This window comes from Streptomyces sp. NPDC000594, assembly GCF_040299965.1.
In the GTDB taxonomy this organism is placed as follows: domain Bacteria; phylum Actinomycetota; class Actinomycetes; order Streptomycetales; family Streptomycetaceae; genus Streptomyces.
In genome coordinates this window covers 1-57,671 of record NZ_JBEPCY010000004.1, presented here as the reverse complement: position 1 = coordinate 57,671, position 57,671 = coordinate 1, and the positions used below count along the sequence as shown (strand labels likewise).

Genomic DNA, 57,671 nt, shown 5'->3' with positions numbered 1-57,671 from the left:
GTCGTAGACCTCGACCAGCTTCCCGTCCACGGCCTTCATGGAGAGGATCTTCGGCAGCGAGATGGGGCCGAGCGGGATCTCCCGGCCACCCGCCCGCACGGTGATGGTGCCGGACATCGCGGGCTCCGCGAACTCCTTCATCGCCCGGTCCAGCTCGGCCTGTCCGACGGTCGGCTCCCGCTTCACCACGGGCAGCGTGACCACCTTGGGCCTGCCGGTCTCCACCTGGGCGCGATAGGCGTCCTTCACCGACAGCATCGAGCGGTCGACGTCCAGCGCCTGCCCCGCCTTGCCGGGCACGGCGGTGGCCTTGCCGGATGCGAAGGTGATCGTTCCCTCGACCGCCGAGCCCGACTCGCCCGCGAGATCGCCGAGGGCGACACGGAGCTTCTCCTCGTCCACCGGGATCACGGGCTCCACGACCCGCTGACCGCCGAAGAGGGAGCCGATCACCGAGACCGGGTTGTAGTCGCTGCCGGCCGCCTTGCGTACGGTGGCCTGACCGTCGAGGAGCAGCCCCGCCTTGTCCGGCGCCAGCGTCTCCTTCTTGCCGCCCACCGAGAGCTGGAGCGGGGTGGCCGCGCGCTTGCCCAGCTCCTTCTCCAGCTTGACGACGGCCTGTTCCTTGGTGCCGCCGCCGATGTCCACCCCGAGGACGGTGGTCCGCTTGGGCACCTCGGAGTGGTTCAGCAGCAGACCGGCGCCATAGGCGACACCGGCGAGACCGATCCCGGCGACCGCCAGGAGGACCAGCTTGGAGCGGCCCTTCTTCTTGGCCGGCTGCGGGGGGCGGGGCGCGGCGGGCAGCGCGTCCAGCGCACCGGGCTGCGGCTTGGGGGCGGCGGGGGTGCCGCCCGAGGCCATGCCGGGACCCGAGGGCGCGCCGGGACCACCGGGGCCGCCGGGGCCGCCGGGGCCGCCCGGGAATCCTGCGGGACGGTCGCCCGCGGCACGGGGGCCGTGCGGGCCCGCCGGGCCGCCGTCGGCGGGCACCGGGGGGATACCGCTGGTGAGCGTGTCACCGGAGACCTGGCCGTCGGCACCGGGGGCGCCCGGGGCCGGGATCGGCTTCTGCGGGGTCAGCACGGCGGTGTCGTCGGAGAGCCGGGGCGCGGCGGCCCGGGGCCGCTCGCCCTGGGGGGCACCGGGGCCACCAGGGCCGCCGGGGCGACCGGAGCCGCCGGGACCACCCGTACCGCCGGGCGCACCGGCGGGGCCACGCTTGCCACCGGGAGCACCGGCGGGGCCGCCGCCGAACGCGTCCGCGCCGGAGGAGATGCCCGCGCCGCCGAGACCGCCGGAGGGGCCCGGGGCCCCGCCCGGGAGACCCGTACCCGCCGGGGCGGACGGTGCCGCGGTGGCCGGGGAGGCGAGGGACGCGCCCGCCGCCGCACCGGTCGCGGAGGCGCCCGCGCCCATCCGCTGACGGATCGGCATGCTGCCCTTCACCGGTCCGGAGGTGGCCCCGGACGGCTCGGCGGCACCGGCGCCCGGCCCGCCGTGGACGCCGGGACCACCGGCGGGCTGCCCCGGCCGGGTGGCGCCGAAGCCCGTGGTGTCCGGGCCGGAGCCCAGGGCGGGCCCGCCCGTCAGATCGCTGAGCGCGCTGTGCGGGGCCCCCGGGTCACCGAGCCGGTCGGCCGGGGACGGCTGCGGCGCGTCGGAGAAGTACGGCATCCCCGGCACCTCGGACCCGCCCTGGCCGTTCCCGGGGACACCCGGTCCGGTCAGGGGGTCGCCCAGAGGGTCAGCAAGGGGGTTCGGTCCGGCCAGGGGGTCGCTCAGGGGATCGCCCAGGGGGCCCGGCGCACCGGGAGCGGGCGCGGCGAAACCCGCCCCGTTCGTCCCCGAATGCCCCGGCGGGACCGACGGCCCCTGCTGCTGGCCCGGCGGGTCGGCGAGCGGAATACCGGCACCCTGGGACGCCCCCTTGCGGGGAGCGAACCAGTCGTTGGCCGGGGACCGCTCCTGCGCGGCGTGCGGACCGTCCGCCGGAGCGGGGGCCGGAGCCTCTCCGATCACCGGCATCGCGGCCGTACGCTCCACATCGGCCTCGACCCGCGCGGCGGGCCCCGACGCCTTCTCCTCGCCCACGGGCTTCCGCATCACCAGGGGCGGAATCGGCCGCGACCCGGGGATGTTGATCCGCACACGGGTGGTCAGCGTCGTCTCGGTCCTGGGCTCGGATGCGGACCGGGCACCGCCCGGTCCGTCGGCGGCACCGGCCGCCGTCCCCTCGGAAGCGTCCTGCGCCGGGTGGGGGGACGGATACTGGCGTGACCCGTACGGCTGTGTCCCCGAGGGATACGCGGCTCCACGCCCCTGGGGGCCGGAGGACGAACTGTCAGTTTCACGACTCAAGGCAGGTTCTCCCGGTTGGCTCCGCCACCCGTCTCTTACTGGATAGCTACTACTGGGGGCGGCTCGGCGGCGCGCACCACCATACTGGCCGCCAGGGACAGGTACTCCGCGACGGGCGGAGCGTCACCGTGTCGACGGTACGGGCACGCCGGTACGGGGCGTGGCCCCGTCCATGCCGACCCACCCTAGGGGGCCTCGGGGCCCGGTGCCCGCCGGGGTCCCCGCGTGTCCCCTATCTGTCAAGTCGGGCGGGAGTGTCGCCCGGTTGCGCGGGCCGCGCCATCGTGGCACACATCACAGCGAGAACCATCCCGCCGATCAGATAGAGGATCGACCCGATCCCGGCGGCGAGAACACCGTCGCCCTCCGGCCGTCCCATGCTCAGCAGCACCACGGTGATCAGCCAGCCCACGGCGGCGGCCACCACCGGGAGCTGGCCGCCCAGGGCCCGCCCGGCGCCGAGGAAGAGTCCGGTGGTGCCGAGCAGCGCGAGAAGCAACCCCCCGGGGAACCAGGCGCCTTGGACCAGGGACCCGGCGACACCGACGGCCGCGCCCAGGACGGCGAGGAGCAGCCAGGCGGCGACGGTGGCGGGGCGTACGGCGCGCGCGGGGCGCACGGCCCCGGCGCCGGGGGTGGTGGTCCCGCTCATCGGGCGGCCCCCGCCCCATCCGTCACACCGGCGGCCGGTCCACCCGTATCGCCCCCGGATTCATCCATTTCATCTGTTTCATCCGTACTGGCGACCGGTCCGTCCGGGAGCGGCGGCACCCCGGGGATCCCGGCGAACAGATCGCGCTCGCGCTCCCCCTCGGGTGCGCCCGGCGCACCCTGGACCAACTCGTAGTACTCGGTGGTGAAGAGCGGCTGGACCAGATGGTTGGAGAGGAGGAAGGCGCTCCCGTCCACGGTGATCTGGGTGGCGTGCGCGCGCATGGCCGCCGCCTTGCGCCCGGCGACCGCCGAACCGTCGATCTCCGTGGTGATACGGGCGTCCGCCACGACCCCCGGCACATCCTCGATCACCCCGACCGCCGGACCGCCGGGCAGCGCCTCGGCGCGCAGCCGGGCGAAGCCCTCCTCCGCCACCGACCGGGGCACCCGGTTCCAGTAGATCTTGGCGATGGTGTGCGGTTCGCCCAGATCGCGGCGGTAGGCCCGCTCGGCGGCCAGTTCGGCGGCGCGCATGGCGACCCGGTGGGTCTGGATGTGGTCGGGGTGGCCGTATCCCCCGTCGGGGTCATAGGTCACCAGGACCTGGGGACGCACCGAACGGATGATCTCCACAAGGTGGCCGGCCGCCTCGTCCACCGGGGTGCGCCAGAACGCCGACGGCCGGTGGTTCTGCTCCACCCCCATCATCCCGGAGTCCCGGAACCGGCCGGGGCCCCCGAGGAAGCGGTGGTCGCCGACGCCCAGTTCCTTCATCGCCGAGGCCAGCTCCCCCACCCGGTGGGGGCCGAGCCGGTCCTCGCGGTCCGGGGCGAGATGGGCGAGTCCCGGCGGGATGACCTCGCCCTCTTCGCCCAGGGTGCAGGTCACCAGGGTCACCTGGGCGCCGACGCCGGCGTACAGGGCCATCGTCGCGCCGTTGTTGATCGATTCGTCGTCCGGGTGCGCGTGCACCAGGAGCAGACGACGGACGGAGAGATCCTTCATGCGGACAGCCTACGAGGCAAGGGGGTGCCATGGAGGCGGTTCGGCGGGCCCGCGATCACACGGGCCCGGGGGCGCCCTCCCCGGGCGGGGCCCCGGCGGCCCGGTGAGCGGCCGGCCGCCCCGGGCCCTCACCCCGGCGATACGGCCGCACCCGCGCACGGGCCCGGCGGTGGCCTTCCGCGCCCCGGGTCAGCACGTCAGCGCGTCAGAACGTCAGCGCGTCAGAACTTGAAGTCGCCGATCATCCCCGCCACGTTGTTGGTCAGGTCGTTGATGGTCGGTGAGAGCGAGGAGCTGGCGAGATAGAAACCGAGCAGCATGCAGACAACGGCATGCCCTCCCTTGAGCCCGGACTTCCGGATCAGCAGGAAGACGATGATTGCCAACAGCAGCACCACCGAAATGGAGAGTGCCACGGCGGTTCACCTCCACAGAAATTCGGTCGGGACGGGCAGCTTGCCTGGGCCAGATGGTTCCTACCCACCTCGCGCTAGGGATCATAACTATCCGTACGAACGCATTGATCGGTGCACAGCAGCACACGGGGGCGCACGACCGCTAGGTTCGGTCGCATGGCCACCACGACACAGCTCTCCTTCCCCCGTCAATACGCCCGGACCCAGCGCTACACCCTCGGCGCCCCACGGTTGTTCACGGTCGCGCCGGACGGCTCGCGAGTGATTTTCCTCAGAACGGCGTCCGGTGTCGACCGGAATGGACGCCTCTGGGTACTGGATCTGGACAACGGGCCGAACGGCCCCGGGGAGCGGCTGGTGGCCGACCCCGAAACGCTGTTGAACGGGGCCGACGAGGACCTGGCGCCCGAGGAGCACGCCCGGCGGGAGCGGGCCAGGGAGGGCGGTTCCGGCATCGTCGGCTACGCGGTGGACGCCGCCGCCGAGTTGGCCGCCTTCACCCTCTCCGGCCGTCTGTTCACGGCGGATCTGCGGAGCGGGACGGTACGGGAACGGGCGGCGCGGGGGCCGGTCGTCGATCCGCGCCCCTCCCCCGACGGCCGGTATGTCGCCTTCGCCGCCGAGGGGGCGCTGCGGGTCACCACCACGGCGGGGGACGGCGACGACCGGGCGCTCGCCGAGCCGGAGGGCGACCGGATCACCTATGGCCTGGCCGAGTTCGTCGCCGCCGAGGAGATGGGCCGCAACCGGGGCTTCTGGTGGTCCCCCGAATCCGACCGGCTGCTGGTGGCCCGGGTGGACGAGAGCGAGGTGCGGCGGTGGTGGATCTCGGACCCGGCCCACCCGGAGCGGGAGCCCCGGCAGGTGGCGTACCCGGCGGCGGGCACCGCCAACGCCGAGGTGCGGCTCTTCCTGATCACCCTGGAGGGCGAGCGCACCGAGGTGGTCTGGGACCGTGCGGCCCATCCCTATCTGAGCCGGGTCCACTGGTCGTCGGCGGGGGCTCCGCTGCTGCTGGTCCAGAGCCGTGACCAGCGGACCCAGCGGTATCTGACGGTCGACCCGGAGACCGGCGCCACCCGCACCCTGCGGATCGAGGAAGATCAGGATTGGCTGGAACTTTTCGCCGGGGTGCCCGTCCGGACACCCGGCGGTGAGCTGGTGCGGATCACCGACGAGAGCGGCGCCCGGGTGCTCGCCGTCGGGGACCGCGCCCTGACGGACGACACCCTCCAGGTGCACGCGGTGCTCGATGTGGGCGCCGACGATGTGCTGATCACCGCGGCGGCGGGGGCCGGGGCGGCCGATCCGGAGATCGGCGAGATCCATGTCCTCCGGGTGGGCGAACACGGGGTGGAGCGGGTCTCCCGGGGCGCCGGGGTGCACAGCGCGGTGCGCGGCGGCGGGGTGACGGTCCTCTCCTCCGCCCGGCTCGACATCAGCGGTACGACGGTGGAGGTGCTGCGCGCGGGGGAGGTGGTCGCCCGGATCCCCTCGTACGCGGAGCACCCGGTCCTGCACGCCACCCCGCACATCCGGACGGCGGGGGTACGGAACATCCCCTGCGCGGTGCTGCTGCCGAGGGATTACCAGGAGTCGGACGGGCCGCTTCCGGTGCTGATGGACCCCTACGGGGGGCCGCACGCACGCCGGGTGCTCGCCGCGCAGAACATCTATCTCACCCCGCAGTTCCTCGCGGACCAGGGGTTCGCCGTGGTCATCGCCGACGGCCGGGGCACTCCCGGGCCCTCTCCCGCCTGGGAGAAGTCAATCCGCGATGATCTCACCCGCACCCTGGACGACCAGATCGAGGCCCTGCACGCATTGGCCGGATCCTTTCCCCTGGATCTGGACCGGGTCGGGATCCGGGGCTGGTCCTACGGTGGCTATCTGGCGGGGCTGGCCGTACTGCGGCGGCCGGATGTCTTCCATACGGCGATCGTCGGCGCACCCGTCACGGATCAGCGGATGTACGACACCCACTATGCCGAGCGCTATCTGGGGGATCCCGCCGAGCAGCCGGCGGTGTACGAGCACAACTCCCTGGTCACCGAGGACGGGCTGGTGGGGGTGGAGAATCCGGCGCGCCCGATGATGCTGATCCACGGTATGGCGGACGACAATGTGGTGGTGGCCCACACCCTGCGGCTGTCGTCGGCGCTGCTGGCGGCGGGGCGGGAGCACGAGGTGCTGCCGCTGAGCGGGGTGACCCATATGACCCCGCAGGAGCAGGTCGCCGAGAATCTGCTGCTGTTGCAGGTGGATTTCCTCCAGCGGACGCTGACCGCCCGGACGCCCGACCCGGCGCCGGAGGCCGGCACCACCGCCTGACCGAAGGCCGGTACCACCGCCTGGGACCCCGGGTGCGCGGGTGACCGGACGGCGGCCCCGTTGGGCCCCGTCCGGTCTACGGCACCCGCACGGCCGTACGTTCGTCACCCTCTCCCGTCCGTATATCGGAATCGCGACGGTCACGTTGCCCCCGCGTTAACGCCTTCCGCTCATCCGTCCCCGGACGCGGACCCGGACCCGGGCCCGGGCCCCGGCTCGGCCGGCGGCACCACCTGGCGTTCCTCGGCGAAGTGACAGGCCGACGGATGACGGGCCGGCCCCGTCCAGATCCGGTACTCGGCGGGCACCTCCAGCAGCGGCACCTCCAGCGCGCACCGCTCCCGCGCCTTCCAGCAGCGGGTACGGAAGCGGCACCCCGAGGGGACATGGGTGGGTGAGGGGACATCCCCGCCCAGCAGGATGCGCTCCCGGTGCTCCCGCGCCTCCGGGTCGGGCACCGGCACCGCCGAGAGCAGCGCCTGGGTGTACGGGTGGGTGGGATGGTCGTAGATCTCCGCATCGCTCCCCAGCTCCACCACCCGCCCCAGATACATCACCCCGACCCGGTCGGAGATATGGCGGACGATCGACAGATCGTGGGAGATGAAGACCAGGGTGAGGGAGAACTCCCGCTGGAGCCGGGCGAGCAGATTGATGACCTGGGCCTGGACGGAGACATCGAGCGCGGAGACGGGTTCGTCGGCGACGACGATCTCGGGGTTGAGCGCCAGCCCCCGGGCGATCCCGATGCGCTGCCGCTGACCGCCGCTGAACTGGTGCGGATAGCGGTTGATGTACTCCGGGTTGAGCCCGACCACATCGAGCAGCTCCCGCACCCTGCGGCGCCGGTCGCCCCGGGGGGCCGCGTCCGGGTGGATCTCGTACGGCTCGCCGATGATGTCGCCGACGGTCATCCGGGGGTTGAGTGAGGTGTACGGGTCCTGGAACACCATCTGGATATTGCGGCGGACGCGTTTGAGGGCGCGCCCGGAGAGCCGGGTGATGTCCTCGCCCTGGTAGCGGATGGTCCCGGCGGTGGGGTGTTCCAGCTGGACCAGCATCCGGGCGAGGGTGGACTTGCCGCAGCCCGACTCCCCCACGATGCCGAGGGTCCGTCCGGCGGTGAGGTCGAGATCGACGCCGTCGACCGCCTTGACCTCGCCGATCTGCTTCTTGACGAGGATGCCCCGGGTGAGCGGGTAGTGCTTGACCAGGTCGCGGACCTCCAGGATCGCCTCAGCCATCGGACCGCTCCCCACCCTCACCGTCGCCGGAGCCGCCCGCGTCGGAGCCCCCCGTACCGGAGCCATCGGCGGCGGAGCCCCCCGTACCGGAACTCCCCGTACCGGAAGCACCGTCGCCGGGGCCCCCCGTACCGGAACTCCCCGTACCGGAAGCACCGTCGCCGGGGCCGCCCGCGCCCTGGAGGGTCTCCCGCCAGAAGTGGCAGGCGCTGGCCCGGCCCGGCTCCACCTCGTACAGCGGTGGTTCGTCCGTACGGCACACCGCCCGCGCGAGCGGACAGCGCGGATGGAAGGCGCAGCCGGCGGGGATGTCCATCAGATTGGGGGGCAGCCCCTTGATCGCGAACAGCTCCCGTCCCTTCTGGTCCAGCCGTGGGATGGACTCCAGCAGCCCTCGGGTGTACGGGTGCGCGGGAGACCGGTAGATGGCGTGGACGGGGGCGGTCTCCACGATCCTGCCCGCGTACATCACCGCGATCCGGTCGGCGACATCGGCGACCACACCCAGATCGTGGGTGATGAGGATCAGCCCCATGCCCAGTTCCCGCTGGAGCTCCGCGAGCAACTCCATGACCTGGGCCTGGACGGTGACATCGAGGGCGGTGGTCGGCTCGTCGGCGATGATCAGGGCGGGTTCCAGGGCGAGCGCCATCGCGATCATGATCCGCTGGCGCATCCCGCCGGAGAACTGGTGGGGGTACTGCCGCACCCGTTCCGCGGGGCCCGGGATGCCCACCCGTTCCATCAGCTCGACCGCGCGGGCGCGGGCCGCCTTCCGGGAGAGCCCCCGGTGCACGATGAACATCTCGCCGAGCTGGTCCCCCACGCTGAGCACCGGGTTGAGGGCGGAGAGGGCGTCCTGGAAGATCATCGCCATCCCGGGGCCCCGGACCCTGCGGCGCTCCTCCTCGCTGAGGGTCAGCAGATCCCGGCCCTGGAAGCGGATCTCGCCCCGGGTGATCCGGCCGGGGGGCGCGTCCAGGATGCCCATGATCGCCTGGGCGGTGACGGACTTGCCGGAGCCGGACTCCCCGAGCACGGCGAGGGTGCGGCCCTCGTCCACGGAGTAGTCGACACCGTTGACGGCCTTGGCCACACCGTCCCGGGTGCGGAACTCGATATGGAGGTCTCTGACATCCAGCAGCATCGCGGGCTCCACGGCGGTGACTCAGCGCAGTTTGGGGTCGAGGGCGTCGCGGATCGCGTCGCCGAGCATGATGAACGCGAGCACGGTGATCGCCAGCGCTCCGGCGGGCCAGAGCAGCATGTGCGGCGCGTTGCGGATGTAGGGGGAGGCGGCCGAGATGTCGATGCCCCAGGAGACGGTGGGCGGCTTCAGCCCCACCCCGAGGTAGGAGAGGGTCGCCTCCAGCGAGATATAGGTACCGAGGGCGATGGTCGCGACCACGATGACCGGGGCGATGGCGTTGGGCGCGATATGGCGGAGCAGGATCCGGCTGTTCGAGGCGCCGAGGGCGCGGGCCGCCTGGACATAGTCGTTCTGTTTGACGGTGATGACCGAGCCGCGGGCGATCCGGGAGATCTGCGGCCAGCCGAGCAGCACCATGAAGCCGATGACCGGCCAGACCGTGGTGCTGGTGACGACGGAGAGCAGGACCAGTCCGCCGAGGACGACGGGGATGCCGAAGAACATGTCGGTGACCCGGGAGAGGACGCTGTCCCCGACGCCGCCGAAGAATCCGGCGAGCCCGCCGAGGAAGGAGCCGAGCAGGGCGACCCCGAGGGTGGCGCAGACCCCGACGGTGACGGAGGCGCGGGCGCCGTAGACCGTACGGGTGTAGACATCGCAGCCCTGTCCGTTGAAGCCGAAGGGATGGCCGGGCTGGGAGCCCTCCTGGGCCTTGGCCAGATCGCACTGGAGCGGGTTCCCGGAGGCGATCAGCGACGGCCAGGCGGCGATGACCAGCAGAAAGAGAATGATCAGCCCGGAGATGAGGAAGACCGGGTTCCGTCTCAGGTCGCGCCAGGCGTCGGACCAGAGGCTGCGGGCCCGACCGCCGGGCCCCGTGCCCAGCGGTCCGCCGGGGGTCTTCGCCGCGCCCTCAAGGGTCTCGGCCTCGCTCATGGCGAGGTCGGTTCCCCCGCCCGCGCCGGTGGCGGCGATGACCTCCCCCGCCTCGAAGTCGGGGGACGGCTCAGGCATAGCGGATCCTCGGGTCGAGCACGGCGTACAACAGGTCCACCAGCAGATTCGCCACCAGGAAGATCAGCACGAGGACGGTGACAAAGCCGACCACGGTCTGGGTGTTCTGCCGGACGATGCCCTGGTAGAGCTGGTAGCCGACGCCATGGATATTGAAGATGCGCTCGGTGACGATCGCCCCGCCCATCAGTGCGCCGATGTCGGCGCCGATGAAGGTGACCACCGGGATGAGTGAGTTGCGCAGCAGATGACGGGTGACGACCCGGCGGCGGGGCAGGCCCTTGGCCCGGGCGGTACGGACATAGTCGGCGCGGACGTTCTCGGCGATGGAGGTCCGGGTGAGCCGGGTGACATACGCCAGCGAGACCGAGGCGAGCACCAGGCCGGGGACGATCAGCTCGTCGAGGGTGGCGGCCGGGGAGACGGCGGGCTTGATGATCCCCCACTCCACGCCGAGGAGGAACTGGAGCAGCAGCCCGGTGACAAAGGTCGGTACGGAGATCACGACCAGGGTCAGCAGCAGCACGGAGGTGTCGACGGGGCGGCCCCGGCGCAGTCCGGTGACGACCCCGAGGGTGATGCCGATGACGATCTCGAAGAAGATCGCGACCAGGGTGAGCCGGAGGGTGACCGGGAAGGCGTCGGCCATCAGCTCGACGACCGGCTGCCCGTTGAAGGCGGTGCCGAAGTCGCCGGTGAACACATGGCCCATATAGGTGAGGTACTGCTGCCATACGGGCTTGTCGAGGCCGAACTCCTGGCGCAGCCGGGCGGCGGTGGCCGGGTCGCACTGGCGCTGTCCGCAGAGTCCCTGGATGGGGTCGCCCATCACATTGACCATGAGGAAGATCAGCAGGGTGGCGCCGAAGAAGACCGGGATCATCTGGAGCAGACGCCGGATCACATAACGTCCCATGGGGCCTCCCGGTCCGGATCGACGGCTCAGCCGACGGTGATCTCGTCGTAGACGGGCACGCTGAACGGGTTGAGCGACACATCGGCGATCCGCGGGGAGTAGCCCGCGCTGCCGTTCTGGTACCAGAGCGGGATGGCGGCCATCTCGTCCCGGACGACCTCTTCGGCCTGCTGGAAGGTGCGGACGGCGGTCGCCGGGTCGGATTCGGCGTTGGCCCGGTCGATCAGACGGTCGAAGTCCTGGTTGGTCCACTTGCCGTCGTTGGAGGAGGCGTTGGTGTAGTAGAGCGGCTGGAGGAAGTTCTGGATGAGTGGGTAGTCCATCTGCCAGCCGGCCCGGAAGGGGCCGTTCATCCGGCGCTGGGTGATCTGGTTGCGGAAGTCGGCGAAGGTGCCGATGGGGTTGCCGACACAGGCGCTGTCCTTGCCGAGGGCGTTGTTGATGCTGTTGCAGACGGCGTCGACCCACTCCTTGTGGGAGCCGGTGTCGGCGTTGTACGTGATCGTCATCCGGCCGCCGGGGATGCCGCCGCCCTCGGTGACCAGCCGGCGGGCGGCGGCGGGGTCGTAGACACAGGAGTCGCCGCAGAGGGTGTCGCTGAAGCCGCCCTCCGGGCCGAGGACGGGTGAGGTCCAGTCCTTCGCCGGGGTACGGGTGGAGCGGAAGATGGTCCGGGTGATCTGTTCCCGGTCGATCGCCCGGGAGAGCCCGGTGCGCAGCTTGGCGCCGTCGGGGGTGTTCCACGCCGGGTCGTAGTAGGGGAAGGCGAGGGTCTGGATGATCCCGGCGGGGGTGTTGATGTACCGGTCGCCGAGGTCCTTGTGGACATTTCTGAGCTGGGCGGCGGGGACGTCGTCCACCAGGTCGAGATTGCCGGAGAGCAGGGCGGTGTAGGCGGTGTTGTTGTCGGTGTAGACGATCAGGTCGACACCGCTGTTGCGCGCCTTGTCGGGGCCGGGGTAGTCGTCCCGGGTGCGCAGCGACATCGCGGAGCCCCGGGCGTAGGCGTGGACGGTGTACGGGCCGTTGCCGACGGGCTTGGCGAGCCAGGCGTCGTGGTCGTCGAAGAAGGCCCGGGGCAGCGGGGCGAAGGCGGCGTAGCCGAGGGTGTCGGGCCAGGTGGAGAACTTCTGGGAGAGGGTGACGGTGAAGGTCCGCTCCCCGGTGACCTTCAGGCCGGAGAGGGTGGTGGCGGTGGGGTCGCCGGTCTCGGGGTGGAGCTGTTCGTACCCCTGGATGTAGCCGAAGAAGTAGGCGTTGCGCTGGTTGTTCCTGAGGTCGGCGCCGTAGTTCCAGGCGTCCGTGAAGGAGCGGGCGGTGACCTTCTCGCCGTTGCTGAAGGTCCAGCCGTCCTTGACGGTGATGTGGAAGGTGATCGAGTCGGTGGTCTCGATCTTCTCGGCGAGCATGTCCTGGGCGGCGCCGGTCCGCGGGTCGTAGCGCTTGAGGCCGCGGAAGATCATGTCCAGGACCTTGCCGCCCTGGACCTCATTGGTGTTGGCGGGCTCCAGCGGGTTGGCCGGGTCGCCCCAGGAGGCGCTGACCACGCCCTGGGTGGTGGTGGCGCCCCCGCCGCAGGCCGTCGCCGCCAGTGCCAGGGCCATCAGGGGGGCGGCCCAGCGGACGCGCGGCGTTCGGCGCATGCGGTGCCTCCCGTGTGTCCCGTGGTTCCCGCGGGCCGTGGCTCGGCCCTGGCGTCCGGCGGTCGCTCAGGACCGACTGTCGTCCGGGGTACGGGGGTACGCACGCGGAGCGCGGCCGTACGGCTGACGGCGGGCGCGCTCCGGGGACGGGCGGCACCGGGGCCCGGGGGCCACGGGAAGCGGGGTCAGGAGACGGGCGGCACCGGCAGGGTCACCTCCCAGGTGTCCACCGCGCTGTGCGTCCCCATGCCGTGTGCCTCGTACAGCCGCAGCGCGCCCGACTCATTGGCGGTGTCGACGCCGAGGCCGATGGAGTCCCGGCCCAGCTCCGCGTAGACCCCGAAGGCGTGCCGCAGCAGATGCCCGGCGATGCCCTGGCCCCGGAACTCCTTGCGGACGCCCAGGGTGTTGATCCACGCGTATGCCTCCCGGTGGTTGGTGGTGACCAGGACGGCGGCGTCGCCCCGGCCGCCGTCGAGGGAGGCGATCCACACCCGCTCCCAGTCGGCCAGCCCGCCCAGGTTGTTCAGCCACTGCTCATAGGTCAGGGGCTGGTTGTCGAAGTGGTCGAGGAAGGTCTCCTCCACCAGGGCGTGGGCGGTCCGCCGGTCGTCCTCGGTGCGGGCGGGGCGCAGCGTCAGCCCGGCGGGGGCGGTGGGCAGCGGGTCGGCGGCCGGGGCCAGCGGCCGGGTGAGCACGTGGTAGCGGCGGACGGTGGTCCAGCCGCGCCGGGTGAGCAGCTCGGTGTCCAGGGTGGGGCGCACATTGAGGTGCATATGGACGACGGCGCGCTCGGCGCCGTTGGTCCGGGCCCGGTGGACGGCCTGGGCCTGCATCAGCTCCAGCATCCGTTCGGCGGTGTCCTGGTGGTCGGGGAGGACGTACTGGTCCATGTCGATGCGCTCGGCACCGGAGTCGTCCCACATCAGTCCATAGGCGACCGCCTCGCCGTCCGCCCGGACGGCGAGCCAGGAATTCTCCGGGAGGGCGGCCTCGGGGTGGTTCAGATCGGCCTCCACGGAGACCAGGTCGGTCTCCGCGCGGCCGACCTCGATGAGATCGACGGCATTGAGCAGCCGGGTGACGGCCGGGGCGTCAGCGGGTACGACGGGTCGCAACGTGAGGTCCATCACCGCACTGTCCGCTGCCGCCGCACCCGGCCGCAACGCATTTTCCGCGCGGTGGCGGGGGTGCGGGCGCTCCGGAGGTCCGGACGCCGGCCCCGGAACGCGAACGTCCCCGGCCGCCGGGAGGGGCGGGCCGGGGACGTCCGGGAAGGGCGGGGTCAGGCCTTGGCGCCGCCGTCCTTGCCGTGGTCACCGTCCTCCAGCGCGGCGAGCGCCGGGTCCAGGACGATGTCCTCCTTGCGGGCCTCGATGGAGGGGGCCTCCGGGAAGTGGCAGGCGGTGAGGTGCCCCTCGTCGCTGCCGGAGAGCCGCACCAGCGGCGGCTCCTCCGTCGCGCACTTCTCCTGCGCCTTCCAGCAGCGGGTGCGGAAGCGGCAGCCGGACGGCGGCATGATCGGCGAGGGGACGTCGCCGGAGAGCCGGATCCGCTCCTTCTTCGCCGCGTCCACATCGGCCTCGGGCACGGCGGAGAGCAGGGCGTGGGTGTACGGGTGGCGGGGGCGGGTGTAGAGGGAGTTGCGGTCCGCCACCTCCACCACCTTGCCGAGGTACATCACGGCCACGCGCTGCGAGAAGTGCCGCACCACGGCGAGGTCGTGGGCGATGAAGAGGAAGGCGATCCCCAGCTCGTCCTGGACCTTCTGGAGGAGGTTGACGACCTGGGCCTGGATCGACACATCGAGCGCGGAGACCGGCTCGTCGGCGACGATCAGCTTGGGCTCCAGGGCCAGGGCACGGGCGACGCCGATGCGCTGGCGCTGACCGCCGGAGAACTCGTGCGGGAAGCGGTTGTAGTGCTCCGGGTTGAGACCCACGGTCTCCAGCAGCTCCCGGACCCGCTTCTCCCGGCCGCCGGCCGGGTTGATCCCGTTGACCTCCATCGGGCTCTTGATGATGGTGCCGACGGTCTGCCGGGGGTTCAGCGACGAGAAGGGGTCCTGGAAGATCATCTGGATCTCGGACCGGATCGGCGCGAGCTGCTTGCGGCCGGCGTGGCTGATGTCCTGACCGGCGTAGGTGATCTTGCCACCGGTCGGTTCGAGCAGCCGGGTCACCAGTCGTCCGGTGGTGGACTTGCCACAGCCGGACTCGCCGACGAGGCCGAGGGCCTCACCCGGGTACACCGTCAGATCGACCCCGTCGACCGCCTTCACGGCGCCGACCTGGCGCCGGAAGGGGAAACCTCCGTAGATGGGGAAGTGCTTCTCCAGGCCCTCGACGGTGAGCAGCGGCTCACGCTTCTCGGGCCCCTTGGATTCCTGCTGCTTAGGCAGAGTGACGTTCTCGCTCATGTCTCTGCGTCTCCCTAGCCCAGCCGGGGCTTGATCTGATCGATGAAGATGGACTGCTTCTGATCCGGCGTCAGGTGGCAGGCCGCCGCGCGCCCGGTGGCGAGCAGCGGTCGGTCCTGGGTGCACAGTCCGCTGTCGACCTGGTCCTTGAAGCCGCAGCGCGGGTTGAAGGCACAGCCGGAGGGCGGGTTGAGCAGGCTCGGCGGGGAACCCGGGATGGGCACCAGCGGCTCGTCGAGGTCGCCCGTGAGGCGCGGCATCGAGCTGAGCAGACCCCAGGTGTACGGGTGCTTGGGGGTCTGGAGCACCTCGCGGACGGAACCGCGCTCCACCGCCCGGCCCGCGTACATCACCAGCAGGTCGTCGGCCATATTGGCGATGACGCCCAGGTCGTGGGTGATGAAGATGATCGCGGAGCCGAACTCCTGCTGGAGGTCCTTGAGCAGGTCGAGGATCTGGGCCTGGACCGTCACATCGAGTGCGGTGGTCGGCTCGTCGGCGATCAGCAGATCGGGGTCGCAGATCAGCGCCATGGCGATCATCGCGCGCTGGCGCATACCGCCGGAGAACTGGTGCGGGTAGTCGTTGAAGCGGGTGGCGGGCTGCGGGATGCCGACCTTGGCCAGCATCTCGATGGCCCGCGCCTTCGCCTCCTTCTTGGAGGCGCCGGTGTGCTTCATGTACGGCTCGGCGATCTGCCGGCCCACGGTGTAGTACGGGGAGAGCGCCGTCAGCGGGTCCTGGAAGATCATCGCGGCCTTGTTGCCGCGAATCTTCTCCAGCTCCTTCTCCGAGGCGTCGACCAGCTCCTGGCCGTCGAGGTGGATCTCACCCTCGACGGAGGTGCTCTTGCGGTTGTGCAGCCCGAGGATGGTCAGGTTGGTGACGGACTTGCCGGAGCCCGACTCGCCCACGATGCCCAGCGTCTTGCCGCGCTCGACATCGAAGGAGAGTCCGTCGACCGCGCTGACGACGCCGTCCTCGGTGGAGAACCGCACCCGCAGGTCGCGAACCGAGAGGAAGGCCCCCGGCCCGGTCGGGGCCGGTGCGCCCTCGGTCTTGGTCTTGGTGGTCACGGTCGGTCTCCTAGCTGAGGCGCACGCGCGGGTCGATGTAGGCGTAGGCGAGGTCCACGAGGATGTTCAGCAGCAGGATGAACAGCGCGCCGAACAGCATCACGCCCATGGTCAGGGGCAGGTCCTTGCCGAGCGACGAGTTCACCGCGAGGCGGCCGATGCCCGCCAGGTCGAAGGTGAACTCGGTGACGACCGCACCCGCGAGCAGACCGCTGAGGTCCATACCGAGGATGGTGACGATCGGGGTGAGCGAGCCGCGCCAGGCATATCGGAAGAATACGTAGCTCTGCTTCATGCCCTTGGCGCGGGCGGTACGGACGTGCTCCTCCTGGAGCTGCTCGATCATCGTCGAGCGGGACATACGCGTGTACTGGGCCGTGAAGATGGTCGACATCACGAGCCAGGGAATCAGCATACCGAGCGCCCAGCCCGCCGGGTCCTCCGTGAAGGGCACGTACTTGGGGTTCTCCAGCCAGCCCGTGCTGTACACGAGCAGACCGAGGACGATCGGGCCGAGGAAGTAGATCTGGAAGGAGCTGAGAACCATCGAGGCACCGCTGACCAGACGGTCGAGCGGGGTACCGCGCTTCCACGCGGCGAGCAGACCCGCACCGAGACCGAGGGTCAGGAAGATGACCAGGCCACCGACGGTGAGCGAGAGCGTCAGCGGGAAGCGGTCGACGATGGAGTCCCAGACAAACTCCTGCGTCTCGAACGACTGGCCCAAGCAGGGAGCGGAGCAGTGGCCAGTCGCGAAGTCCCGGCCGGTCAGGATGCCGCCCATGAACTCCCAGAACTGGGTCGTGATCGGCTTGTCGAGGCCGAGGTTCTCGCGGATCAACGCGACGTTCTGGGGGGTGCAGTTCTTGCCGCAGGCAAGTTGGGCGAAGTCCTGAGGGATTGTGTAGAACAGGAAGAACGTAAACGCACCGATCAAGAACATGATCACTACTGCGCCGGTCAACCTGCGGATGAGGAACTGAAGCATCGCGGAAGGCTGCTCTCTACGAAGGCGGCGGGGGTTCGAGACGTGGGCCCGTGGGGGCGCGCTCCGCCTGGCGCGCACCCCCACGGATCATCCAAGGGCCGTCGGTGTCTTGTGGACCGGCCCTACGGCTGTTGTCCTACGGCTTCTTCAGGTACAGGTCGTTGATGTCGATGTAGCTCGACTCGGTGCTGTACTTGACACCGCCGACGTTGGAGCCGGACAGCTGGATCTGCTTCGAGTAGTAGACCGGGGCAGCCGGGTTGATCTCCTCGACGATCCGCTTGTGGATCTCCTGCCACTTCTTCGCGGCGGCCTCGGGCTCCATGGTCAGGGCCTCTTCGATGCCCTTGTTGACCTGCTCGTCATTGATGTGCGAGTAGTTCGAGGCACCGTCGTAGATCAGGTTGCCGTCGTAGACCGGGGTGATGACGGTCGACGGGGACGGCCAGTCCTGGCCCCAGCCGGTCATGTACAGGTCGAAGTCGTTCTTGACGACACCGATCTGGGTGTAGAAGGTGGCGCGGTCGATCTCCTTCGACTGGACGTCGAAGCCGATCTCCTCGAGCTTCTTCTTGATGATGACGGCCTGCTTCTGGCCACGCGGCGTGTTGGAGTGCGCGTAGGTCAGCTTGGTGCCCTTGGCGACACCCGCCTCCTCCAGCAGCTCCTTGGCCTTCTTCACGTTGCCGTTCGGGAACTTCAGCTTCTCGAACGGGTCGTAGGTGCCGTCGAAGCCGGGCAGCGTCGGGGCCATCAGACCGCCGGCCGCCTCACCGCCGTACTTGCCACCGTCGGCGGCGATCATCTGCTTGGCCGGCAGCGCGTGGGTGATCGCGTCGCGGACCCGCTTGTCCTTCATCTTGTCGAGGTTGAAGGTCATCTGCCAGACGTAGGGCTGGTAGCCCTTGACGCTGCGCTTGTTGACCGAGGCGTCGGTGACGACGTCCTTGATCATGGTGGGCTCGACCGAGTCCGTGAACTGGATCGCGTTCTTGGCCTCGCCCTGGTCGGCGATCAGACGCTTGGTCTGGCTGCCCTGGTCGATCGTGAGGGAGAAGTCGTAGCCGTCCACGTACTGGTGGCGAACGGCGTCGGTCTTCGGGTCCCAGTTGGTGTTCTTGACCAGCTTGATGGTCTTGCCGGGCTTGTAGTCGGCGATCTTGTAGGGACCGAGCGCGACCGGAGCCTTGTCGTACTTCTCCTTCGTGTCCGCCTTCTTGGGCACGATGGAGTAACCGGCCATGGCGAGCGCCTGCGGCAGGTCGGCCTGGGGCTGCTTGAACTTGAAGACGACGGTCTTCGCGTCCGGGGTCGCCAGCACGGTGTCCGGGAGCTTCTTGCCCTTGTAGGGGCCGTCCGGCAGCACCTTGCGGTAGTCCTTGCCCGACAGCCAGCTCTGGACGTACGACGGACCGTCCGAGATGAACTTCGAGTACATCCGCTCAATGGTGTGGCGGACATCGGCAGACGTGATCGCGTTGCCGTTCTGGTCCTTGACCCCGTCCTTCAGGGTGTAGGTCCAGACCTTGCCGCCCTCGGAGGACTTCCCGGAGTCGGTGGCGATGTCACCGACGACGGTCAGGTTGCCCTTGTCGTCCTCCTGGAAGTTGGTCAGACCGCGGTGGATCAGGTTCGAGAACTGACCCGCGTCGCTGACGTAGATCTGACCCGGGTCCATGTGGGAGAGGTCGGACTGCATGTAGACATTGATCGTGCCACCGGGCTTGGCACCCGGGACCTCGGCGGCCGGGCCGGTGGAGGCGGCGGCGTCGCCATAGGCGACCGGCTTCGACTGAGCCGCGGCGTCCGACTTGCTCTTGGACTCGTCCTTGGTCGTGCCGCCGTCGTTGTTGGAGCAGCCGGTGAGCGCCAGGGAGCCGGCCGCGGCAGCGACGACTATGGCACGCACGGAGCGTGAGCGAAGGGGCTTCATGATGCTCGTTGCACCTACCTGTCCGTTGTCATTCATCAAAAAGCTGCCTGACCGTCCGGTTGCACGGCGCGAGGGCGGCAGCCACCCCCGCCCCTGGGACGTCACCGTCCGGTCTTGGGGTCGAACGCGTCCCGGACCGAGTCACCCAGAAGGTTGAAGGCCAGAACGAAGATCACCATGGCCACACCGGGGAAGAACATGAACCCGGGGTTCTGCTCATAGACCTCGGCACCGGTGGCGAACATCCGGCCCCAGTCGGGCGTGGGCTCAACAAAGCCGACACCGACGTAGGAGAGGAAGGCGATCGTGAGAATGGAGCTGGGCAGGGTGTACGTGCCCTGGACCAGGATCGGGGTCACGATATTGGGCAGGATCTCCTTGCGGACGATCCGCCAGCGCGACGCTCCCGACACCTTGGCCGCCTCCACGAACTCCCGCTCACGCAGGGAGAGTACGGAGCTGCGCACCAGTCGCGCCATGCCCATCCAGCCGAGGAACCACATCACCAGGATGATGGCGACGGCGCGCAGATAGGTGGGGGTCTCCTCGGTCGGCGAGACGAAGAGCGCGGTGACCACCGGCATGAAGGCGATGAAGAAGAGCTGGCTCGGGAAGGCCAGGAAGAAGTCGGTGGTCCGGCCGAGCCAGTAGTCGACCTTGCCGCCGAAGTAACCGCCGACCATGCCGATCACGACACCGGTGGCCACACAGAGAATGGTGATGACGAGCGCCATGTAGAGCGAGGTGCGCATGCCGTAGAGCAGCATGGTGAACACATCGCGGCCGAGGTTGGGCTCGACGCCGAACCAGAAGTCCCCGGAGACCCCGCCGAAGGTGCCCATGGGCATCGAGAAGTCGTCGAGGATGTTCTCGTACCCCGGCTCATCGGGGTAGAGGGTGTACGGGTCCTTGCCGTAGACCTTGGAGATCAGCGGCGCGAGCGCGGCGATGGCGTAGAAGAAGAGCACGATGCCGGCGGCGACCATGCCGACCTTGTCGCGCTTGAAGCGCGTCCACATCAGCTGGCCGGGCGAACGACCGGTATGGGACGGAGCGCCCCCGGTGTCGTTCTGGGTCGCGTTCTTCTTGTCCAAGGCGACAGAGGCGTCCGTGGCCTCGGTCTCGATTGGACTGGTCATGATGTGTCCATTCACGGGTGTCGGGTGACCCGCGGTCCTGCGTACGCCAGGTGTGACGGCCGAGTGGGTGCACTCGTACCGTCCGGCCTGCCGTGATGACGTCCCCCCGGTCGGCCACCACCGTGGACGGGTGTGGCCGTACCGCCTATGCCGATGGATCACCCATGGGCAAAGTGGCGGGAAAGTGCGTCAATAGGGATTGATTCCACCCTCAGGAGCGCGAGCCGAGCGGTTGACCGGGGCTCAGGGTCGGCGGCCGACGTCGGCGGCCTGCCTGGATGGAATGCGCTGGAAACCGGCCGTACAAGCCATCTGCGACGACCCGACCCCACTGGCGCTCGTGGCACCGCGCATGGGTTCCTCCTCATGAGTCCACGTGTTCACTGCAAGGCTGGGCACATGACACCCGCCGACACCCCTGACGGCGAAGAGCTGTGTACCCCGTGTGCTCGTGAGTCGGCGCTCCCCACAGCGCATGACCCGTTGACCCGAGCTCAGTGAAGCCAACTATTGGGTAAGTTCGGGCTGTAAACCACACTTAAAGCATCTCGTTTTGGCAACATCAGCGAGGACCCCAGGCCCAAAATTCGGACAAAGGGATCGCAGACAGACACCCCCGAAACGGACTGTTAATACAGGTTTCCGGTGAGCTACGCCCGATAGTCGGACAGACGGGGTAGGAAAACCTCTTGACGTCTCCCCCGAGAGCCTGGCCCGATGATCGGAGTCTGCCTCGGGGGAAGAGCACGCAAACGGCCCGGCCGTTCCCTCGTACGGGGAACGGCCGGGCCGTTTTCAGCCAGGCGTCGGGCGGTCACCGCGCGGTGCGCGGGGCCCGGGGTGCTCCGGTCAGCCGTGCTTGGCGCGCGAGGCGGCGCGGGCGCGCTCGCGGGCGTCCAGGTTCACCTTGCGGATACGGGCCGCCTCCGGGGTCACCTCGACGCACTCGTCGTCGCGGCAGAACTCCAGGGACTGCTCCAGCGACAGCTTGCGCGGCGGGACGATCGCCTCGAAGGAGTCGGCGGAGGAGGAGCGCATGTTGGTGAGCTTCTTCTCCTTGGTGATGTTCACGTCCATGTCGTCGGAGCGGGAGTTCTCACCGACGATCATGCCCTCGTAGACCTCGGTGCCCGGGTCCACGAAGAGCACACCGCGCTCCTGGAGGTTGGTCATCGCGAAGGCGGTGACCGAGCCGGCCCGGTCGGCGACCAGGGACCCGTTGTTCCGGGTGGTCAGGTTGCCGAACCAGGGCTCGTGGCCCTCGTGGATGGAGTGGGCGATACCGGTGCCGCGGGTGTTGGTCAGGAACTCCGTACGGAAGCCGATCAGGCCGCGGGAGGGCACCACGAACTCCATACGGACCCAGCCCGAGCCGTGGTTGGACATGTTGTCCATCCGGCCCTTGCGGACGCCCATGAGCTGCGTGACCGCGCCCATGTGCTCCTCGGGGACGTCGATGGTCATGCGCTCGACGGGCTCGTGGACCTTGCCGTCGACCTCCTTGGTGACCACCTGGGGCTTGCCGATGGTCAGCTCGAAGCCCTCCCGGCGCATCTGCTCGACCAGGATGGCCAGCGCCAGCTCACCGCGGCCCTGCACCTCCCAGGCGTCCGGACGCTCGGTGTCCAGGACCCGGAGCGAGACATTGCCGACCAGCTCGCGGTCGAGACGGTCCTTGACCTGGCGGGCGGTGACCTTGCGGTCCTTGACCGCCGCCTTGGCCTCGGCGCCCTTGCCGGTGCCGCCCCGGCCGACCAGCGGCGAGGTGTTGGTACCGATGGTCATGGAGATCGCGGGCTCGTCCACCGTGATCAGCGGCAGGGCGATCGGGTTCTCCGGGTCGGCCAGGGTCTCGCCGATCATGATCTCGGGGATGCCCGCCACGGCGCAGATGTCACCGGGGCCCGCCTTCTCGGCCGGCTTGCGGGTCAGCGCCTCGGTCATCATCAGCTCGGAGATGCGGACACTGGCGACGGAGCCGTCCCGCTTGATCCAGGCGACGGTCTGGCCCTTGCGCAGCTCGCCCTGCTCCACCCGGAGCAGCGCGATACGGCCGAGGAAGTTGTCGGCGTCGAGGTTGGTGACATGGGCCTGGAGCGGCGCGTCGTCCTCGTAGGTCGGGGCCGGGACGTGCTCCAGGATGGTGGAGAAGAACGGCTCCAGGCTGTCGCTGTCCGCGGGGACCGAGCCGTCGGCGGGCTTGGTCAGCGAGGCGACGCCGTCCCGGGCGCAGGCGTAGACGATCGGGAACTCGATCTGGTCCTCGTCGGCGTCCAGGTCGAGGAAGAGGTCATAGGTCTCGTTGACGACCTCGTCGATCCGGGAGTCCGGGCGGTCCGTCTTGTTGATGCAGAGGATCACCGGCATACGGGCCTGGAGGGCCTTGCGCAGAACGAACCGGGTCTGCGGCAGGGGGCCCTCGGAGGCGTCGACCAGCAGGACGACGGCGTCCACCATGGACAGGCCGCGCTCCACCTCGCCACCGAAGTCGGCGTGGCCGGGGGTGTCGATGATGTTGATCGTGATGGGCGCCCCGCCGTCCTTGGGGTGATACTTCACCGCCGTGTTCTTGGCGAGGATCGTGATGCCCTTCTCACGCTCCAGGTCGTTCGAGTCCATCACCCGGTCATCGACCTGCTGGTGTGCGGCGAAGGCTCCGGCCTGCTTCAGCATGGCGTCGACCAGGGTGGTCTTGCCGTGGTCGACGTGGGCGACGATGGCGACGTTACGGATGTCGTGGCGCGTGGGCATGCTGGCTGGCGCTTCTCTCGATCGTGGGATGCGGCGTGTGCTGCGGCGTTCGCTCGTACGCCCTGCCGGGGCGGACACGCCGCGGCTCTCTCCCATGGTACGGGGCCGTCGCGCGGGGGGCCTCCCGGTCCTGGAGGGGATGGGGCCGGGAAGCCTCGGGAAGGGGGGTGTGGGGCCCGCTCGGCATGCCTGAACTTCGGTCAACGGGTGGACATGATCCTGCCCGCCGGGTGATCCGGCGGGCAAGAGAGTTGAGGCCGATCTGAGGTTATGGAGGGACCTTGCGCAATACGGCGGGAGGGCTTTCCTCGCAGGTCACCGCCCGGTCACCCGGCGGTCACCGCTCCGCGTCGCCCTCAGCCCCGTCCTTGCTCCCGTCCTTGATCCTTTCCTTCTCGTCCTTGGTGTCGTCCTTGGTCCCGTTCTTCTGGCCCTTGCCGCCGGCGGCCGGTTTCGGCTTGGCGAAGCCGATGTCCTGGTAGCGGGGGGCGGCCAGGCCGAAGGCTCCGGCGTTACGGACCGAGGGCCGTACCGCCACCAGCTCCGGGCGCTGGTAGAGGGGGATGGAGCCCGCCGCCGCCCAGATCCGGGCGTCCGCGCGGCGTACCAGGTCACGGGCCTCGTCCTGGTCGAGTTCGCCCACCGCCTGCTCGAAGAGCTGGTCGATGTAGTCGGTGCCGACCCGGGTGTAGTTCTGCTCCACCAGGAGCGAGCCGTCGTCGGCGGGGCGGGGCTTGGCGTAGATGGGACGGGCGTCGGTCGCCGGGAAGGCGGTGGCGGGCCAGGAGTAGAGGGCGAGGTCGTACCGTCCGGTGGCGATGTGGTCCTTGAAGTACAGCGCGTCCGGGACCGTGGTGATCTCGGTCTGGACGCCGATCCGGTCCAGCATGCGGACGATCCGCTGACCGACCGCGCGCAGGGTCTCCGCGCCGGGTCCGTCCGGCAGGACGAAGCGGAGGGCGAGCGGCTTGCCGTCCTTGCCGAGCCGGCCGCCGGCCGCGACGGGTGCGGCGGTCCCGGCGGGGGCGTAGGCACCGGCCGGTCCGCCCTTGGTGTCGTCCCGGGGCGCCAGGGCCCGGTCCGCCGCCGTGGCACCGGCCCGGGTGGCGTCCTCGCCCGCGGCCCGGGGTTGGAGGGCGAGGTCCTGGAAGGAGACCGGCGCGGGGGCGAGGACCTGGGTCCGCCCGACGCCCGGCCGCTGGTCGTCACCGACGATGTACAGACCGTCGTCGGAGGGGCCGTCGCCCGGGCCGGTCCTGCGGGGGGCGACCCAGGAGATCCCGGAGGTCCCGACGCCCGTGACCCTGATGCCCCGGGCTCCGATGCCCGGGGTCCCGATGCCCAGGGTCCGGAGGTCGTTCACCCCGACCGCGGGGCGGGCGGCGTTCTTGGCCCCGTCCTCGCCGGTCTCCTCGCCGTCGTCCTCGCCGTCCTCGCCGTCCTCTCCGTCGTCGTCACCGTCGTCGGGTGCCCCGCTGCCCTCACTGCCCGCCTTGGCGGGTGCGGACTTCCGCAGCGCCCCGCCGGGCACCCAGCCCGCGTCCGCGAGCAGGGCCTGGGCCTCCTGGGCGCTCTGCTCACCGAGCGCCCCGCTGTTGTCGGTGTAGGCGCGCTGGCCCGCGAGGGCCAGATGGCTGCCGGGGGCCACCACCGGAAGGCCGAGGGGCCGCAGCACCGTGGCGGCGATCTCGGTACGGTCCAGGGCGCGGGCGAGGGCCCGGCGCACCCGGTCGTCGGCGAGCGGTCCGGACTCACCGTTCAGGGCGAGCTGGGTGAAGGCGGGCTCCAGCGATCTGCGGACCACCAGGCCGTGGAGGCGCCCCTGCTCGGCGGTGTAGTTCCGGATCGAGGTCGCCGTCCGCGCCCGGGCGGCGAGGGCGGCCTCGGCCTCCTCCTCGTCCGAGCCATGGGCGACGGCCCAGGAGCGCAGGGCGGCCCAGGGGGTGAGGGCGACGGCCGGTCCATGGGCGGCGGCGTGGACGATGCGGACGCCGTCGGGGGTGTGCGGGGGCGGGGCGACGGCCCGGCCCCGGTGCTGGACCGAGAGGGCGATCCGTTCGGCGATCGTCCGGTCGATCTCGGCGATATGGACCCGTCCGGCGGCGAGGGCGGCGGAGCGCTGGTCACGGGGGACGGCGTCCAGGACCAGCCGGTCGAGCTTGGCCGGTTCGCCCCACCAGCGGGGGTTACGGGCGAGGGTGACGGTGCCGGCCTTGCGGTCGAGGCGGTCGAGGCGGAAGGGGCCCGCGGTGGCCTTGAGGGTGGTGCGTGCCCCGTCGTTGAAGGAGGCCGGGGTGCCGGTGACGCCCTTGGGGTAGAGCGGGCTGAAGAGGGACTGCCAGTCGGTGTAGGGCTTCTTGAAGGTGACCTTCACCTCCAGGTCGTTGGCGCCCTTCTGGATCTCCTCGATCCGGTCGTAGCCGGCGTTGCGCGCGGTCCAGAAGGCGCTGTCCCGGCCGCTGAGGGCGCGCCACTGGGCGGCGAAGTCGGGGGCGCCGATCTCGCGGCCGTCGCTCCACACCGCCTTCTGGTCGAGTTTGTAGAGGACGACCTGTTTGGGCTCGCGCTCGACGACCTCGGCCGACTCCAGATAGTCGGGGTTGCGCTGGGGCCGCCCCTGGCCGTCCAGGGTGAAGAGCGCGGGCAGGACGGCCTGGGCGACCCGGGCGGTGGCCGGGTCGGCGTCGGCCTGGAAGGTGTTGAGCGTGGTGGGCACCGCGTCGACGGCCCAGCGGAGGGTTCCCCCGTCGGCGACCTTGTCCCGGCCGGAGGGGGCGATGTCCTGGGCGGCGGCGCGGCCGGAGGGGTCGTCGGCCGCGCACCCCGAGAGCGCGGGGAGGGCGAGCGCGCCGCCCGCGAGCAGCGCCATGGAGCGCAGTGCCCGGGAGGTCCGGCGGGCGCGGGGATCGGGGGAACGCCGGGACTCCTGGGGTTCGGCCCTCCCGTGCGGCTCGTCGACCTGGGGCATGGTCTCCACCTCGTCATCCTGTTTCACGGATTTTTGGATGATCACACCTATGTCCGGTATGTCCGGCTACTGAACGGGACGACGGAGCCCCGCCCCGGCCGACACGGCGCGCCCCTCACCCAAAGTCACCCGTCCAGCGCAGTGACGAGACGTACACGCTCTGACAAAAATGGAGAAAATGAAGCCACGAAGGCAGCACCCATCGGGGGCGCGCTTGCGGCGTGCGACGAGTGCCCAATGAGACGCGATGAGAATCCCGCGCATCCCCTTCCCAAGGGGGATGTGACGCGCGACACTCGCAGGCGCATGAGCGACGCCACCCGCACCCTGCGGAAGTGAGGGCACATCATGTCCCAGCAGGAAGATCTGGCCACGATCCGTTACCGCCTCGACGAGCTGGTGCAGCGCGTCGGCGAGCTGGAGAGAACGGTCGACCAGCTTCGTGGCTCAGGCGGCCGGCCGGGCGGCACGACCGCCGAACGAAAGCCCCCGGAGCGGACCGAGCTGGTCACCATCCCCGACGTTCCGTACAACCACGCCCTGTGGACGGACTCGGACGACGAGGGCCTGGGCGTCCGCGACCGCCACGCTCCCTGAACCGGACCCGCCCTTCACGGGCGGCCTAGGAGACCTCGTTGGCCACTGGCACCGAACCACCACAAATCCATAGCGGCGTGCACGGCGCGACCCGCGCCGCCATCGGTCCCCGCCATCTGCGGACCGACCGATGGTGGCTGACCCCGGCGCTCACCGCCGGCGGTCTGCTCGCCTTTGTCCTCTACTCGACCTGGCGGGCGTTCGCCAACGCGGACTACTACGCCGCGCCGTATGTCTCGCCCTTCTACTCGCCCTGTCTCGCGGAGAACTGCGTCCCGATGAAGGGCGGCCCCAACTGGGAGATCCTCGGCAGCTGGTGGGGGCTCTCCCCCGCCCTGCTGATCCTGATCTTCCCCCTGGGCTTCCGGCTCACCTGTTACTACTACCGCAAGGCGTACTACCGGGGCTTCTGGGCCTCACCCCCCGCCTGCGCGGTCGCCGAGCCGCACAAGAAGTACACCGGGGAGACCCGCTTCCCGCTGATCCTCCAGAACATCCACCGCTACTTCTTCTACGCGGCGCTCCCGGTCGCCGGAATCCTCACCTACGACACCGTGCTCGCCTTCCGGGACGAGCACTACGCCTTCGGCCATATGGGACTCGGCAGCCTGGTCTTCCTGGTGAACATCGCGCTGATCTGGGCGTACACCCTCTCCTGTCACTCCTGCCGGCATATCGTCGGCGGCCGTCTCAAACACTTCTCCCGGCACCCGGTGCGCTACCGGCTCTGGGGGCTGGTCGGACGGCTCAACGCCCGCCATATGCAGCTCGCCTGGGCCTCGCTGATCAGCGTCGGAGTCGCCGACTTCTATGTCTATCTCGTCGCGTCCGGCGCCTTCGACGATCCGAGGTTCTTCTGATGACTCAGCTCGAACGACAGCGGTGGGACGTCGTCGTGGTGGGTGCGGGGGGCGCCGGGCTGCGGGCCGCCATCGAGGCCCGGGAGCGGGGCGCCCGGACGGCGGTGATCTGCAAATCCCTCTTCGGCAAGGCACACACCGTCATGGCCGAGGGCGGGATCGCCGCCTCCATGGGCAATGTCAACGCGGGCGACAACTGGCAGGTCCACTTCCGCGACACCATGCGCGGCGGCAAGTTCCTCAACCAGTGGCGGATGGCCGAGCTGCACGCCCAGGAGGCCCCCGACCGGGTCTGGGAGCTGGAGACCTGGGGCGCGCTCTTCGACCGCACCCCCGACGGACGGATCTCCCAGCGGAACTTCGGCGGCCATGAGTACCCCCGGCTCGCCCATGTCGGCGACCGCACCGGCCTGGAGCTGATCCGTACCCTCCAGCAGAAGATCGTCGCCCTCCAGCAGGAGGACCACGCCGAGTTCGGCGACTACGAGGCCCGGCTGAAGGTCTTCCAGGAATGCACCGTCACCCGGGTCCTCAAGGACGGCGACCGGGTCTCCGGGACCTTCTGCTACGAACGGGAGTCCGGCCGCTTCTTCGTCCTGGAGGCCCCGGCGGTGGTCCTCGCCACCGGCGGCATCGGCAAGTCCTTCAAGGTCACCTCCAACTCCTGGGAGTACACCGGGGACGGCCACGCCCTCGCCCTGCTCGCCGGGGCTCCCCTGCTCAACATGGAGTTCGTCCAGTTCCACCCGACCGGGATGGTCTGGCCGCCGTCGGTGAAGGGCATCCTCGTCACCGAGTCGGTACGCGGCGACGGCGGGGTGCTGCGCAACTCCGAGGGCAAGCGGTTCATGTTCGACTACATCCCGGAGGTCTTCAAGGAGAAGTACGCGCAGTCCGAGGAGGAGGGCGACCGCTGGTACGAGGACCCCGACCACAACCGCCGGCCGCCCGAGCTGCTCCCCCGCGACGAGGTCGCCCGGGCGATCAACGCCGAGGTGAAGGCGGGCCGGGGATCGCCGCACGGCGGGGTCTTCCTCGATGTCTCCACCCGGATGCCCGCCGAGACCATCCGGCGCCGGCTGCCGTCGATGTACCACCAGTTCAAGGAGCTGGCGGATGTCGACATCACGGCCGAGGCCATGGAGGTCGGCCCCACCTGCCACTACGTCATGGGAGGCATCGCGGTCGACTCCGACAGCGCCGCCGCCCTCGGGGTGCCCGGTCTCTTCGCCGCCGGGGAGGTCGCCGGGGGCATGCACGGCTCCAACCGGCTCGGCGGCAACTCCCTCTCCGATCTGCTGGTCTTCGGCCGCCGCGCCGGGGAGCACGCGGCCGGGTACACGGCGGGGCTCGGCGACCGGCCCGCGGTGCGCGAGGAGCAGATCGACTCCGCCGCCGCCGAGGCGCTGCGCCCCTTCCATCCGGAGGGGCACGCCGATGACGCCCCCGCGGAGAACCCGTACACCCTCCACCAGGAACTCCAGCAGGCCATGAACGACCTGGTCGGCATCATCCGCCGGGAGAGCGAGATGGCGCAGGCCCTCAAGCGCCTGGCGGATCTGCGGGTACGGGCCCGCCGGGCCGGCGTCGAGGGCCACCGGCAGTTCAACCCGGGCTGGCACCTCGCCCTGGATCTGCGGAACATGCTGCTGGTCAGCGAGTGTGTGGCCCGGGCGGCGCTGGAGCGCACCGAGAGCCGGGGCGGCCACACCCGCGAGGACCATCCGGCGATGGACCGCACCTGGCGGTCGGTCAATCTCCACTGCCGGCTCACCGACCCGGCGGGCACCCTGACCGCCACCGATCCCGCCCGCGCCCAGATCTCCCTGGTACGCCGGACCACCGACCCCATCCGCCCGGACCTGCTCGCCCTCTTCGAGAAGGAAGAGCTGGTCAAGTACCTCCCCGAAGAGGAGCTCTACGAGTGAGTTCGTACCAGGCCAGCTTTCGGGTGTGGCGCGGCGACCAGGACGGCGGCGGGCTCGCCGACTTCTCCGTGGAGGTCCATGAGGGCGAGGTCGTCCTGGACATCGTCCACCGGCTCCAGGCCACCCAGACGCCCGATCTCGCCGTGCGCTGGAACTGCAAGGCGGGCAAGTGCGGCTCGTGCAGCGCGGAGATCAACGGACGGCCCCGGCTGATGTGCATGACCCGGATGTCGGTCTTCTCGCGGACGGAGACGATCACGGTGACCCCGCTGCGGGCCTTCCCCGTGGTGCGGGACCTGGTGACGGATGTGTCCTTCAACTACACCAAGGCCCGTGAGGTGCCTGCCTTCGTCCCGCCCCAGGGGGTGGCCCCGGGCGAGTACCGCATGCGGCAGATGGATGTGGACCGCTCCCAGGAGTTCCGGAAGTGCATCGAGTGCTTCCTCTGCCAGGACACCTGTCATGTGGTGCGGGACCACGAGGAGAACAAGCCCGCCTTCGCCGGGCCGCGCTTTCTGATGCGGGTGGCGGAGCTGGACATGCACCCCCTGGACGCGGCGGCCGACGCGGGCCTTGACCGCAAGCGGACGGCGCAGGAGGAGCACGGTCTCGGCTACTGCAACATCACCAAGTGCTGTACGGAGGTCTGCCCCGAAGGGATCAAGATCACGGACAATGCGCTGATCCCCCTCAAGGAGCGGGCCGTCGACCGCAAGTACGACCCTCTGGTGTGGCTGGGCGACAAGATCCGGCGCCGGAGCTGACACCCGGGTGCTCCCCGGGGTCCGACGACCCCGGGGAGCCACCCCTCCAGCCGGTGCCCAGCCGCTCGTCACCGCCCGTCATCGCCCGGGTCGCGCACTCATAAAAGCGGACATAATCTCCCCCATGTGACGCTATCGCGCACCCGGGTGCTCCCCGCGGCGCTGGCCGCCGCATGGCTGCTGGCCCTGCCCCCGCCCGGCGCCGCACACACCGCCGCCCGGCCGCCGGACCGACCGGCGGCCGGAGTCGGCGCTCCCGCCGAGGACCCCGTCACCCTCTCCCGCGACAGCCAGATCACCGACCGGGTGAACGCGCTCGGCGACCGCCGCCCGGCCGTGACCCGGGCCCTCGAACAGCTCTGGGCCCAGGACCGGATCCAGCTCTTCCCCGTCTATGTCCGCGACTTCTCCGGCCGCCCCGCCCCCCAGTGGGCCGAGGCCACCGCCGTCCGCAACGGACTGGGCCGCAACGACGTCCTGCTCGCCGTCGCCACCCATGACCGGCAGTACGCGTACTGGGTGGACGCCTCGTCCCCGCTCACCGACGCCCAGCTGGCCCGGGTCGCCGACACCGCCGTCGAACCGGCCCTGCGGGCACACGACTGGGCCGGGGCCGCCATCGGCGCGGCCGACGGCTACCGGGCCGTGCTCGCGGGACGGCCGGTGCCGCAGCCCGCCCTCACCCCCGGCGACCCCGACCCCGGTGGCTCCGCCGCCCGCAGCTCCGGCACCGATCTGCTGCTGCCCCTCGCGGTGGTCGTGGCCGCCGGGGCGGCCGGGGCCTACGCCTGGACCCGGCGGCGGCACCGGACCCGGTCCCGCCCGACCCCCCAGGGCAACCAGGCGGGGTGGAGCAGCGGCCCGCCCCCGCCCCTCCCCCTCACCGAGCTGGACGCCCGCGCCCGGGAAACCCTGGTCGAGACCGATGACGCCGTCCGGACCAGCCAGGAGGAGCTGGGCTTCGTCACCGCGCAGTTCGGCGAGGAGGCGGCCCGGCCCTTCCAGGACGCCGTCACCCACGCCCGGGGCGAGCTGACCGCCGCCTTCCGGCTGCGCCAGGAGCTGGACGACGCCCACCCGGAGGACGACCAGGAGCGGCGGCGGATGCTGGACGAGATCATCGCCCGCTGCACCGCGGCCAACCGCCGGCTGGACGCCGAGTCGGACGCCTTCGACCGGCTGCGCGCCCTGGAGCGGAACGCGCCCCAGGCGCTGGCCACGGCCCGGGAGCGGTACCAGGAGTTGGACGGGCGGCTGATCACCGCCGAGGCGACCCTGACGATGCTGCGGCAGCGGTACGCGCCCCCGGCCTCCGCCCCGGTCGCGACCGGCCCCGGCGAGGCGGGCGAACGGCTGCTCTTCGCCCGTGCCGCACTCGACCGGGCCCAGGCCGCGGTGGCCGCCGCCGACCACGGCGCGGCGGCGGTCCAGGTCCGGGCGGCGGAGGCCGCGCTCGCCCAGGCGGAGGCGCTGATGGAGGCCGTGGAACGGCGCGCCCAGGAGCTGGCGGAGGCGGCGGGGCGGCTGCCGGGCGCCCTCACCGAGACGGACAGCGATCTCGCCGAGGCCCGGGGGCTCCTCCAGGGCATGGACCCCGAGGTGCCCCGGGGCACCCTCCAGGGCCGGGCGGCCCGCGCCGAGGCGGTCGCGGCGGAGGTACGGGCCCTGCTGGCGGCCGGGCCCGCCGACCCGCTGGACGCGCTGCGGCGGGTGGAGGAGGCGGACGCGGCCCTGGACGAGGCGCTGGCCGGGGCGAGGGAGAGCGAGCAGGGGGTCAGACGCTCCCGTACCCTCCTCGGCCAGGCGGTCCTGAGCGCCCGGTCGGCGGTCGGGGCGGCGTCCGACTACATCGCCGCCCACCGGGGCGCCGTCGGCAGCCGGGCCCGTACCCGGCTGGCCGAGGCCGAGCGCGAACTGCGCGGCGCGACGGCGACGGCGGACGGCGGGGCGACGGCCGCCGAGGGGGCCGGGCGGTCCCTCCCGGCGGAGCGGGCCGGCACCCGGGAGGCGCTCGCCGCCGCCCAGCGCGCCGACGCCCTGGCCCGGGAGGCCCAGCGCCTGGCGGAGGAGGACGTACGCGGCTTCGGAGAGCCTTTCGGACCGGGCGGCGGCTCCCCGGCGGGCGGTACGGGCAGCGGGCTCGGCGGCGCCGTCCTCGGCGGGATCCTCCTCGGCGGGCTGTTCGGCGGGGGCGGCGGCTTCGGCGGTACGGGGCGGGGCGGCGGCTTCGGCGGCGGGGGCGTCGGCGGACCGGGCAGCTTCGGCGGCGGGGGCACCCGGGGCCGGATGGGAGGGGGCCGCTTCTGAGCGGGGACCGGCGGGCTCCGAGGCGAGACCGGCGGTTCCGAGCAGCGACCGGAGGGGCCGAGGGGCGCCACCGGGCCGGGCGGTGCGACGCCCGGGATGTCCGTTCACCCAGGAGGCGTCATGACGAAGCAGACCGTGCTCGGCCGGGTCACCCAGCTGGCGAAGGCCAATATCCACGCCCTGCTCGACCAGGCCGAGGATCCGCAGAAGATGCTCGACCAGCTGATCAGGGACTACACGACCAATATCCGTGAGGCGGAGCAGGCGGTGGCGGGCACCATCGGCAATCTGCGGCTGATGGAACAGGACCACCATGAGGATGTGGCGGCGGCCCGGGAGTGGGGCGGGAAGGCGGTCGCGGCCAGCCGGAAGGCGGACGAACTGCGGACGGCGGGGCAGCCCGCGGAGGCGGACCGGTTCGACGGCCTCGCCAGGATCGCCCTCCAGCGCCAGCTCCAGTCGGAGCGGGAGGCCCGGGAGGCGGAACCGGTCATCGCCTCCCAGACCGAGGTGGTGGACCGGCTGCGCACCGGCCTCGACCAGATGCGGGCCAAGCTCGGCGAGGTCGAGGCCAAGCGGAACGAGCTGGTGGCCCGGGACCGCACGGCGCGGGCCCAGCACCGGATGATGGACGCGGTGCGGAGCGTCGACGTCCTCGATCCCACCAGTGAGCTGCACCGGTTCGAGGACAAGGTGCGCCGCGAGGAGGCGCGGGCGGCGGGCCGGGAGGAGCTGGCCGCCTCCTCGCTGGACGCGCAGTTCGAGCGGTTGGACGCGCTGGGCGACACGGCGGAGGTGGAGGCCCGGCTCGCGGCGCTCAAGGCGGGCGGCTGACCCCTTCCCCGTACCGCACACCGTTTACCGCACACCGCCTACCGGGCACCCGGGGTCTCAGAACATGCTGAGCAGCTGGTCCACCGTCGGTTCGGCCGTGGTGTTCCCGTCCGGCAGCGCGAGTTCGAACCAGACGGTCTTGCCGCGCGGGGTCCGGCGCGATCCCCAGGCCGCGCTCAGCAGCCCGACCAGCTGGAGTCCCCGGCCGCCCTCGTCGGTGTCCCGGGCCCGCCGGCGGCGCGGCTGGACCAGGCCCGAGTCCCACACCTCGCACACCAGGGTGCGGTCCAGCAGCAGCCGCAGCCGTATCTCGCCCTCGCCGTACCGCAGCGCATTGGTCACCAATTCGCTGACCAGCAGCTCCACGGTGTCGATCAGGGGTTCCAGCTCCCAGGAGACCAGCAGGGAGCGGGCCAGCTCACGGGCGCGGCCCACCGAGCGGGGCTCCCGGGGCAGCAGCCAGTCGCCGACCGCGTCGGCGGGCAGTCCCCGTACCCGGGCCATCAGCAGGGCGATGTCGTCCTCGCCGTGCCGGGTGTCCAGGGAGGTGAGCACATGGTCGCAGACGTCCTCCAGGGACCGGGTGAGGTCGGGGCGGGCCACCGGCGGCGGGGCGTGCCCGTGCGGCGGCGCGGTGGCGGGGTCGCCGAGGGCGGCCCGCAGGGCCCGGAGCCCGTCGTCCAGGGGGTGGTGGCGGGACTCGACCAGACCGTCGGTGTAGAGCGAGAGCAGGGCGCCCTCGGGGAGGTCGACCTCCACCTCCTCGAAGGGCTCCCCGCCGACGCCGAGCGGCATCCCGGGCGGCACATCGAGCAGCAGCGGCTCCTTGCCGGGCTCCACCAGTACGGGGGGCAGATGTCCGGCGTTGGCGAAGGTGATGCGCCGGGTGACCGGGTCGTACACGGCGTAGACGCAGGTCGCGAGGTAGACCTCGGAGAGATCGGCGTCCCGGGACTTGTGGGCGACCCGGGAGGCCTGCTGGGCGCCGACGGGGTTGCCAAGACCCCGGGCCACCTCGTCCAGGGCGGAGAGCACCTCGGCGGGCTCCATGTCCAGCAGGGCCAGGGTCCGTACGGCGGTGCGCAGTTCGCCCATGGCGACGGCGGCGCGCAGGCCGCGGCCCATCACATCGCCGACGACCAGGGCGGTGCGGTGGCCGGGCAGCTCGATGACGTCGAACCAGTCGCCGCCGACCTCGGTGGCGGCGTTGCCGGGGAGATAGCGGCAGGCGATGTCGAGCCCCGCCGCCTCCGGGTCGCCCGGGGGGAGCAGGCTGCGCTGGAGGATGAGGGCCCGCTCGTGCTCACGGCGGTAGAGCCGGGCGTTGTCGATACAGACGGCGGCGCGCGCGGCGAGTTCGACGGCGAGGAACCGGTCGCGCTCGCCGAAGGGTTCACTGCCCTTGGTACGGGAGAACTGCACCAGGCCGACGACGCTGTCATGGGCGACCATCGGCACCGCGAGGGTCGACTGGACCAGGCTGCCCTCCTGTCCGGCGATGAACTGCACCCGGGCGGTGCGCAGGGCGTTGGCGCAGGGGGAGTTGAAGGTGTAGCGGTGGACCTCGCCGACGGCGGTGGGCGCGCCGCTCCGGGAGCCGCAGCCGGGGGTGGTGATCAGGGGGGCGTCGGAGACCGCGCTGGCGAAGGCGACCCGGCGCAGGGCCGCGCTGCCGCCGTAGCTCTCGGAGCGGGCGGTGTCCCAGCGGCCGGGCGGCGCCTCGTCGCCGGTGACCAGCGACTGGAAGAGGTCGACCGAGGCGAGGTCGCAGAAGCCGGGGACGGCGACATCGAGGAGTTCCCGGGCGGTGGTCTCCAGGTCGAGGGAGTTGCCGATCCGGGCGCTGGCCTCGTTGAGGAGGGCGAGGTTGCGGCGGGCGCTGGCGGCCTCGCGGGCGGCGACCTGGCGGCGGGTGACATCGGTGCCGACCCCGGCGACGCCGATGGTCCGTCCGGCGGCGCTGTGGACCCGGTAGAGGTTGATCGACCAGTGCCGGCGCTCCTGGGTGCCGGGCGGCGATCCGACCAGCTGGAGTTCGATCGCGGACTCGCCGGTCTCCAGGACCCGTCGCAGCGAGGCGTTCATCCGCTCGGCCTCGGAGCGGGAGAGGTAGTCGTGGACGGTCCGGCCGCGGTGGTCCTCGACGGAGCCGCCGAAGACGGTGGCGAAGCGCTGGTTGGCGCGCTGCACCCGGAGATCGGTACCGAAGAGGAGAAAACCGAAGGGAGATTGACCGAAAATCGCCTGTGAAGCGGCGAGATCGGTTTCGATGCTGCGGAGTGCCCGGACGTCGGTGACGATACAGAGGGCGGCCCGTTCGCCGGCCGCGGTCTCGGTGGGCATCACATAGACCTCGGCCATGCCCTGGAGACCGGCCGTCCCGGGGGTGCGGAAGGGGACAAGACCGGTCCACTCCCTGCCGTCGAGGATGTCGGCGAGCCTGCTGCGGCCCTGTCGTCGCCGGTCGGCCGGGAGCAGGACCTCGACCGGGTCCTTCCCCTTGACCTCGGCGGCGGTGACACCGAAGAGTTCGGCCGCACGCCGACTCCATTGATCGACCAGCCCATCGGGGCCTATCGAGAAGGTGGCCACCCTGATGGAGTCATATATCGAGCCAGGTGGGCAGCTCTGCCACACGACATCGCCCGATGTCCCGGATATCTCGCTCACGCGACCGTCCCCTCCAGCTCACCGCACCGGACCGGCCATGACCGCAGTATTCAGCACTACGGCTCTGACGCGCACGGCGTTCACGATCACACCACGGTCTCGTTCATTTTGCGCCTGTGCGGCGGTGATCGTTATCTCTTCACACTTTTAACCGGTGAGGGCCAGCTCGAACCACACCGTCTTGCCCGTTCTGCCCCGGCGGGTTCCCCAGCGCCGCGCGGTACGGGCGACCAGCTGAAGGCCGCGACCGCCTTCGTCGTCGGGAGCCGCCGTCCGTTCGGTGGGGGGATCGGGCAGCGGATCGGACACCTCCACCAGCAGTACGGGGGTGCCGTCCCCGGGGTCCGGCCGGGCCATGCTGACCCCGATGGGGCCGGAGGCATAGCGCAGCGAGTTGGTCACCAGTTCACTGACCAGCAGGACGGTCACATCGCCGACCGTCCGGTCCAGACCCCAGTCGCGCAGGGTGTCCCGGACCGCGTGGCGGGCGATGCGGACGGCGTCGGGCTGGGCAGGGAAGGTCCATTCGGCGCGGGCGCCGTTGGTGTCGATCACACCGCTCACTTCCCGGACCAGCAGCAAACCACGTCCCTTTTCGGGGGGTTAATCAGCACATACCCGATATTCGTGCCGGGGTATCCGGTTCAGCCGAGTAATGGGTGCACGGTTGACGCGAACGGCGTACGGGTCCGGGTCCCGCGCCCGCGCACGGCGCGCGCCCCTCCCGGGAGCACCCCGGGCAGGGGTACGGGGTTCTGGGGTACGGGGTTCTGGGGTACGGGTGTCCGGGGCATGGCGGCCGGAGGCACGGGGGTCACGGGGCTCACGGTGCCGTTCCGTCGCGGAGCAGCCGGGCCGCCTCCGCCACGGCGGGGCGGTCCTGGTCGAGCCAGTCGACGGTGTCGGTCTCGTCCGGCCCCAGCCAGCGCAGGGCGTCGTGGTCCTCCAGCGGGCGGGGCTCCCCGGAGATCAGCCGGACGGTCCACACCTGGAGGACATAGCCGCGGTTCAGGGGCCAGCTGCCGGGGATCCGGGCCAGCGGCTCGGCCTCCACGCCCAGTTCCTCGCGCAGCTCACGGACGAGGGCGGCCTCGGGGGTCTCACCGGGTTCCATCTTGCCGCCGGGCAGCTCCCAGCGGCCGGCGACTTCCGCGGGGGCGCTGCGGCGTGCGGCCAGCAGCCTTCCCCGGTCGTACACCGCTCCGGCCACCACCACGCGCTCTGTCATGCGCCGGAGCGTACTGTGCCCGCCGTCCGGCCCGCCGACGCACCCCCGCGGGTCGAGACCGTGCGGCCCCGCTCGTACCCCGCTCAGTAGGTCGTCGTCTGCTCGATTCGCTCGACCCAGTACAGCTGCTTGTGCCCCTTGATATCGAGGGTGTCGACTATCCGCTGGGCCTCGTCCTCGGTCGCGTACCGCCCGACGCGATAGCAGTTGCCGTTGTCGTCCTGGCGTATGACCTGCCAGGGGAGCGCTGAACTGCTGTCGGTCATCGCGCTTCTCCCTCGGGTGGTCCGGTTGTGGTCGCCGACGGCCGGGAAACCTCAATGCGCATATGCCGGAGCCTACGCCTGACCTTCACTCAGCGCATACGGAATTACACAAAGAGATAGGAAACTGGGGGCGCGTTCCTGAAGTGCGCCTCCCTTGCCGACCGCTGGCACAGGTCTTGCCGGTACGGGTCTTGCCGGTACGGGGTCCGTCGCGGCGGTCGTCACGGCGGGCGGGCTCAGTGCACAGGCAGGTGGTAGACCAGCCGGGAGCGGTGGGCGGGGGCGACGACATCGGCCGTCTCGACGGGCCGCCCCGAGGCGTAGTACGTACGCGCGATCACCATCACGGCGTGACCGGGCACCCCGCCGAGGACGGACAGCTCCTCGGCGGTGCCGGGGCGGGCGCCGATCTCCTCGGAGACGTTGTCCACCACCACACCGATGGCGGCCATCCGCTCCACGACGCCCCGGCCGGCGAGAGGGCCCTCCTCGGGCAGCATCACCGGGGTGCGGCCGGTGAGCGCGAGCGGCTCCCAGGAGGTGGAGACCAGCACCACCTCCTCGTCCTCGCGGAACGCGTAGCGGGTCCGCATCACCCGCTCCCCGGGGTCGATACCGAGCCGCTCGGCGACACCGGGACCCGCCCCCTCCTGCTCGCTGGTGGAGCCCCAGGTGCCGCGCGCCCAGCCGATGGACTGCTCCTGGCGGAAGACGCTCGCACCGGTGGGCAGCCGATAGCCGGAGCGGGCGATACGGCGGGGGCGGGGGCGGTCGCGGACATAGGTGCCGGAGCCGGAGCGCCCCTCGACCAGCCCTTCGGCCATGAGGACCCGGCGGGCCTCCAGGGCGACGGTGTCGGAGACCCCGTACTGCTCGCGGATGCGCGCCTGGGAGGGCAGCCGGGAGTGGGGCGGCAGCGCTCCGTTCGCGATCTTTCTGCGGAGATCGCCCGCGACCCGCAGATACGCGGGCTGCTCACCGATGGCCACCGGCCACTCCCCTTCGCCCCACACCCCTGTCCCACCCCAGGGTGGCGAGACGGGCGGCGGACGGCAAGCCGGGGCCAAGGCTTCACCGGATGTGACGAGTTGAGCGGAACGGACCCCTCCCCTTCGCCCTCCGCGACCCGCGCCGCCCTCCTCGGGTCCGGCCGAACATCAGCGGAACATCAACAGGGCGATCTTTCCTCGTCCAAGCCATTGACCTCAATGGTCCAGACCAATACGGTCCTCTCACTGCACGACGCCCCGTTCACGGAACCGCCCCGGTGTCGCCGCACTCCGGGGTGCCCAGAGGACAGAGGAATGAGTCCCATGCGTCGAAGAACCCTTGTCCGTACGACGGTCGCCGCCGGGTCGCTCGCCCTGATCGCCACCGTCGCCCCCGCCGCCACGGCGGACACCCGGGCCGCCGTCCCGGTGGTGGCGGAACGCGCCGTCTCCGCCGACCGGCACGGCGACGATGACGACGACGACCACAAGCGCTCGTACAAGAGCGTCGGCTACTTCAGCCAGTGGGGCATCTACGGCCGTAACTACCATGTGAAGAACCTTCAGACCAGTGGCCAGGCGGCCAAGCTGACGCATATCAACTACGCGTTCGCCAATGTCAGCCCGGACGGCAAGTGCTTCATCACCGGACCGGCCGGCGAGGCCGACCCCTGGGCCGACTATGTCCGCCCGGTGGACGCGGCGGGCTCCGTCGACGGTGTGGGCGACACCTGGGACCAGCCGCTCGCGGGCAACTTCAACCAGCTCCGCGAGTTGAAGGCGGAGAACCCGGGTCTGCGGAACCTGATCTCGCTGGGCGGCTGGACCTGGTCCACGCACTTCTCCGCGGCGGCCAACACCGCCGCCAAGCGGAAGTCGCTCGCCGCCTCCTGCATCGACATCTACATCAAGGGCAATCTGCCCGTGGACGGGTCGCGCGGCGGCCAGGGCGCGGCGGCCGGGGTCTTCGACGGTATCGACATCGACTGGGAGTGGCCCGGTTCGGCGGGCGAGGACGACACCCCGTACACCCCCGAGGACAAGAAGAACTTCACCGCGCTGGTCAAGGAGTTCCGTACCCAGCTCGACGCGTACTCCCGGAGCGAGGCCAAGCGGACGGGCAGCAAGCCCAAGCGGTACGACCTCTCGGCCTTTGTGCCCACCGCCCCCGCCAAGATCGACGCGGGCTTCGAGGTCCGCAAGATCATGAAGGACTTCGACTGGGTCAACCTCCAGGGGTACGACTTCCATGTCTCGGGCGAGAAGACCACCGCCCAGCAGTCGGCGCTCTTCGCCCGGAACGACTTCAGCGTCCACCAGACGGTGAGCGACTGGCTGAAGCGCGGCGCCCCGGCGCACAAGCTCGTGGTCGGGATGCCCTTCTACGGCCAGGGCTGGACGGGGGTCTCCGGCGGCGGGGACGGCATGGGCCAGCCCGCGCAGCGGCCCGCCCCGGCGGTCCACCAGGCCGGTTTCGAGGACTACAAGGTCCTGAAGGGGCTGGCCGAGTCCGGGAAGTACAAGATCCACCGGAAGTACGGCCAGGCCTGGCTGTTCGACGGGACGACCCTGTGGACGTACGACGACGCCAAGGTGCTGAACGCCAAGACCGACTACATCCGCGCCCGGGGTCTGGGCGGGGCGATGTTCTGGTCGCTGGACGGTGACACGGACGAGGGCGAGCTGGTCAAGGCCGTGGCACGCGGGCTGAAGCGCTAGCTCGTCTTTTCAGGAACGGAGGGTCGGGCGCCCCGAACAGGGGGCGGGGCGCCCGGCTCCCGCACCGGCCGGGGCCGGTGTTCCCAGGGCTGTCGGTGGCCCAGGGAACACCGGCCTCTTTCCCGTGCCGGCCCTGGGGCGCCGCGCTCAGACGTCCTCGCCCTCATCACCCGTATCCCCGTCGTCCGGCCGCTCCGGCGGGACCGACGGGAGCTTCAGCAGCCGGCGTATCTCCACCTCGGTGGGGCCGTCCGCCAGGACCTCCTCGACGGTGGCGATCTCGGTCCAGAAGATCTCCTCGTCCCGGGCCCGCGCGGCCCGGTCCCAGGCGCGCCCGGCGCGCTCCAGCTCCTTCGCGCGCCGCTCCACCGGCCCGGCGAGCGCCTTCGGCCAGGCGTACGCGCGCAGCGCCCGTATCTGCTCGTCAAAGACCTTGGACGACTCACGGGCCCAGGTGCGATGGGCGCCCGGGGCCTCGGTGAACTCCTCCGGGGGGATGTCGGCACCGGTGAGGAACGCCTTGGTCTCCGCCGTCAGATAGGCCAGCGGAAGAGCCGTGAGATTACTGGGGTCACGCCGGATCGTGCCCCGGGTCCTGCTGCCGTCCACGGTGGCGAAGGCACAGGTGACCGTGGAGTCGCCGGTGGCCCAGCTGCCCTTGGTGGGCGCGTAGTAGTACAGCTCCATCCGCCCCTGGACCAGCCACTCGTCCCGGGCGTACATCCAGTTGATCTCCTCGCAGCGCCGCTCGGCCAGCGGCTCGATCCGGTCGTCGCCGGGGAAGCGGTCGTATCCGACCAGCCGGAACGAGCCGGTGATCTCGGCCTCATGCCCCTTCTCGCACTCCACCACGTCCACGGCGTAGGCGTCCCCCTCGCCGAGGGGCCCGTCCCCCGGCAGATTGAGGCAGTCGCCCTCGGCGAGATCGAGGGTGCTCTGGGAGCGGCCCGCCGCCTCCATCCCCTCCTGGGCCCCGCGCCACAGCTCGGCCGCTCCCCCGGTGACCAGCAGGACAAGGGTCAGCAGGGTGCTGAGGGCGGAGAGGACCGTACCCGCGACGGCCATGCCGGTGCCCTGCTCCCGCCGCCTGCGGATCTGGACGAGGGCGATGATCCCGAGGACGAGCCCCAGCGGGGGAAGACAGCAGACGACCCCCGCCACCAGCGACGCGACGGAGAACCCATTGGTCGGGGGCGGCCCCGGCGGCGCCGGCGAGTACCCGGGCCCCCCGGGCCCGCCCGGGTACCCGTGGTACGGCCGGTACGCCGGATGCGGGTGCGACGCGCCCTGCGGGCCGGGCCGGTCGGGCCACTGGCCGCCGTACTGCGATGGTTCCACGGGTGCGCCGCTCCTCGTCGGAAGTACCGAGCCGAACGGGAATCGTATAAACCGACGGGTCCCGAAGCCCGGGTACCCCGGGAATCATCCCCGCCGAGGCCATCGCCACCCTCACGGACAAGGGGTTCGGGCACGCCCGCGTGACGGCCGTCATCGCTAAGGTTGTCCCATGACCGCACCACCCGACTGGATGCGCCCGCCCCGCGCGGAAGGCTGGTTCGCGGAGGACCTGGACCGCATTCCGGAGGCTTGATCCACGGCAACCGCTGGATGACGGCCAGGTGGATCTGATCGTCATCCAGCTACTGAGGCGCGGCCGGCCGGACGCGCCCTAGGGGGCAAACGCCGATGTGCAGGTTCTTGATGTCCTTGTAGACCACGTGGACTTTCATGCCCCGGACAGCGAGACGGGCGCTAGTGGTACTCATGCCTTGCCTTCACCAGTTCGAGAAGCTCATCAAGCCGGTCGAAATCGTCGGGCAGCGCTCGCTTCAGCGCGTTCCGAACTTTCCGCTCCCTCAGCGGGTTCCCGACCCATGCATGCGGCTTGCAGTGGAGCACCGCGGTGTCGGCCTCGACAGCCAGACGCTCATCAGGAAGGAAGAAGTCGACCAGGGCCCGCTTCGCCCCGTTGTTGGCCCAGGCCGGGTATTTGTACGTGTCGTCGGAGTCTCCTCTGCCGAGCTGCGCGGCAGTCTCCAGCAGTTTGGCGAGGTAGGCCTGGTACTCGATCGCGCCCCGGCGCCGCTCCTCGATTATGGCGTCGAGCAGCTCCGACATCTTGTCGAAGTACTTCGGGTTCGTCGCATGCTCTTCGATGATCAGCTTGCGCATGTTGTTGGCGACCGTCTCGGCGACGGCTTCAGGGCTGCTCTTGATCCCCTTCGGTAGCTTGTCGAGGGCCCCGGCGCCCAGTTCGACGATGAGCTGGACGAGACCAGCCTCCTCGAAGTTGGACACGGTCTCGGACGCATCTGCCTGGATGTAGGTGTCCAGGAGGAACCGCATGCCGGCCTCATACTGCTTGAAGTCGACGTCCTCGCCGGCTCCGAGTTTCACCTCGCCGCGGACATCCGTGTAATGCCGGATCTCAGCTCGGATGTCCTCGGCCTCCTGGCTGGTGTATCCGGCGGCTTCCATGTCGTTGGCCAGGTTGGCGAAGGCCCGCGTTACCGCGGCGACAGCCTTGTAGAGCTCGATACGCTTGGGCTCGTTGGCCTTGAGCTGCTCGGCGTTGCCAGGATCGGCTGCACAGAAACACTGCTGGTACTGGAGCGTGTTCCGGGGCTGCGCGACCGCCGCACACAGCGCCCGGATTCGTTCCAGTGCTTCATCGAGAGCCTCTCGCGCTTTACCGATCCGGTCTGTCAGCAGGCCCTCGATGTCCTGCGACTCATACCCATCGAGTACACCCGAGGTGTAGTCGGTGACGGCGTCCTGGAGGGAGTTGAACAGGTCCCGGTAGTCGACGATGCAGCCGAATTCCTTGTCGTCTCCGTCAAGTCGGTTGACCCGGCAGATTGCCTGGAACAGGCCGTGGTCGCTCATCTTCTTGTCGATGTAGAGGTACGTGGCGCTCGGAGCGTCGAACCCTGTCAGAAGCTTGTCGACCACGATGAGCAGGCGCATCCGGCCAGGCTCCTCGACAAACTGCCGCTTGACCTCTTTCTCGAACTGCTCGACCTTCGCCATGGCGGCGTCTTCGGACTCTCCGAAGTGGTCGGCGAGCATCCTTCGATAGATGTCGTATTGACGCAGCTTCTCCGTCTGACCTGCGCCGGAGTCCTCCTTGGAGATATCTCCTGGACTCGGGCTGTAACTGGTGACGATGGCGCACTTCCCGCGGAAGCCCGCGTTGCAGAACAGCTCGTAGAACTTGGCTGCCTGGTAGATGCTCTCACCTACCAGCATGGCGTTACCGCGCCCATCCATCAGGCGGGGCTTGGTCTCCATGTCGAGCAGAACGTCCTGCACGATCTGTTTCGCCCGCGGCTCGGAGGAGACGACCTTTTGTATCGTGCCCCAGCGCTTCTTCAGCTCGGCCCTGGACAGGTCGGTCATACCCCGGGTCTTGACCTCGAACCACTTGTCCACTTGCGCTGGCGATGTCAGGTGCTGGTCGATGGAACGGGCTTCGTAGCAGAGGTCGAGCACGACGCCGTCCTCAACGGCCTCGTCGAACTTGTAGGTGTGGATGAACGAACCGAAGGTCTCCATGCTGGTGGCCTTGTCCGCCTTGAGCAGCGGCGTTCCCGTGAACCCGATGAATATGGCGCCCGGCATCAGGTCCTTCATCGCGTCGTGCATCTTGCCGGACTGGGTGCGGTGGGCCTCGTCGACGAAGATGAAGATGTTGCCCTTGGCCTTGAAGCCCTTGGGTATCCTGGCCTTGAGTTCCTTGATGAGCTCGTTGCCGGCCTCGGATCCGTCCCCACCAGCCGCCGAGCTACCGAACTTGTGCACGAGAGAGCAGATGAGCCACTCGGCGGATTTATTCAGAGTGTCCAGGAGGTCCACTCCACTACTGGTGCGATAAATCTGCTCGTTGACGCCGTTGAAGACCTTCTCGATCTGCTCGTCCAGCTCGGTGCGATCGGTGATCAGCAGGACTCGCGCGTCTTTCTGATTCTCCCGGATCCACTTCGCCAACCACACCATCGTGAGCGACTTCCCCGAACCCTGGGTGTGCCAGATGATGCCGCCAGCACGCCGACCGATACGTCCCTGTGCGGCCTTGACGCCGAAGTACTGGTTGGGACGGCATGCCTTACGGACACCGGAATCGAAGACGGTGAAGTCATGAATCAGCTCAAGCAGCCGCTCCTTGCCGCACATCTGGAGCAGTGCACGGTCCAAGGGCTCCTCGACGTCGGAGGGCTCCTTCCACTGCGACCAGTACTTCTCAGGCGTGTCGATGACGCCGTAGCGCAGGCCCTCCACATCGTTGCCGGCGAGCACGAGCTGGACCGTGGAGAAGAACGACCGGATGAACTGAGGCTTCTGATTGCCGATGGTCTGCCGGATACCCTCGCTCACGGCGACACGGGAGCGCTTGAGCTCCAGGGTCGCCAGAGCCAGGCCGTTGACGTAGAGCACGATGTCGGGTCGCTTCGTCCGCTGCCCGACGATCGTCACCTCCTCGGCGACGGCGAAGTCGTTGGCCTGTGGGTCGTTCCAGTCAATGAGCCAGATCGTCTCGTACTGCTCGCCGGCACCTGGCTTGACCTTGACCCCGTAGCGCAACAACTCATAGACCGCACGATTCGCCTCGTACAAGTCACGACCGCCACCAAGTGCGGCGGCCTTCTTCAGGTGGTCGATCGCTTTGCTGATGAGAGAACTGTCGTAGCCTCGAGCACGGAGGTTTTCCTCCAACAACTCGACCTCGATGTTCGAGTTACCGGTGCGGTACTCCCAGCTGCCCAGGAAGCGATAGTGCAACCTTTCCCGAAATAGCTGCACAATCCGCTTCTGTGCCTTGCGCTCAGCTTGTCCAACATCACTCATTCGTCACCCTCCCCCTGGAAAGGCAGGCGGATCCTTCCCGTGAGCAGCTCCTGCATCATGCCGCATTTAATAGCGCGGGCCTTCTCGCGACGATCGTGAAGCACCTCCAGCTCGGAGTCGACATCAAGGAGCACTCTCGCAATGGCGGCCTGCTCCTCTCGGCTTGGGAACGAAACTGACAAACGCTTGATGATTGCGAGGTTGAGACCACCTCTACCGCCGTCACCGGCGGATTCCCCCCGGAGTTCCGAGTACCTCGAATCAAGGTTGTAGTACAAATAGTCCGAGTCGTGTTCGCCACTTGGACCAATACCAGCGATGGACTGGTTCGTCGCCAGTTCGATTCTAGAGAAGGCGACAGTCCCGCGAGTCTTTCCCTGCCCAGCGAGGGCAATGAGGACAGTACCGGGCGGCATGAGTTGAGCAGCTGACTTCTGAAGCCCCAACCGGGTGATGCGCCCGACGACACGACGGATCTGCTTCTGGTGAACCTCTCCCGAACTCATCCACGGAATCTCGCCGCCCCAGTAGGCGTCGACTGCGGTCGATGGAGTGCCACCAGAACGGACCTGCGCAAAGTCGCCGATTTTCCTGTCCGTCCAGTCTCCAGAAAATCCAGACAGCCTGGTCCGCCCTGTCAGAAGCTGCTGCATGAGCCCCTTCTTGATGGCTTGCTTCTTCGTGATCAAGCGTTCGAGGGCTGCGATGCACTCGTCCGCATCCGAGTGAAATTCTGCGATCCTGTCCTGCTCACCTCTCGGCGGCAGCAGGACCTTTATCTCGCCCAACTTTGCGGGGGACGTGTGTTTAACTTTGGTGCCTGCGGCAGTTTCGGTAACCGACTTCCGAAACTCGAATGAGTTGAACACGCAGTACAAGTATTTCAGTGAAACGTAACGGGACTTGGCCCGAATACGGCCGATTCGCTGATTATGCAGCCAACTGCCCGTGTCCGGAACCCAAGCCGTACTGCCGAGCAGCCCTTCGGACTGCTCGGTCATCGCGACGATCAGATCTCCCGCGTCGAGCCGGTAGGCCTCCGGGATGGCGCCACTGTAATAGCGCTGCTTTGCCCCGGTGTAGCGAAACCCACCCGATTCCAGAAAGTTTCCGGGTGTGGTAACCGCATCCCTTCCGTACTCGGAGAAGAATTCGCCCTTGAAGGCGAACCCGTGTGCAATGCTGATGAGCTCGGATACCGGCACCGAACGCCAGTCCCGTGGTGTGACTGCCACGGTCATTTCACCCCCATGTCAGCGAGGTGCCCCGCCACGAGGCTCTCCAGCTTCGCAAGCTCGGTCGCCAGGTCCTCGACCGTCTCGGCGTACCGTTCACCAAGTTCCTGGATCCGGCGCACTAGGACCAGAGTGAGCTCCTCGGCCTCGGCGGCCACGAGCATCGTGATCGTGGCTCGCCATTTGTGATCCATGACGAGTATCCGCACGTCGGCATCCGTGAGGTCGCCGTACTTCTTCAGCGTTGCCAGGTGAAGTGCCGTCTCCGCATCTTTGGCGGCCTTCTTGGCCGCTGTTTCTGCGTTGTACAACTTGATCAGATGCGTGAGAGCCTCTACCTCATCAGCGTCCACCCCTTCACGCCGAGCGACTTTGAGCCGGGTCGACGCGAGCACCTTATTGATCTTGCCGTCATCCATGGACTCCTCCAGTAGCCCCTCCTCGACGGCGTGCTCCTCGATGTACTCCTCGACCACACGGCTGGCTTCCTCCCATGCGGCCATGAGCTCATCGACCTCAGTCCGCTCCTTGAAGAAGTAGCGCCCGACCACCAGCTCCGGCGGAAGGAGGTCCATCTTGTACTTGTCGGCGCTGCGGCCCGTACCCACCACGAGGTCGGGGGCCTCAGAGAGCTTTCGGTCCTTGTCCACCACGATCCCGCGAGGCTCGGCGGCTTCGAGCCAACCGTCGTTCATGACCATGAAGACGTCGTCGTGCATGACGTCGTGCCAGTACGTCATGAGCTGCTCGTAGACGTCGTACTCGTCCAGCAGAGGCATGCGCTTGAAACGAGCCAACAAGTCGTCACCGAGGACGGCGATGAGGTCATTTGGCCGAGTGGTCCCGTCGATCCCTTCCAGCCTCTCGCACTGGGCGTCGAACCACTCAGTGGTGAGCTCCCGGGTCTCTTGGGTGAACTTCTGGAACTCGGGGGAATCAAGGATCGCCTGTTGAACCTGGCTGACATCGATGGTCAGGTCACTGTAGCCGGGACGGTTCGGCTGGAACAGCTGGTCCCGCAACTGCGGGAAGGCATCCCAGTAGGCGCTGAGAGCGTCGAGATCGCGGTCAGGGATGCCACCGTGCAGGTGTGCGTGAAGGTCCTGGATGTCCTCGGGGTCAGAGGAGTCGATGTAGCGAGGGATGTTGAGGTTGCAGTCGTTCTTCGGGTCGGCGATCTCCGACAGGGGGACCATGCGCGAGTAGCCGTCGATCGTGATCTGCCGCGTGAACACGTCGACAATCTTGTGGATGTCCTGGCTGCGGAGGCGGTTCTTGCTGCCGTCCTTGATGAAGCCCTTGGACGCGTCGATCATGAAGACGCCGGTACGGTCGGCGGCGTTCTCCTTATCCAGAACGATGATGCAGGCAGGGATGCCGGTCCCGTAGAAGAGATTCGTGGGGAGGCCGATGATGCCCTTGATGAATCCCCGCTTCAGCAAGCGCCGGCGGATGTCTGCTTCGGCGTTGCCGCGGAAGAGCACTCCGTGCGGGAGGATGACCGCCGCCTTGCCCATGCTCTTGAGTGACGTGAGGATGTGCAGCAGGAAGGCGTAGTCGCCGTTCTTCTCCGGCGGCCGGCCGTACTCGAAGCGGCCGTACTCCTGCTCCAGCCCGTTGCTCCAGGACTTGACCGAGAACGGCGGGTTGGAGACGGCGAAGTCGAACGTCTGGAGTGCGCTGCCGTTGGTGAGCTGAGGGCTGGCGATCGTGTCGCCCTTGAGGATCTCGGCGTCCTCGTTCCCGTGCAGGATCATGTTCATTTTGGACAGCGCCCACGTGGCGTTGTCCTTCTCCTGACCGTAGATCGTGATGCCGCGTGATGTCTCGGCAGCGACCTTCAGGAGAAGCGAGCCGGAGCCACAAGTCGGGTCGTAGACTGTCTGGTCCTGGCGGGTGTCCTTGGTGATGCCGACCACCTTGGCCAGCACACGGGACACCTCGGCGGGGGTATAGAACTGGCCCTTGCTCTTGCCGGACTCCGTGGCGAAGTGGCGCATGAGGTACTCGTAGGCATCTCCGAGGAGATCGTCGCCCTCGGCTCGGGAGCCTCGGAAGTCAAGGTCGCTGAAGATCGTGACCAGCTTGGACAGCCGGTCCTGGATCTCTTTGCCCTTGCCGAGCTTCTCCTCGTCGTTGAAGTCGGCGAGGTCGATGACGTTGCTCAGGTCGTTCGCTTCGGCCAGCGAGCTGATGATCTTGTTGAAGCGGTCGCCGATCTCCTTGTCGCCCTTGGCGGCGACCATGTCGTCGAAGGAACCGCCGGGCGGTACATCGATGAGACTGTCAGGGTCGGCCTTGGCCTTGTCGGAGACGTACTTCACGAAGAGCAGCGTGAGGATGTAGTCCTTGTACTGGCCGGCGTCCATCCCGCCGCGCAGCTCGTCGCAGCGCTTCCAGAGCGAGCTGTAGAGATCTGTCTTCTTGAGGGCCAAGGCTCTTCTTCCTGGTGTGTCATGGCGGTCACGCGGGCCGCCAACCCTGATGCCTGCGGCGTGATCCACGTCGCGCGGCCGTCTCCAGCCACCGATGCGGGTCCCATGCAAGCGGCAGCCGAGTCCACGCGGGAAGCGTAGTAGGGGGAGCGGCCGAGCTGACCTGTATGGGAAGAGAGACACCTCGCGGCCCGTGACCCGTACCGCCGCTGATCACATAGCGGTGTGCGGTTCCCGACCGACGCCTCCCCGGGCCAATGTCCCGCGATGGACAGATGCAAGCGGGCCTCGGCCGAGAATGACTCACTCCGCCCGTACGCTCCCGCCGTGATCAAGATGCCGGGGCCCTGGTGGCCGAGCACATCCACGGCGCCCGTGGCCGACATCCAGCACGCAGCGAAGGATCACTGCGCATTCCACCGGTGTGTACACATGGGACACTCGGTACGCTTGAGCGCATGACACAGCCGCTACCCATAGAGTCCATCCGCGATGTGCGCGCACACCTCGCCGAGGTCGTGGAGCGTGCCGAACGCGACGACGTGCCCACCGTGATCACGCGCCGGGGCAAGGAAGTCGCCGCCGTCGTCTCCATCGAGGTGCTGCGCAAATACCAGGAGTGGGAAGAGCGCGAGATCAACCGGATCATCGACGAGCGCATGGCCAACCCGGCACCCGGCATCCCGATCGAAGAGATCATGAGGGAGACGCTGGCCCGCGGTGAATGAGCACAGCGTGAGTGCGTACCGAACCGTCTTCCGCCCCGAGGCGCAGGCCGAGCTTCGGAAGATTCCTCGCGATGTGGCGCTGCGCATCCTGGCCAAGCTGACCGAGCTGGAGGCAGACCCTCTCGGCCTCAACACGACCGCACTCGTGTCCCAGCCGGACCGCCGCCGACTGCGGGTCGGCGACTACCGCCTCGTCTACACGATCGACAACGGGGAACTGGTGGTCTGGGTTGTTCACGTGGGACACCGGTCAACCGTTTACGGCACCTGATCGTCACCGACCACACATCGGAACATCCAGCAGCACGGTGACGACGAAGGGGCCGGGCTCCACCGAGCCCGGCCCCTTCCGACGTGTGCGTTCGGCTCAGAGCCCGACGCACGGCACGCCCACGACTAGACGTTGAAGCGGAACTCCACCACGTCGCCGTCCTGCATCACATAGTCCTTGCCCTCCATGCGCGCCTTGCCCTTGGCGCGGGCCTCCGCGACCGAGCCGGTCTCGACCAGGTCGCCGAAGGAGATGACCTCGGCCTTGATGAAGCCCTTCTGGAAGTCGGTGTGGATCACACCGGCGGCCTCGGGGGCCGTCGCGCCCTTCTTGATGGTCCAGGCGCGGGTCTCCTTGGGGCCGGCGGTGAGGTAGGTCTGGAGGCCCAGGGTGTCGAAGCCGACGCGGCCGAGGGTGGCGAGGCCGGGCTCCTCCTGGCCCATGGACTGGAGCAGCTCCAGGGCCTCCTCGTCGTCCAGCTCGATCAGCTCGGACTCGATCTTGGCGTTGAGGAAGATCGCCTCGGCGGGGGCGACCAGCGCGCGCTGGGCGTCCTTGAACTCCTCGTCCACCAGCTCGTCCTCGTCGACATTGAAGACATAGAGGAAGGGCTTGGTGGTCAGCAGGTGCAGCTCATGGAGGAGGTCACCCTGCTCGGTGCCCTTGGTGATGCCCGCGGAGAACAGGGGCTGGCCGGCCTCCAGCAGTGCCTGGGCGGCCTCGACCGCCTTGAGGACGGCGACCTTCTCCTTCTGGAGGCGGGATTCCTTCGTCAGACGGGGGATCGCCTTCTCGACGGACTGGAGGTCCGCCAGGATCAGCTCGGTGTTGATGGTCTCGATGTCGTCCTTCGGGGAGACCTTGCCGTCCACATGGACGACGTTCTCGTCCTTGAAGGCCCGGATGACCTGGCAGATCGCATCGGACTCACGGATGTTCGCCAGGAACTTGTTCCCCAGGCCCTCGCCCTCGCTGGCGCCGCGCACGATGCCGGCGATGTCGACGAAGTCGACCGTCGCGGGGAGGATGCGCTGCGAGCCGAAGATCTCCGCCAGCTTGGCCAGCCGTGCGTCGGGGACGCCGACGACACCGACATTGGGCTCGATGGTGGCGAACGGGTAGTTGGCCGCCAGCACGTCGTTCTTGGTCAGGGCGTTGAACAGGGTCGACTTGCCGACATTGGGCAGACCGACGATTCCGATCGTGAGCGACACGTTGCGACTTCCTGAGTGGGGACCAGTGGGGCGGGCCGGGGCGGACTGGGCGACCGGTCCGCCCGAGGGGGCCGGCGTCGGGCCCGTACGGGGGCCGATCCCCCAGTTTACGGGCGGCGCGCGCGGGGCAGCGACGGGACGCCGCGGTCGAACCTTTGGCCAAGCTCACGCCAAGGGCGTGTCCTGTCCCTGATTCCTCCCCCCTCGCGCCCTACGTTGGTCGTGTGGAGCAGCACAGGACCAGTCGCCCTCAGAACCGGCCGCGGCAGCGGTACCCGCTGCCGTCCCCGGCCGCCGCCGCCGACGGCCCCGGGGGCGGCCCTGGTGCCCCGCCCGGGAGCCGTCCCGTGCGGCCCGTGCCGCCCGCGGTGGCCGTACCGCGCCGGGGGGTGCCGGGCCCCCGGCTGACCGGTCTCGGCGGCGGGCTGCTCGCCACCGTGACCATGGTGGTGATCGGCGTCCTGGACCGGCTGCTCCTCGATGGCTCCGCACTGGTGTACGGGGCCCTCTTCCTGCCGGTCTGCGCACTGACCGCGCTCTGGGTCCGGGAGGCGGACATCGTCACCGCCCCCATCAGCGTGCCCATCGCCTTCGCCGCCGGGATCGTGCCCATCGCGGGCGGCGAGGGCGGTCTCGGCGGCCGGACCATGGCCGTGGTCACCGCCCTCGCCGTGCACGCGGGGTGGTTGTACGGGGGGACCCTGGTCGCCGGGGTGATCGCCTGCGTACGGAAGGTCCGCGCCATGGCCCGGCGCCGCCGCAGGACCCGCCCGGGGCCACCGCCCCCTCGGCGCTGACCCCCGTACAGGCAGAGGTCAGTACGGGCAGAGATCAAGACGTAGGACCTCACGACGTACAGACAACACGCACAGCCTCAAGGCGTACGGAACGGCGCGAAGCGTCAGCGGGACGCCGCCGCCATCGCCGCGCCCACGATCCCCGCGTTGTTCTGCAGCTCGGCGGGGACGATCTCCGCCCGGACGCCCTCGATGTGCGGAAGGAACTTGTCGGCCTTCCGGCTGACGCCGCCGCCGATGATGAACAGCTCCGGCGAGAACAGCATCTCCAGATGGGCCAGATACTTCTGCACCCGCCGGGCCCAGTGGGTCCAGCTCAGCTCCTGGTCCTCCTTGGCCTTGGTGGAGGCGTGCTTCTCCGCCTCGTGGCCGTGCAGCTCCAGATGGCCCAGCTCCGTGTTGGGGACCAGCCGTCCGTCGATGAAGAGCGCGCTGCCGATGCCGGTGCCCAGGGTCAGCATCATCACGGTGCCCTTGCGGCCCCGGCCCGCGCCGAAGGTCATCTCGGCGACGCCCGCCGCGTCGGCGTCGTTGAGCAGGGTGACCTCGACCCCGCCCAGGCGCTGGGAGAGCAGGCTCGCGGCGTCCCGGTCGACCCAGCCCTTGTCGACATTGGCGGCGGTACGGGTGACACCGCCGGTCACCACGCCGGGGAAGGTGATCCCGACCGGGCCCGACCAGCCGAAGTGCCCCACCACCTCGGCGACGCCGTCCGCGACGGCCTCCGGGGTCGCCGGATGGGGGGTCAGTACCTTGTGACGCTCCTGCGTCAGATCGCCTCGGTCAAGGTCGACGGGAGCGCCCTTGATACCGGATCCACCGATGTCCACTCCGAACAGGTTCATGGACCATACGGTAAGGGCAGCTCCCCGCCGTCACGCGCCGAAAGCCGCCCCCTCCCGGGGCGATACCGCCGTTACGCGGCGGAGCCCCCGGCGGGAGTCGCGCCCGCGGCGACCGCCTCCGCGCGTGCCACCAGCTCGGCGGCCTCGGCCCGCAGATCGCGCCGCAGCTCCTTCGGCAGCGAGAAGGTGATCGACTCCTCGGCCGCCTTCACCAGCTCCACATCCTCGAAACCACGCTGGGAGAGCCACTCCAGGACACCCTCGACGAGAATGTCCGGAACAGAGGCACCCGAGGTCAGCCCCACCGTGGAGACGCCCTCCAGCCAGCTCTCCTCGATCTCCTCGGCGAAGTCGACCAGATGGGCGGCGCGGGCGCCCGCGCCGAGGGCGACCTCGACCAGACGGACCGAGTTGGAGGAGTTCTTGGAGCCGACGACGATCACCAGGTCGGCGTCGGAGCCCATCTGCTTGACGGCGATCTGGCGGTTCTGGGTGGCGTAGCAGATGTCGTCGCTGGGCGGCGAGATCAGCTGCGGGAACTTCTCCTTCAGCCGGTCCACCGTCTCCATCGTCTCGTCCACCGAGAGCGTGGTCTGGGAGAGCCAGACGACCTTGGACTCGTCGCGGACCTCGACCTTGTCGACATCACCGGGGCCGTCGACCAGGGTGATGTGGTCGGGTGCCTCGCCGGAGGTGCCGATGACCTCCTCATGGCCCTCATGGCCGATCAGCAGGATGTCGTAGTCCTCGTTGGCGAAGCGGACCGCCTCCTTGTGGACCTTGGTCACCAGGGGGCAGGTGGCGTCGATGGTGGCCAGCTTGCGCCCGGCGGCCTCCTCGTGGACGACCGGGGCCACTCCATGGGCCGAGAACATCACGATCGAGCCCTCGGGGACCTCCGCCGTGTCCTCGACGAAGATCGCGCCCTTTCGCTCCAGCGTCTGGACGACGTACTTGTTGTGGACGATCTCATGGCGGACGTAGACCGGCGCTCCGTACTGCTCCAGGGCCTTCTCCACGGCGATGACGGCGCGGTCCACTCCCGCGCAGTAGCCACGGGGGGCGGCGAGCAGGACGCGACGGGCGGTAGGCGTAGCAGTCATGCCCCCCATCGTAAGGCCGCCCAGAAGAGGCGGGAGATCACCTGCCGTGCGAAGACTGATGGTGGTACGCGACGCACGGAGGCCCGGATGACCACGGACGCGGAGGGCCCCGCCGCCGGACGGGGTACGGAGGGCGGGGGCCTGCGCCGTTCCCTCGGCTTCCGTGATCTGGTGGTGTACGGGCTGCTGTTCATCGCACCCATGGCCCCGGTCGGGGTCTTCGGCACACTCGACGCGAAATCGCACGGCGCGGTGGCCCTGGTCTATGTGGTGGCGACGGTCGCCATGGGGTTCACGGCGCTGAGCTACGCCCAGATGGTACGGGTGGCACCCCAGGCGGGCTCGGTCTTCGCGTACGCGCGCAAGGCGCTCGGCGAGGGCCCCGGCTTCATCGCGGGGTGGATGGCGCTGCTGGACTACCTCCTCATCCCGGCGGTCGCCTATCTCTTCTCCGGGATCGCCATGGAGGCGCTGGTCCCGGGGGTGGACCGCTGGGTGTGGACGGGGATCGCCGTGGTGGTGACCACCCTGCTGAACCTCTGGGGGGTACGGGCGGCCGCGCGGGTGGGCTTCGCGGTGCTGGCCATGGAGATCGTGGTGCTGCTGGTGTTCGTGGTGTCGGCGGTGGCCGTCCTGGTCCGGGACGGGGCCCAGCGGGACTGGCTCTCGCCGTTCACCGGGGACACCACCTTCTCGCTGGCGGCGGTGTTCAGCGCGGTCTCGGTGGCGGTGCTGTCGTATCTGGGCTTCGACGCCATCGCCTCCTTCGCCGAGGAGGTGACGGGCGGCTCCCGGAAGGTCGCACGGGCGGTGCTCCTCTGTCTGTTCCTGGCGGGGGCGCTGTTCGTGGTGCAGACCTATCTGGTGGCGCTGCTCCAGCCGGTGTCCTCGGCGGAGCTGGCGGCCCGGCCAGCGGAGCAGGGGGCCGCCTTCTACAACGCGGTGGACGCCTCGGTGGGGGCGTGGCTGCACGATCTGATCGCGGTGAGCAAGGCGATCGGCGCGGCCTTCGCGGCGCTGGCGGGGCAGGCGGCGGCGGGGCGGCTGGTCTTCGCGATGGCCCGGGAGCGACGGCTGCCGCGCGCGCTCTCCCGGACCGGCGCGGGGGTGCCCCGGGCGGCGCTGCTGCTGGCGGCGGGGGTGAATCTGGTGGCGGCGGTGTGGGCGGCCCGGCGGGCGGACGGTCTCGACCAGCTGGTGTCCGTGGTGGACATCGGCGCGCTGACCGCCTTTGTGCTGCTGCACATGAGCGTGATCGGGTGGTTCGTGGTCCGCCGGATGGCGGGGCCGCCGCGCTGGGGGCGGCATCTGGTGGCGCCGCTGCTGGGGGCGGTGATCCTCGTCGCGGTGATCGTCACGGCCTCGGGCACGGCCCAGGTGGTGGGTGTGATCTGGCTGGGCGTGGGGCTGGTGGTGCTCGCGGTGCTCTGGGGACGCTCGGGGCGGCCGGAGGAGGGCAAGGGCTGAGCGCCGCTGGGGCGGAGCGCCTACGGGCGACGGCCGGGCGGCCCGCCGTGCGGGGGACGGGGAGCCGGGGGCGGCCCGCCGTGCGGAGGACGGATTGTCGGACCCGGCCGTTACGCTCGCCCGTATGGCTCTCCACACGTCCGCGGACGCCCCCCTCCCGGTCGGCGAGGTGTCCCGGCTCATCGGCGGCTGGATCGACCGGCTCGGCGCGGTCTGGGTCGAGGGGCAGATCACCCAGCTGTCCCGGCGCCCCGGCCAGGGAGTCGTCTTTCTGACCCTGCGGGACCCGTCGTACGACATCTCGGTCGCCGTCACCTGCTACCGGCAGGTGTTCGACGCGGTGGCCGACGCGGTCTCCGAGGGCGCGCGGGTCGTGGTGCACGCCAAGCCGGAGTGGTACGCGCCCCGGGGGCAGCTGTCGCTGCGCGCCGTGGAGATCCGGCTGGTGGGCATGGGCGAGCTGCTGGCCCGGCTGGAGCGGCTGAAGCGGGCGCTGACCGCCGAGGGCCTCTTCGCGGCCGACCGGAAGAAGCCGCTCCCCTTCCTGCCGCACCGGATCGGTCTGGTCTGCGGCCGGGCCTCCGCCGCCGAGCGCGATGTCCTGGAGAACGCGCGGCGGCGATGGCCCGCCGTCCGTTTCGAGGTGCGCAATGTCGCCGTGCAGGGGGTGCACGCGGTGCCCCAGGTGGTGGCCGCCGTCCAGGAGCTGGACGCCCTGCCGGAGGTGGACGTGATCGTCGTGGCGCGCGGCGGCGGCAGTGTGGAGGATCTGCTGCCGTTCTCGGACGAGCAGCTGGTCCGCGCGGTCGCCGACTGCCGTACGCCGGTGGTCTCGGCGATCGGCCATGAGCCGGACACCCCGCTCCTCGATCTGGTGGCCGATCTGCGCGCCTCCACCCCGACGGACGCCGCCAAGCGGGTCGTCCCGGATGTCGGGGAGGAGCTGGAGCGGGTGCGGCAGCTGCGGGCGCGGGCGCTGCGCACGGTCCGGTCGCTCCTGGAGCGCGAGGAGCGGGGGCTGGCACATGCCCTGGCCCGGCCGGCGATGGAGCGTCCGCACCGGATGGTGGAGGACCGGGAGGCGGAGATCGACGCCCTGGTGGCGCGGAGCCGCCGGGTGCTCGGGCATCTGCTGGACCGCGCGGAGTCGGAGCTGGAGCACACCCGGGCGCGGGTGGTCTCGCTCTCCCCCGCCGCCACCCTGGAGCGGGGGTACGCGGTGCTCCAGCGCGCGGACGGCGCCGTGGTGCGCTCCCCGGACGAGGTGGCCGGGGGCGACGGGCTGCGGGCCCGGGTGGCGCGCGGCGAGTTCACCGTACGGGTGACGGAATGACCAGGGCCCCCCGTGATCAGCGGGGATCGGCCGCAGCGACACGGAACGCGGCACGGAACAGCGCGGGACAGCGCGCGGGACAGCACAGGACACGACAGGAGTGGAACGGATGACCGCCGGTACGGAAGCGACGGAAGAGACCGCACCCGGGTACGAGCAGGCGAGGGACGAGCTGATCGAGGTCGTCCGCCGGCTGGAGGCGGGGGGTACCACCCTGGAGGAGTCGCTGGCCCTCTGGGAGCGGGGCGAGGAGCTGGCGAAGGTCTGCCGCCACTGGCTGGAGGGGGCGCGGGCCCGGCTGGACGCGGCGGTGGCGGGCCCGGAGGGCGGGGACACCCCGGCGGAGTGACCGCCCGGGGCGGAGAGCCGGGCACGGAGAGCGGGCGCGGAGGACCGTGGCCGGGGCACCCGCGCGGCTGTGAGGTGGGCCACTTCCTCGAATTAGTTGAAATTTAATGCACTGGGTTACGGTTGCACCCGCATACAACCGAACCCGCCTGGAAGGGTGCGCCCCCATGTCCCTCGTCCTTGACTCCGCAGCCCAGGACCTCCTGTTCCGCGAGGCCCGTACCGCCAACGCCTTCACCGACGAGCCGGTGACCGAAGAGCAGGTGAAGGCGATCTACGAGCTGGTCAAGTTCGGCCCGACGGCCTTCAACCAGACCCCGCTGCGGGTCGTCCTGGTCCGCTCCGCCGAGGCGCGCGGGCGTCTGGTGCCGCTGATGTCGGAGGGCAACCAGCCCAAGACCGCGACGGCCCCCCTGGTCGCCATCCTCGCCGCGGACAACGAGTTCCACGAGGAGCTGCCCCGGCTGCTCCCCCACTTCCCGCAGGCCAAGGACGCCTTCTTCGCCGAGCGTCCGGTCCGTGAGGGCTCCGCGACCCTGAACGCCGCCCTCCAGGCCGCGTACTTCATCGTCGGCGTCCGCGCCGCCGGTCTGGCCGCCGGCCCGATGACCGGGTACGACGCCGCCGCCGTCCAGAAGGAGTTCCTGGACGACGACCACACCCCGCTGATGATCGTCAACATCGGCCGTCCCACCGAGGACGCCTGGTTCCCGCGCTCCCCGCGGCTGGACTTCGACGACGTGATCACCACCGTCTGATCCACCCCGGACGACAGCCCCGCCCCCGGGCGGCGGCGCGATCCACCCCTGGACGGCCGTGGGGGGGCGCGCCCCCCCGCGGGGGGGGGGGCCCCCCCGCCGAGACCGGCACGAAAGGCGAG

General features: G+C 69.9%; 44 protein-coding genes and 1 pseudogene (1 of these 45 running past the window's edge). 16 read left to right on the top strand and 29 right to left on the bottom strand.

Features of this window, described 5'->3' with window-relative positions:
- From ABT354_RS07495 to ABT354_RS07480, 4 genes are all read right to left on the bottom strand, one after another.
- Positions 1-2,361 carry the 5' portion of a peptidoglycan binding domain-containing protein gene (locus tag ABT354_RS07495; RefSeq protein WP_502983353.1) on the bottom strand. 168 nt of this gene lie to the left of the window's left edge, so 2,361 of the gene's 2,529 nt are visible here — the first part of the coding sequence; it begins with the start codon at positions 2,359-2,361; its stop codon lies off the left edge, out of view.
- 232 nt (positions 2,362-2,593) lie between these two features.
- Positions 2,594-3,013, bottom strand: a complete 420-nt coding sequence (locus tag ABT354_RS07490) for a DUF6113 family protein (protein ID WP_351490326.1) — start codon at positions 3,011-3,013, stop codon at positions 2,594-2,596.
- A complete protein-coding gene (gene mshB / locus ABT354_RS07485) occupies positions 3,010-4,020 on the bottom strand; it encodes an N-acetyl-1-D-myo-inositol-2-amino-2-deoxy-alpha-D-glucopyranoside deacetylase (RefSeq protein ID WP_351490324.1) in 1,011 nt (336 codons plus the stop codon). The genes ABT354_RS07490 and mshB overlap by 4 nt, the downstream gene beginning before the upstream one ends.
- Positions 4,021-4,241: 221 nt before the next feature.
- Positions 4,242-4,436 carry a hypothetical protein gene (locus ABT354_RS07480; protein ID WP_351490321.1) on the bottom strand — a complete coding sequence of 65 codons (195 nt, stop codon included), beginning with the start codon at positions 4,434-4,436 and terminating at the stop codon, positions 4,242-4,244.
- A 156-nt stretch (positions 4,437-4,592) separates the two neighbouring features.
- Here ABT354_RS07480 and ABT354_RS07475 point away from each other — a divergent pair, with 156 nt between their 5' ends.
- The gene (locus ABT354_RS07475) at positions 4,593-6,767 is read left to right on the top strand and encodes a prolyl oligopeptidase family serine peptidase (protein ID WP_351490318.1); all 2,175 of its coding nucleotides are present in this window, start codon (positions 4,593-4,595) and stop codon (positions 6,765-6,767) included.
- A 170-nt stretch (positions 6,768-6,937) separates the two neighbouring features.
- Here the strand turns inward: ABT354_RS07475 and ABT354_RS07470 are convergent, their stop codons facing one another.
- The 13 genes from ABT354_RS07470 to ABT354_RS07410 all read right to left on the bottom strand — a co-directional run bounded on the left by ABT354_RS07470 (position 6,938) and on the right by ABT354_RS07410 (position 26,008).
- Entirely contained in the window at positions 6,938-8,011 is a 1,074-nt protein-coding gene (locus ABT354_RS07470) for an ABC transporter ATP-binding protein (protein ID WP_351490315.1), read from the bottom strand.
- Complete coding sequence (locus ABT354_RS07465) at positions 8,004-9,158, bottom strand: ABC transporter ATP-binding protein (protein WP_351490312.1); 1,155 nt, start codon at positions 9,156-9,158, stop codon at positions 8,004-8,006. Before ABT354_RS07465 ends, ABT354_RS07470 begins: the two co-directional genes overlap by 8 nt.
- 21 nt (positions 9,159-9,179) lie before the next feature.
- Positions 9,180-10,175 (bottom strand): ABC transporter permease, encoded by a 996-nt coding sequence (locus ABT354_RS07460; RefSeq protein WP_351490309.1) that lies wholly within the window; start codon positions 10,173-10,175, stop codon positions 9,180-9,182.
- Entirely contained in the window at positions 10,168-11,091 is a 924-nt protein-coding gene (locus ABT354_RS07455) for an ABC transporter permease (RefSeq protein WP_351490306.1), read from the bottom strand. Before ABT354_RS07455 ends, ABT354_RS07460 begins: the two co-directional genes overlap by 8 nt.
- Positions 11,092-11,117: 26 nt before the next feature.
- The gene (locus ABT354_RS07450; RefSeq protein ID WP_351490303.1) at positions 11,118-12,734 is read right to left on the bottom strand and encodes a peptide ABC transporter substrate-binding protein; all 1,617 of its coding nucleotides are present in this window, start codon (positions 12,732-12,734) and stop codon (positions 11,118-11,120) included.
- A gap of 185 nt (positions 12,735-12,919) precedes the next feature.
- On the bottom strand, positions 12,920-13,864 hold the full coding sequence (locus ABT354_RS07445; protein WP_351490300.1) for a GNAT family N-acetyltransferase: 945 nt from the start codon (positions 13,862-13,864) through the stop codon (positions 12,920-12,922).
- A 155-nt stretch (positions 13,865-14,019) separates the two neighbouring features.
- Complete coding sequence (locus ABT354_RS07440; RefSeq protein ID WP_351490297.1) at positions 14,020-15,153, bottom strand: ABC transporter ATP-binding protein; 1,134 nt, start codon at positions 15,151-15,153, stop codon at positions 14,020-14,022.
- A 14-nt stretch (positions 15,154-15,167) separates the two neighbouring features.
- Positions 15,168-16,229 (bottom strand): ABC transporter ATP-binding protein, encoded by a 1,062-nt coding sequence (locus tag ABT354_RS07435; protein ID WP_351490294.1) that lies wholly within the window; start codon positions 16,227-16,229, stop codon positions 15,168-15,170.
- Positions 16,230-16,239: 10 nt separating this feature from the next.
- Positions 16,240-17,217: an ABC transporter permease gene (locus ABT354_RS07430; RefSeq protein ID WP_351490292.1), complete on the bottom strand. Its 978-nt coding sequence runs from the start codon at positions 17,215-17,217 to the stop codon at positions 16,240-16,242.
- 136 nt (positions 17,218-17,353) lie between these two features.
- On the bottom strand, positions 17,354-19,150 hold the full coding sequence (locus ABT354_RS07425) for an ABC transporter substrate-binding protein (RefSeq protein ID WP_351490289.1): 1,797 nt from the start codon (positions 19,148-19,150) through the stop codon (positions 17,354-17,356).
- Between the two features lie 101 nt (positions 19,151-19,251).
- Positions 19,252-20,289 carry an ABC transporter permease gene (locus tag ABT354_RS07420; RefSeq protein WP_351490286.1) on the bottom strand — a complete coding sequence of 346 codons (1,038 nt, stop codon included), beginning with the start codon at positions 20,287-20,289 and terminating at the stop codon, positions 19,252-19,254.
- Positions 20,290-21,138: 849 nt separating this feature from the next.
- Positions 21,139-23,040 (bottom strand): translational GTPase TypA, encoded by a 1,902-nt coding sequence (gene typA, locus ABT354_RS07415; RefSeq protein WP_351490283.1) that lies wholly within the window; start codon positions 23,038-23,040, stop codon positions 21,139-21,141.
- A 337-nt stretch (positions 23,041-23,377) separates the two neighbouring features.
- Complete coding sequence (locus tag ABT354_RS07410; protein WP_502983366.1) at positions 23,378-26,008, bottom strand: ABC transporter family substrate-binding protein; 2,631 nt, start codon at positions 26,006-26,008, stop codon at positions 23,378-23,380.
- Positions 26,009-26,356: 348 nt separating this feature from the next.
- On the opposite strand from ABT354_RS07410, the gene ABT354_RS07405 reads away from it, so the two are divergent.
- From ABT354_RS07405 to ABT354_RS07380, 6 genes are all read left to right on the top strand, one after another.
- Positions 26,357-26,605, top strand: a complete 249-nt coding sequence (locus tag ABT354_RS07405; RefSeq protein WP_351490280.1) for an Rv0250c family protein — start codon at positions 26,357-26,359, stop codon at positions 26,603-26,605.
- Positions 26,606-26,643: 38 nt separating this feature from the next.
- Positions 26,644-27,465, top strand: a complete 822-nt coding sequence (gene sdhC, locus ABT354_RS07400) for a succinate dehydrogenase subunit SdhC (protein WP_351490277.1) — start codon at positions 26,644-26,646, stop codon at positions 27,463-27,465.
- Complete coding sequence (locus ABT354_RS07395; RefSeq protein WP_351490275.1) at positions 27,465-29,393, top strand: fumarate reductase/succinate dehydrogenase flavoprotein subunit; 1,929 nt, start codon at positions 27,465-27,467, stop codon at positions 29,391-29,393. The genes sdhC and ABT354_RS07395 overlap by 1 nt, the downstream gene beginning before the upstream one ends.
- Entirely contained in the window at positions 29,390-30,157 is a 768-nt protein-coding gene (locus ABT354_RS07390) for a succinate dehydrogenase/fumarate reductase iron-sulfur subunit (protein ID WP_351490273.1), read from the top strand. Before ABT354_RS07395 ends, ABT354_RS07390 begins: the two co-directional genes overlap by 4 nt.
- Before the next feature lie 126 nt (positions 30,158-30,283).
- Positions 30,284-32,464, top strand: coding sequence for a TPM domain-containing protein (locus tag ABT354_RS07385; RefSeq protein ID WP_351490270.1), 2,181 nt, complete (start codon positions 30,284-30,286; stop codon positions 32,462-32,464).
- 120 nt (positions 32,465-32,584) lie between these two features.
- Entirely contained in the window at positions 32,585-33,298 is a 714-nt protein-coding gene (locus ABT354_RS07380) for a PspA/IM30 family protein (protein WP_351490266.1), read from the top strand.
- Positions 33,299-33,355: 57 nt separating this feature from the next.
- Here the strand turns inward: ABT354_RS07380 and ABT354_RS07375 are convergent, their stop codons facing one another.
- The 5 genes from ABT354_RS07375 to ABT354_RS07355 form a co-directional block, all read right to left on the bottom strand.
- Positions 33,356-35,968 (bottom strand): SpoIIE family protein phosphatase, encoded by a 2,613-nt coding sequence (locus ABT354_RS07375; protein WP_351490263.1) that lies wholly within the window; start codon positions 35,966-35,968, stop codon positions 33,356-33,358.
- A 147-nt stretch (positions 35,969-36,115) separates the two neighbouring features.
- Positions 36,116-36,532: an ATP-binding protein gene (locus ABT354_RS07370; RefSeq protein WP_351491110.1), complete on the bottom strand. Its 417-nt coding sequence runs from the start codon at positions 36,530-36,532 to the stop codon at positions 36,116-36,118.
- Between the two features lie 259 nt (positions 36,533-36,791).
- A complete protein-coding gene (locus ABT354_RS07365) occupies positions 36,792-37,196 on the bottom strand; it encodes a (deoxy)nucleoside triphosphate pyrophosphohydrolase (RefSeq protein ID WP_351490260.1) in 405 nt (134 codons plus the stop codon).
- Positions 37,197-37,279: 83 nt separating this feature from the next.
- Positions 37,280-37,462: an SPOR domain-containing protein gene (locus tag ABT354_RS07360; protein WP_351490257.1), complete on the bottom strand. Its 183-nt coding sequence runs from the start codon at positions 37,460-37,462 to the stop codon at positions 37,280-37,282.
- A gap of 236 nt (positions 37,463-37,698) precedes the next feature.
- The gene (locus ABT354_RS07355; RefSeq protein WP_351490255.1) at positions 37,699-38,451 is read right to left on the bottom strand and encodes a GntR family transcriptional regulator; all 753 of its coding nucleotides are present in this window, start codon (positions 38,449-38,451) and stop codon (positions 37,699-37,701) included.
- Between the two features lie 324 nt (positions 38,452-38,775).
- Here ABT354_RS07355 and ABT354_RS07350 point away from each other — a divergent pair, with 324 nt between their 5' ends.
- A complete protein-coding gene (locus ABT354_RS07350; RefSeq protein WP_351490253.1) occupies positions 38,776-40,170 on the top strand; it encodes a glycoside hydrolase family 18 protein in 1,395 nt (464 codons plus the stop codon).
- Positions 40,171-40,317: 147 nt separating this feature from the next.
- Here ABT354_RS07350 and ABT354_RS07345 read toward each other — a convergent pair whose 3' ends face one another.
- Entirely contained in the window at positions 40,318-41,508 is a 1,191-nt protein-coding gene (locus ABT354_RS07345) for a DUF4190 domain-containing protein (protein ID WP_351490250.1), read from the bottom strand.
- A 169-nt stretch (positions 41,509-41,677) separates the two neighbouring features.
- On the opposite strand from ABT354_RS07345, the pseudogene ABT354_RS07340 reads away from it, so the two are divergent.
- Positions 41,678-41,758 (top strand): annotated as a pseudogene (locus ABT354_RS07340) (Uma2 family endonuclease); the annotation flags it as partial.
- A gap of 164 nt (positions 41,759-41,922) precedes the next feature.
- Here the strand turns inward: ABT354_RS07340 and ABT354_RS07335 are convergent.
- The 3 genes from ABT354_RS07335 to ABT354_RS07325 are packed head-to-tail and all read right to left on the bottom strand — an operon-like array spanning position 41,923 to position 48,685.
- Complete coding sequence (locus ABT354_RS07335; RefSeq protein WP_351490247.1) at positions 41,923-45,015, bottom strand: type I restriction endonuclease subunit R; 3,093 nt, start codon at positions 45,013-45,015, stop codon at positions 41,923-41,925.
- The gene (locus ABT354_RS07330; protein ID WP_351490244.1) at positions 45,012-46,256 is read right to left on the bottom strand and encodes a restriction endonuclease subunit S; all 1,245 of its coding nucleotides are present in this window, start codon (positions 46,254-46,256) and stop codon (positions 45,012-45,014) included. Before ABT354_RS07330 ends, ABT354_RS07335 begins: the two co-directional genes overlap by 4 nt.
- The gene (locus tag ABT354_RS07325) at positions 46,253-48,685 is read right to left on the bottom strand and encodes a type I restriction-modification system subunit M (protein WP_351490241.1); all 2,433 of its coding nucleotides are present in this window, start codon (positions 48,683-48,685) and stop codon (positions 46,253-46,255) included. The genes ABT354_RS07330 and ABT354_RS07325 overlap by 4 nt, the downstream gene beginning before the upstream one ends.
- A 458-nt stretch (positions 48,686-49,143) precedes the next feature.
- Between ABT354_RS07325 and ABT354_RS07320 the strand changes: the two genes are divergently transcribed.
- Both ABT354_RS07320 and ABT354_RS07315 read left to right on the top strand, forming a co-directional pair.
- Positions 49,144-49,413, top strand: a complete 270-nt coding sequence (locus tag ABT354_RS07320; protein WP_351490238.1) for a type II toxin-antitoxin system Phd/YefM family antitoxin — start codon at positions 49,144-49,146, stop codon at positions 49,411-49,413.
- 7 nt (positions 49,414-49,420) lie between these two features.
- Positions 49,421-49,684, top strand: coding sequence for a type II toxin-antitoxin system RelE family toxin (locus ABT354_RS07315; RefSeq protein ID WP_351490235.1), 264 nt, complete (start codon positions 49,421-49,423; stop codon positions 49,682-49,684).
- A 125-nt stretch (positions 49,685-49,809) separates the two neighbouring features.
- Here ABT354_RS07315 and ychF read toward each other — a convergent pair whose 3' ends face one another.
- A complete protein-coding gene (gene ychF, locus ABT354_RS07310; protein WP_351490232.1) occupies positions 49,810-50,898 on the bottom strand; it encodes a redox-regulated ATPase YchF in 1,089 nt (362 codons plus the stop codon).
- 224 nt (positions 50,899-51,122) lie between these two features.
- Here ychF and ABT354_RS07305 point away from each other — a divergent pair, with 224 nt between their 5' ends.
- Entirely contained in the window at positions 51,123-51,695 is a 573-nt protein-coding gene (locus ABT354_RS07305; RefSeq protein WP_502983352.1) for a DUF6542 domain-containing protein, read from the top strand.
- 104 nt (positions 51,696-51,799) lie between these two features.
- On the opposite strand, the gene ppgK is transcribed toward ABT354_RS07305, so the two are convergent.
- Both ppgK and ABT354_RS07295 read right to left on the bottom strand, forming a co-directional pair.
- The gene (gene ppgK / locus ABT354_RS07300; RefSeq protein ID WP_351490229.1) at positions 51,800-52,540 is read right to left on the bottom strand and encodes a polyphosphate--glucose phosphotransferase; all 741 of its coding nucleotides are present in this window, start codon (positions 52,538-52,540) and stop codon (positions 51,800-51,802) included.
- A 71-nt stretch (positions 52,541-52,611) separates the two neighbouring features.
- Entirely contained in the window at positions 52,612-53,643 is a 1,032-nt protein-coding gene (locus ABT354_RS07295) for a 4-hydroxy-3-methylbut-2-enyl diphosphate reductase (protein ID WP_351490226.1), read from the bottom strand.
- An 87-nt stretch (positions 53,644-53,730) separates the two neighbouring features.
- Here ABT354_RS07295 and ABT354_RS07290 point away from each other — a divergent pair, with 87 nt between their 5' ends.
- The 4 genes from ABT354_RS07290 to ABT354_RS07275 all read left to right on the top strand — a co-directional run bounded on the left by ABT354_RS07290 (position 53,731) and on the right by ABT354_RS07275 (position 57,549).
- Complete coding sequence (locus tag ABT354_RS07290) at positions 53,731-55,110, top strand: APC family permease (RefSeq protein ID WP_351490223.1); 1,380 nt, start codon at positions 53,731-53,733, stop codon at positions 55,108-55,110.
- A 124-nt stretch (positions 55,111-55,234) separates the two neighbouring features.
- Entirely contained in the window at positions 55,235-56,443 is a 1,209-nt protein-coding gene (xseA, locus tag ABT354_RS07285) for an exodeoxyribonuclease VII large subunit (RefSeq protein WP_351490221.1), read from the top strand.
- Positions 56,444-56,552: 109 nt separating this feature from the next.
- Positions 56,553-56,792 (top strand): exodeoxyribonuclease VII small subunit, encoded by a 240-nt coding sequence (locus ABT354_RS07280; RefSeq protein ID WP_351490219.1) that lies wholly within the window; start codon positions 56,553-56,555, stop codon positions 56,790-56,792.
- 166 nt (positions 56,793-56,958) lie between these two features.
- Positions 56,959-57,549: a malonic semialdehyde reductase gene (locus tag ABT354_RS07275; protein ID WP_351490216.1), complete on the top strand. Its 591-nt coding sequence runs from the start codon at positions 56,959-56,961 to the stop codon at positions 57,547-57,549.
- Positions 57,550-57,671 lie beyond the last annotated feature (122 nt).

Excerpts from the sequence above, each read along its gene's own strand:
- ABT354_RS07490 (WP_351490326.1), bottom strand. The coding sequence starts at position 3,013 with ATGAGCGGGACCACCACCCCCGGCGCCGGGGCCGTGCGCCCCGCGCGC.
- mshB (WP_351490324.1), bottom strand. The coding sequence starts at position 4,020 with ATGAAGGATCTCTCCGTCCGTCGTCTGCTCCTGGTGCACGCGCACCCG.
- ABT354_RS07475 (WP_351490318.1), top strand. The coding sequence starts at position 4,593 with ATGGCCACCACGACACAGCTCTCCTTCCCCCGTCAATACGCCCGGACC.
- ABT354_RS07470 (WP_351490315.1), bottom strand. The coding sequence starts at position 8,011 with ATGGCTGAGGCGATCCTGGAGGTCCGCGACCTGGTCAAGCACTACCCG.
- ABT354_RS07465 (WP_351490312.1), bottom strand. The coding sequence starts at position 9,158 with ATGCTGCTGGATGTCAGAGACCTCCATATCGAGTTCCGCACCCGGGAC.
- ABT354_RS07460 (WP_351490309.1), bottom strand. The coding sequence starts at position 10,175 with ATGCCTGAGCCGTCCCCCGACTTCGAGGCGGGGGAGGTCATCGCCGCC.
- ABT354_RS07455 (WP_351490306.1), bottom strand. The coding sequence starts at position 11,091 with ATGGGACGTTATGTGATCCGGCGTCTGCTCCAGATGATCCCGGTCTTC.
- ABT354_RS07450 (WP_351490303.1), bottom strand. The coding sequence starts at position 12,734 with ATGCGCCGAACGCCGCGCGTCCGCTGGGCCGCCCCCCTGATGGCCCTG.
- ABT354_RS07445 (WP_351490300.1), bottom strand. The coding sequence starts at position 13,864 with ATGGACCTCACGTTGCGACCCGTCGTACCCGCTGACGCCCCGGCCGTC.
- ABT354_RS07440 (WP_351490297.1), bottom strand. The coding sequence starts at position 15,153 with ATGAGCGAGAACGTCACTCTGCCTAAGCAGCAGGAATCCAAGGGGCCC.
- ABT354_RS07430 (WP_351490292.1), bottom strand. The coding sequence starts at position 17,217 with ATGCTTCAGTTCCTCATCCGCAGGTTGACCGGCGCAGTAGTGATCATG.
- ABT354_RS07425 (WP_351490289.1), bottom strand. The coding sequence starts at position 19,150 with ATGAAGCCCCTTCGCTCACGCTCCGTGCGTGCCATAGTCGTCGCTGCC.
- ABT354_RS07420 (WP_351490286.1), bottom strand. The coding sequence starts at position 20,289 with ATGACCAGTCCAATCGAGACCGAGGCCACGGACGCCTCTGTCGCCTTG.
- typA (WP_351490283.1), bottom strand. The coding sequence starts at position 23,040 with ATGCCCACGCGCCACGACATCCGTAACGTCGCCATCGTCGCCCACGTC.
- ABT354_RS07410 (WP_502983366.1), bottom strand. The coding sequence starts at position 26,008 with ATGCCCCAGGTCGACGAGCCGCACGGGAGGGCCGAACCCCAGGAGTCC.
- ABT354_RS07405 (WP_351490280.1), top strand. The coding sequence starts at position 26,357 with ATGTCCCAGCAGGAAGATCTGGCCACGATCCGTTACCGCCTCGACGAG.
- ABT354_RS07395 (WP_351490275.1), top strand. The coding sequence starts at position 27,465 with ATGACTCAGCTCGAACGACAGCGGTGGGACGTCGTCGTGGTGGGTGCG.
- ABT354_RS07380 (WP_351490266.1), top strand. The coding sequence starts at position 32,585 with ATGACGAAGCAGACCGTGCTCGGCCGGGTCACCCAGCTGGCGAAGGCC.
- ABT354_RS07365 (WP_351490260.1), bottom strand. The coding sequence starts at position 37,196 with ATGACAGAGCGCGTGGTGGTGGCCGGAGCGGTGTACGACCGGGGAAGG.
- ABT354_RS07360 (WP_351490257.1), bottom strand. The coding sequence starts at position 37,462 with ATGACCGACAGCAGTTCAGCGCTCCCCTGGCAGGTCATACGCCAGGAC.
- ABT354_RS07350 (WP_351490253.1), top strand. The coding sequence starts at position 38,776 with ATGCGTCGAAGAACCCTTGTCCGTACGACGGTCGCCGCCGGGTCGCTC.
- ABT354_RS07335 (WP_351490247.1), bottom strand. The coding sequence starts at position 45,015 with ATGAGTGATGTTGGACAAGCTGAGCGCAAGGCACAGAAGCGGATTGTG.
- ABT354_RS07330 (WP_351490244.1), bottom strand. The coding sequence starts at position 46,256 with ATGACCGTGGCAGTCACACCACGGGACTGGCGTTCGGTGCCGGTATCC.
- ABT354_RS07320 (WP_351490238.1), top strand. The coding sequence starts at position 49,144 with ATGACACAGCCGCTACCCATAGAGTCCATCCGCGATGTGCGCGCACAC.
- ppgK (WP_351490229.1), bottom strand. The coding sequence starts at position 52,540 with ATGAACCTGTTCGGAGTGGACATCGGTGGATCCGGTATCAAGGGCGCT.
- ABT354_RS07295 (WP_351490226.1), bottom strand. The coding sequence starts at position 53,643 with ATGACTGCTACGCCTACCGCCCGTCGCGTCCTGCTCGCCGCCCCCCGT.
- ABT354_RS07290 (WP_351490223.1), top strand. The coding sequence starts at position 53,731 with ATGACCACGGACGCGGAGGGCCCCGCCGCCGGACGGGGTACGGAGGGC.
- xseA (WP_351490221.1), top strand. The coding sequence starts at position 55,235 with ATGGCTCTCCACACGTCCGCGGACGCCCCCCTCCCGGTCGGCGAGGTG.
- ABT354_RS07280 (WP_351490219.1), top strand. The coding sequence starts at position 56,553 with ATGACCGCCGGTACGGAAGCGACGGAAGAGACCGCACCCGGGTACGAG.
- ABT354_RS07275 (WP_351490216.1), top strand. The coding sequence starts at position 56,959 with ATGTCCCTCGTCCTTGACTCCGCAGCCCAGGACCTCCTGTTCCGCGAG.